At 71.9% G+C, this 57,671-nt stretch carries 37 protein-coding genes (2 of these 37 cut by a window edge); 22 read left to right on the top strand and 15 right to left on the bottom strand.

Annotation, left to right across the window (positions count from 1 at the left end):
* Both ACQPZP_RS28875 and ACQPZP_RS28870 read right to left on the bottom strand, forming a co-directional pair.
* On the bottom strand, nucleotides 1-121 hold the 5' end (the start) of the coding sequence (locus tag ACQPZP_RS28875) for an SDR family NAD(P)-dependent oxidoreductase (RefSeq protein ID WP_433472872.1). 635 nt of this gene lie to the left of the window's left edge; only the first 121 of its 756 coding nucleotides appear in the window; the start codon lies at nucleotides 119-121; its stop codon lies beyond the left edge, outside the window.
* A gap of 11 nt (nucleotides 122-132) precedes the next feature.
* A complete protein-coding gene (locus ACQPZP_RS28870) occupies nucleotides 133-858 on the bottom strand; it encodes an SDR family oxidoreductase (protein ID WP_433472871.1) in 726 nt (241 codons plus the stop codon).
* Between the two features lie 230 nt (nucleotides 859-1,088).
* Here ACQPZP_RS28870 and ACQPZP_RS28865 point away from each other — a divergent pair, with 230 nt between their 5' ends.
* Entirely contained in the window at nucleotides 1,089-1,667 is a 579-nt protein-coding gene (locus ACQPZP_RS28865; protein WP_433472870.1) for a Uma2 family endonuclease, read from the top strand.
* 61 nt (nucleotides 1,668-1,728) lie between these two features.
* Here ACQPZP_RS28865 and ACQPZP_RS28860 read toward each other — a convergent pair whose 3' ends face one another.
* Nucleotides 1,729-2,364, bottom strand: coding sequence for a TetR family transcriptional regulator (locus tag ACQPZP_RS28860; RefSeq protein ID WP_433472869.1), 636 nt, complete (start codon nucleotides 2,362-2,364; stop codon nucleotides 1,729-1,731).
* A 94-nt stretch (nucleotides 2,365-2,458) separates the two neighbouring features.
* Between ACQPZP_RS28860 and ACQPZP_RS28855 the strand changes: the two genes are divergently transcribed.
* From ACQPZP_RS28855 to ACQPZP_RS28840, 4 genes are all read left to right on the top strand, one after another.
* Complete coding sequence (locus tag ACQPZP_RS28855; protein WP_433472868.1) at nucleotides 2,459-3,280, top strand: SDR family NAD(P)-dependent oxidoreductase; 822 nt, start codon at nucleotides 2,459-2,461, stop codon at nucleotides 3,278-3,280.
* 76 nt (nucleotides 3,281-3,356) lie between these two features.
* Nucleotides 3,357-4,238: an alpha/beta fold hydrolase gene (locus tag ACQPZP_RS28850; RefSeq protein WP_433472867.1), complete on the top strand. Its 882-nt coding sequence runs from the start codon at nucleotides 3,357-3,359 to the stop codon at nucleotides 4,236-4,238.
* A complete protein-coding gene (locus tag ACQPZP_RS28845; protein WP_433472866.1) occupies nucleotides 4,235-5,332 on the top strand; it encodes a 4Fe-4S binding protein in 1,098 nt (365 codons plus the stop codon). The genes ACQPZP_RS28850 and ACQPZP_RS28845 overlap by 4 nt, the downstream gene beginning before the upstream one ends.
* Before the next feature lie 229 nt (nucleotides 5,333-5,561).
* Nucleotides 5,562-6,389, top strand: a complete 828-nt coding sequence (locus ACQPZP_RS28840; RefSeq protein WP_433472865.1) for a helix-turn-helix domain-containing protein — start codon at nucleotides 5,562-5,564, stop codon at nucleotides 6,387-6,389.
* Here the strand turns inward: ACQPZP_RS28840 and sbnB are convergent.
* Both sbnB and sbnA read right to left on the bottom strand, forming a co-directional pair.
* Nucleotides 6,380-7,405 carry a 2,3-diaminopropionate biosynthesis protein SbnB gene (gene sbnB, locus ACQPZP_RS28835; protein WP_433472864.1) on the bottom strand — a complete coding sequence of 342 codons (1,026 nt, stop codon included), beginning with the start codon at nucleotides 7,403-7,405 and terminating at the stop codon, nucleotides 6,380-6,382. The genes ACQPZP_RS28840 and sbnB overlap by 10 nt on opposite strands.
* 26 nt (nucleotides 7,406-7,431) lie before the next feature.
* Nucleotides 7,432-8,397, bottom strand: a complete 966-nt coding sequence (gene sbnA / locus ACQPZP_RS28830) for a 2,3-diaminopropionate biosynthesis protein SbnA (RefSeq protein WP_433472863.1) — start codon at nucleotides 8,395-8,397, stop codon at nucleotides 7,432-7,434.
* A gap of 236 nt (nucleotides 8,398-8,633) precedes the next feature.
* Between sbnA and ACQPZP_RS28825 the strand changes: the two genes are divergently transcribed.
* The 6 genes from ACQPZP_RS28825 to ACQPZP_RS28800 all read left to right on the top strand — a co-directional run bounded on the left by ACQPZP_RS28825 (nucleotide 8,634) and on the right by ACQPZP_RS28800 (nucleotide 32,596).
* Nucleotides 8,634-10,133, top strand: coding sequence for an amino acid adenylation domain-containing protein (locus ACQPZP_RS28825; protein WP_433472862.1), 1,500 nt, complete (start codon nucleotides 8,634-8,636; stop codon nucleotides 10,131-10,133).
* Between the two features lie 457 nt (nucleotides 10,134-10,590).
* A complete protein-coding gene (locus ACQPZP_RS28820) occupies nucleotides 10,591-20,169 on the top strand; it encodes an amino acid adenylation domain-containing protein (protein WP_433472861.1) in 9,579 nt (3,192 codons plus the stop codon).
* Nucleotides 20,166-27,845, top strand: coding sequence for an amino acid adenylation domain-containing protein (locus tag ACQPZP_RS28815; protein WP_433472860.1), 7,680 nt, complete (start codon nucleotides 20,166-20,168; stop codon nucleotides 27,843-27,845). Before ACQPZP_RS28820 ends, ACQPZP_RS28815 begins: the two co-directional genes overlap by 4 nt.
* Entirely contained in the window at nucleotides 27,842-31,735 is a 3,894-nt protein-coding gene (locus ACQPZP_RS28810) for an amino acid adenylation domain-containing protein (protein ID WP_433472859.1), read from the top strand. The genes ACQPZP_RS28815 and ACQPZP_RS28810 overlap by 4 nt, the downstream gene beginning before the upstream one ends.
* An 11-nt stretch (nucleotides 31,736-31,746) precedes the next feature.
* Nucleotides 31,747-31,956, top strand: coding sequence for an MbtH family protein (locus ACQPZP_RS28805; RefSeq protein ID WP_433462459.1), 210 nt, complete (start codon nucleotides 31,747-31,749; stop codon nucleotides 31,954-31,956).
* Nucleotides 31,949-32,596, top strand: coding sequence for a GNAT family N-acetyltransferase (locus tag ACQPZP_RS28800; protein ID WP_433472858.1), 648 nt, complete (start codon nucleotides 31,949-31,951; stop codon nucleotides 32,594-32,596). The genes ACQPZP_RS28805 and ACQPZP_RS28800 overlap by 8 nt, the downstream gene beginning before the upstream one ends.
* On the opposite strand, the gene ACQPZP_RS28795 is transcribed toward ACQPZP_RS28800, so the two are convergent.
* Complete coding sequence (locus ACQPZP_RS28795) at nucleotides 32,589-33,809, bottom strand: RNA-guided endonuclease InsQ/TnpB family protein (RefSeq protein ID WP_433472857.1); 1,221 nt, start codon at nucleotides 33,807-33,809, stop codon at nucleotides 32,589-32,591. The two genes, ACQPZP_RS28800 and ACQPZP_RS28795, sit on opposite strands and share 8 nt — an antisense overlap.
* A 161-nt stretch (nucleotides 33,810-33,970) precedes the next feature.
* On the opposite strand from ACQPZP_RS28795, the gene ACQPZP_RS28790 reads away from it, so the two are divergent.
* On the top strand, nucleotides 33,971-34,708 hold the full coding sequence (locus tag ACQPZP_RS28790; protein ID WP_433472856.1) for a thioesterase II family protein: 738 nt from the start codon (nucleotides 33,971-33,973) through the stop codon (nucleotides 34,706-34,708).
* Between the two features lie 69 nt (nucleotides 34,709-34,777).
* On the opposite strand, the gene ACQPZP_RS28785 is transcribed toward ACQPZP_RS28790, so the two are convergent.
* Both ACQPZP_RS28785 and ACQPZP_RS28780 read right to left on the bottom strand, forming a co-directional pair.
* Nucleotides 34,778-35,833 (bottom strand): S1 family peptidase, encoded by a 1,056-nt coding sequence (locus ACQPZP_RS28785; protein WP_433472855.1) that lies wholly within the window; start codon nucleotides 35,831-35,833, stop codon nucleotides 34,778-34,780.
* A 278-nt stretch (nucleotides 35,834-36,111) separates the two neighbouring features.
* A complete protein-coding gene (locus ACQPZP_RS28780; protein ID WP_433472854.1) occupies nucleotides 36,112-37,188 on the bottom strand; it encodes a S1 family peptidase in 1,077 nt (358 codons plus the stop codon).
* Nucleotides 37,189-37,495: 307 nt separating this feature from the next.
* Here ACQPZP_RS28780 and ACQPZP_RS28775 point away from each other — a divergent pair, with 307 nt between their 5' ends.
* The 4 genes from ACQPZP_RS28775 to ACQPZP_RS28760 all read left to right on the top strand — a co-directional run bounded on the left by ACQPZP_RS28775 (nucleotide 37,496) and on the right by ACQPZP_RS28760 (nucleotide 41,416).
* Nucleotides 37,496-38,491 carry an ABC transporter ATP-binding protein gene (locus ACQPZP_RS28775; protein WP_433462454.1) on the top strand — a complete coding sequence of 332 codons (996 nt, stop codon included), beginning with the start codon at nucleotides 37,496-37,498 and terminating at the stop codon, nucleotides 38,489-38,491.
* 31 nt (nucleotides 38,492-38,522) lie between these two features.
* Nucleotides 38,523-39,476, top strand: coding sequence for an ornithine cyclodeaminase family protein (locus ACQPZP_RS28770; RefSeq protein ID WP_433472853.1), 954 nt, complete (start codon nucleotides 38,523-38,525; stop codon nucleotides 39,474-39,476).
* Nucleotides 39,477-39,557: 81 nt separating this feature from the next.
* A complete protein-coding gene (locus tag ACQPZP_RS28765; RefSeq protein ID WP_433472852.1) occupies nucleotides 39,558-40,355 on the top strand; it encodes an SDR family oxidoreductase in 798 nt (265 codons plus the stop codon).
* On the top strand, nucleotides 40,352-41,416 hold the full coding sequence (locus ACQPZP_RS28760) for an NAD(P)H-dependent amine dehydrogenase family protein (protein ID WP_433472851.1): 1,065 nt from the start codon (nucleotides 40,352-40,354) through the stop codon (nucleotides 41,414-41,416). Before ACQPZP_RS28765 ends, ACQPZP_RS28760 begins: the two co-directional genes overlap by 4 nt.
* On the opposite strand, the gene ACQPZP_RS28755 is transcribed toward ACQPZP_RS28760, so the two are convergent.
* A complete protein-coding gene (locus ACQPZP_RS28755) occupies nucleotides 41,413-42,339 on the bottom strand; it encodes an alpha/beta hydrolase (protein ID WP_433472850.1) in 927 nt (308 codons plus the stop codon). The two genes, ACQPZP_RS28760 and ACQPZP_RS28755, sit on opposite strands and share 4 nt — an antisense overlap.
* Before the next feature lie 297 nt (nucleotides 42,340-42,636).
* Here ACQPZP_RS28755 and ACQPZP_RS28750 point away from each other — a divergent pair, with 297 nt between their 5' ends.
* The 3 genes from ACQPZP_RS28750 to ACQPZP_RS28740 are packed head-to-tail and all read left to right on the top strand — an operon-like array spanning nucleotide 42,637 to nucleotide 46,229.
* Nucleotides 42,637-43,758 carry a sugar ABC transporter substrate-binding protein gene (locus tag ACQPZP_RS28750; protein ID WP_433472849.1) on the top strand — a complete coding sequence of 374 codons (1,122 nt, stop codon included), beginning with the start codon at nucleotides 42,637-42,639 and terminating at the stop codon, nucleotides 43,756-43,758.
* On the top strand, nucleotides 43,755-45,242 hold the full coding sequence (locus tag ACQPZP_RS28745) for a sugar ABC transporter ATP-binding protein (protein WP_433472848.1): 1,488 nt from the start codon (nucleotides 43,755-43,757) through the stop codon (nucleotides 45,240-45,242). Before ACQPZP_RS28750 ends, ACQPZP_RS28745 begins: the two co-directional genes overlap by 4 nt.
* Nucleotides 45,243-45,245: 3 nt before the next feature.
* A complete protein-coding gene (locus ACQPZP_RS28740; protein WP_433472847.1) occupies nucleotides 45,246-46,229 on the top strand; it encodes an ABC transporter permease in 984 nt (327 codons plus the stop codon).
* Between the two features lie 22 nt (nucleotides 46,230-46,251).
* Here ACQPZP_RS28740 and ACQPZP_RS28735 read toward each other — a convergent pair whose 3' ends face one another.
* The 3 genes from ACQPZP_RS28735 to ACQPZP_RS28725 all read right to left on the bottom strand — a co-directional run bounded on the left by ACQPZP_RS28735 (nucleotide 46,252) and on the right by ACQPZP_RS28725 (nucleotide 51,668).
* The gene (locus ACQPZP_RS28735) at nucleotides 46,252-47,079 is read right to left on the bottom strand and encodes a nitroreductase/quinone reductase family protein (protein ID WP_433472846.1); all 828 of its coding nucleotides are present in this window, start codon (nucleotides 47,077-47,079) and stop codon (nucleotides 46,252-46,254) included.
* 252 nt (nucleotides 47,080-47,331) lie between these two features.
* Entirely contained in the window at nucleotides 47,332-50,271 is a 2,940-nt protein-coding gene (locus ACQPZP_RS28730) for a helix-turn-helix transcriptional regulator (RefSeq protein WP_433472845.1), read from the bottom strand.
* A 167-nt stretch (nucleotides 50,272-50,438) separates the two neighbouring features.
* Nucleotides 50,439-51,668 carry a glycosyltransferase gene (locus tag ACQPZP_RS28725; RefSeq protein WP_433472844.1) on the bottom strand — a complete coding sequence of 410 codons (1,230 nt, stop codon included), beginning with the start codon at nucleotides 51,666-51,668 and terminating at the stop codon, nucleotides 50,439-50,441.
* A gap of 195 nt (nucleotides 51,669-51,863) precedes the next feature.
* On the opposite strand from ACQPZP_RS28725, the gene ACQPZP_RS28720 reads away from it, so the two are divergent.
* Entirely contained in the window at nucleotides 51,864-52,472 is a 609-nt protein-coding gene (locus ACQPZP_RS28720) for a histone deacetylase (protein WP_433472843.1), read from the top strand.
* Between the two features lie 9 nt (nucleotides 52,473-52,481).
* A complete protein-coding gene (locus ACQPZP_RS28715; RefSeq protein WP_433472842.1) occupies nucleotides 52,482-52,934 on the top strand; it encodes a peroxiredoxin in 453 nt (150 codons plus the stop codon).
* 234 nt (nucleotides 52,935-53,168) lie between these two features.
* On the opposite strand, the gene ACQPZP_RS28710 is transcribed toward ACQPZP_RS28715, so the two are convergent.
* The gene (locus ACQPZP_RS28710; protein ID WP_433472841.1) at nucleotides 53,169-54,809 is read right to left on the bottom strand and encodes a CocE/NonD family hydrolase; all 1,641 of its coding nucleotides are present in this window, start codon (nucleotides 54,807-54,809) and stop codon (nucleotides 53,169-53,171) included.
* 165 nt (nucleotides 54,810-54,974) lie between these two features.
* Here ACQPZP_RS28710 and ACQPZP_RS28705 point away from each other — a divergent pair, with 165 nt between their 5' ends.
* Nucleotides 54,975-56,024, top strand: a complete 1,050-nt coding sequence (locus ACQPZP_RS28705) for a mechanosensitive ion channel family protein (RefSeq protein WP_433472840.1) — start codon at nucleotides 54,975-54,977, stop codon at nucleotides 56,022-56,024.
* Here the strand turns inward: ACQPZP_RS28705 and ACQPZP_RS28700 are convergent.
* Both ACQPZP_RS28700 and ACQPZP_RS28695 read right to left on the bottom strand, forming a co-directional pair.
* The gene (locus tag ACQPZP_RS28700) at nucleotides 56,014-57,252 is read right to left on the bottom strand and encodes an alpha/beta hydrolase family protein (protein WP_433472839.1); all 1,239 of its coding nucleotides are present in this window, start codon (nucleotides 57,250-57,252) and stop codon (nucleotides 56,014-56,016) included. The genes ACQPZP_RS28705 and ACQPZP_RS28700 overlap by 11 nt on opposite strands.
* A 69-nt stretch (nucleotides 57,253-57,321) precedes the next feature.
* A protein-coding gene (locus tag ACQPZP_RS28695) for a TetR/AcrR family transcriptional regulator (protein WP_433472838.1) crosses the window boundary here: on the bottom strand, nucleotides 57,322-57,671 show its 3' portion. 229 nt of this gene lie beyond the right edge of the window; 350 of the gene's 579 nt are visible here — the last part of the coding sequence; its start codon lies off the right edge, out of view; the stop codon is at nucleotides 57,322-57,324.

Raw genomic sequence — 57,671 nt, 5'->3', positions numbered from 1 at the left:
CGACCAGGCGTGCGCCGCGGTCGCGGAGCAGGAGGGCCGTGGCGCGGCCGATGCCGCGGGCGGCGCCGGTGACGACGGCGACCCGGCCTGTGAGGTCCCAGGTGGGAGGGATGTTCTGCATGAGCTGTTCCTTCAGCGTTGGCGGGCCGGACGGACGACGATCTCGTTGACGTCGACGTCGTCCGGCTGGGAAAGGGTGTAGGAGACGGCCTGGGCGATGGCGTCCGGGGCGATCGCGTTCGCCCTGTAGGCGCGCATGGCCTCGGCGGCTCCCGGGTCGGTGATGGTGTCGGCGAGTTCGGACGTGACCACGCCGGGCGAGACGGTCGTGACGCGGATCGACGGATCGCACTCCTGGCGCAGACCCTCGGTGATCGCCCACGCGGCGTACTTGGTGCCGGAGTAGACGGCTCCGGTCGGGACGACCTGGTGCGCGCCGATGCTCGCGATCGTGACGAAGTGCCCGCCGCCCTGGGCAGTGAAGACGGGCAGCGCCGCGGCGATCCCGTGCAGCAGCCCGCGGACGTTGACGTCGATCATGCGGTCCCATTCGTACACGAGCAGGGAGTCCAGCCGCGAGAGCGGCATGACACCGGCGTTGCCGATCAGGACGTCGATTCGACCGTGCCGGTCTTGGGCGTCTTTGACGAACGCCTCGACGTCCGCCCGGTCGGTCACGTCCAGCCGCACCGGGTCGAGCCCGGCACCGCACCGGCTGGCGAGCGCCGCCAGGCGATCGATCCGCCGCGCCCCCGCGACTACGCGGTGCCCCTCCTGGACGAGCCGGGCGGCGACGGCTTCGCCGATCCCGCTGCTGGCCCCGGTGACGAGGACGACCTTCGGTTGATTCGCTGCCATGGCCACCACACTGGCCGGGGCGGCGGAAAGGCGGCAGGCCGCGGGGTTCCTGGGAGTGCCGCACCCAGGAAGCCCGCTTCCGCCCGGCGGGCCCGGGCCGCGCCGGACGGGCCGGCCTTTCTGGGGTGAGATTGGACCCGTACGCTGGGTATGCAAAGCCCTGCTACTACTATCTGCATGCGAAGGGTGACGCTCTGCTTTAGGCTCGTTCGCGAGGAAGGGAGCAGAGCATGGCTGTCATGGTTGATGAGGCTCCGACGCAGGGAGACAACGGTCTTCTGGACAAGTTCCTCGCCCTCGACACCCCAGAGGGTCTCCGAGCCGAACTGATCGACGGAGAGATCGTCGTGTCACCACCCCCCGGTAGCAGGCACGAGCGGAACATAGCCAGGATCAACCGCCAGGTCACTCTGCACAGTTCGACCGCATTCGACTTCTCCGGCAACATGGGCTTGGTCCTGCCCGGCGACGGCGGCCTCCCGTACTACGTGATCCCGGATGGTACGTTCGCGCCCCTCGATCTGGACGTTTACGACAACGACGATTCGTGGTCGGAGCCGGACGGCATCGCCATGGTCGTCGAGGTGACGTCCTCGAGACCGGGACCTGACCGAGAGGCCAAGCGGTACGGGTACGCGCGTGCGGAGATCCCGCTCTACTTGCTGGTGGATCGGGACGAGCAACGAGTGGTGCTGTTCAGTCAGCCGGATGGCAAGGACTACGCGCGCACCGATCAGGCGTCCTTCGGGAAAGGGCTGGCACTGCCCGAGCCGTTCGGGTTCGAACTGGACACCTCCGACTTCGTCTAAGGCCTGTTCAACACAGAAGCCAGAAGTCCTCTGCACCCCCACGATGACCCTTGGTGCTGGGCTATGCGCTCAGTTCGCTCAGTGTGCTCATCGCCTGGTCGAGGAGGGCGGACAGCGGGGTGGTCCCGTCGCTGGCGGTCCAGGTGTCGAGGGCGGCGTTGAGGCAGGCGATCGCTGAGGCCGCCAGTGCGCTGGCGCGAAGGTCGCCGGCCGGGTCGTCGTCGAGCCGGCGGGAGATCTCTGGTACCAGGATGCTCTGCCAGCCTTGTGTCTTCTGCCACTGGTGGGTCATCAGGGCGCAGGCGTCGTTGAGCAGCCGTATCAGGTTCAGGGCCTGCTCGGGCTCGTCGGGATCGGTCTGGGTGATCACGTCGAAGGCGCGGCGCAGTGAGTCCCAGGGCCGCTCGTGTGCGGGGCGGGCGGCGAGCGCGGTGGCGATCTGGTGGCCGACCTCACCCAGCCTGCCCAGTACGACCTCTTCCTTGGTGCCGAAGTAGCGGAAGAAGGTGGTGCGCGACAGGCCGGCCTCGGCGGCGATCTGTTCGACGGTGGTGTTGTCGTAGCCCTGCTCGGCGAACAGCCGGAACGCGACCTCGCTGACCTCGGCCCGCATCGCGGCTCGGGTCCGCTCGCGCAGCGACGGCTGGGCGGGGCGGGCGGCGGCGCGGGCGGCTGAAGTCCTGGACGTCGAGGGCATGCCACAAGTGTACACAGCACCTATGTGGAACTCAGTACCACAATGGGCTACAGTCGCTCATGTTGACTTCGTACCAGCTTTCTGGAGTGCTGTCGTGAGCAAGGTCTGGTTCATCACCGGTTCCTCCCGCGGATTCGGCCGCCGGTTCGCCCAGGCTGCGCTGTCGCGCGGCGACAAGGTCGCGGCGACCGCCCGTACCACCGATTCTTTGGCCGACCTGGTCACCGCCCATGGCGAGCAGGTCCTGCCGCTGCCCTTGGACGTCACCGACAAGGCCGCCGTGGCCGAGGCCGTGAAGCTGGCTCACGAGCACTTCGGGCGCCTGGACGTGGTGGTCAACAACGCCGGCTTCGGCCTGTTCGGCATGGTGGAGGAGCTGACCGAACATGACGTCCGTGCCCAGTTCGAGACGAACGTGTTCGGCGCGTTGTGGGTGACCCAGGCGGCGCTGCCGTACCTGCGTGCTCAGGGCAGCGGCCGCATCATCATGCTGTCCAGCCTGCTCGGTGTCGCCGCCTTCCCCACCACCGGCGCCTACAGCGCCTCCAAGGCCGCCCTGGAAGGGCTCGCCGATTCCCTGGCTCAGGAAGTCGCCGACTTCGGCATCAAGGTCACCGTCGTCGAGCCCGGCGCCTTCGGCACCGACTTCGCCGCCTCCTCCACCTGGTCGGAGCCGGTGGCCGCCTACGACGGCGTGCGGGAGGCGACCGGCGCCGCCTTCGCCGCACTCCCCAATCCCGGCCCGGACGGTGTCGGCCCGGCGCTGCTGAAGATCGCCGACGCCGACGACCCCCCGCTACGGGTCTTCTTCGGCTCCCTCGCTCTCCAGGTGATCCCGCAGCTGTACGCCGGCCGGCTTGCCACCTGGCAGGAATGGGCAGAGGTGTCCGCGCAGGCCGAGACCGGCCAGGGCTGAACATCCCCCCCGATGGCGTCCCGGTGCCCGATGGGCAAGCGCCCATGGGCCATGACCTTGCTGCGAGGAGATCAGCATGTCGATGATCAGTAACACTGGATCCGCGATCATCATCCCCGGAACCAGTAGCCGCTTCCTCGACCCGGCCGGATCGGGTGATCAGGGGCAAGGCCGGCTGCGCTACCTCACCGGTGGCAGTGGCCCGCCACTGGTCCTGCTGCACACCGTACGCACCCAGGCCGAGCACTTCCGCCACCTGATCCCGCTGGTTCAGCAGCGATACACCGTGTACGCGCTCGACCTGCCTGGAATGGGCTACTCACAGATCGTGCCCGGCGCCTCCTACGACGAGCCCGCCATGCGCGCCGCCGTCAAACGCCTCATTACCCACCTCGACCTGCACGAGGCGACACTGCTCGGAGAGTCGATGGGCGCCGTGCTCGCGCTCACCGCAGCGGCCGACCTCCCCGACCGGGTCCACCGTGTCGTGGCGGTCAATCCCTACGACTACGCCGGCGGAATCGCCCGCTCCGGCCTCCTGGCCCGACTGATCATCACAGGCGTGATCGCACCCGGCGTCGGCCCGATGCTCGCCCGGCTGGAACCCAAACCCGTCATGCGCGCCATCCTGACCGGCGGCCTCGCCGACCCGACCGCACTGCGCGAGGACTACCTGGACGAACTCCTCAGCGTCGGCCACCATTCGGGCTACCCGACCGTCGCCCGCGCCGTCTACCGCAACCTCTCCAGCCTCATCGAAGCCCGCGCCCGCTACCCCCAGGTCACCGCACCGGTCCACCTCATCTACGGGGACAAGGACTGGTCCCGACCCTCAGACCGGCAGGCCAACCGGCGACAGCTCCCCGACGCCGAGTTCACCCAGATCCCCAACGCCGGCCACTTCATCTCACTGGAACGACCCGACGTGCCGGCCGACCTGCTCAACGCGGTCGCATGACCCCGCCCGAACCGCAGCCCGCCGATCGCAGGCTTCCGGCGAAGCTGGCCGCGCACCCGTCGGTTCAGGCCGTTCTCGCCCAGCGCAGGGCCGGTGAGACCGCGGCCCCGCCGGCAGTGATCGACTCGGCCTGGCTGCGTGAACTGTGTCTGGCGGCGGGTGCCGACGACGCGGCCGCGGTCAGCCTGGACCACGCCGACCTCGCCGACGAGCGCGAGCATGTGCAGGCCGCGTTGCCCGGCACCCGCTCCCTGATCGCGATGGTGTTCCGAATGAACCGCGACAACTGCCGCTCCCCGGCCCGCAGCGTAGCCAACCAGGAGTTCCACCAGACCGACGAGCAGGCCAATCACACCGCCCGCACCGTCACCCAAGCACTACAGGACGCCGGCTATCGCGCACTGAATCCCTCGGTCGGCTTTCCGCAAGAAATGGACCGCTTCCCCGGGCGGATCTGGGTCGTGGCGCACAAGACCGTCGCGGTGGCCGCGGGGCTCGGAGTGATGGGCCTGCACCGCAACCTCATCCACCCCAAGTTCGGCAGCTTCGTGCTGCTTGCCACCGTGCTGGTCGACGCCGAGGTGAACGCCCACGGTCGCGCGCTCGACTACAACCCGTGCATCGACTGCAAGTTGTGCGTCGCCGCCTGCCCGGTCGGCGCCATCGGCAAGGACGGGGAGTTCGACTTCTTCGCCTGCACAACGCACAACTACCGCGAGTTCATGAGCGGGTTCACCGACTGGGCGCAGACCGTGGCCGACAGCCAGGACGCCGCCGACTACCGCTCCCGGGTCACCGACTCCGAGAACGCCTCCATGTGGCAGAGCATGACCTCGCCCCCCGGTTACAAATCCGGCTACTGCCTCGCCGTCTGCCCCGCTGGCGAGGACGTCCTGGGCCCCTACCTCGACGACCGCAAGACCTTCATGGACACCGTGCTGCGACCGCTCCAGGACAAGACCGAAACCCTGTACGTCCTGCCAGGCTCACATGCCCAGGAATACGCCCAGCGCCGCTTCCCCCACAAACCCGTCAAGGAGGTCACCGGCGGCTGGCAACCGCCGACGAACCCCCCCGCATCCCCATCACGATGACCTTGAGGCTGCTGCGCATGTCCTCAAGGTCTACCGGACGGAGTGAGCTTCCATGGACACCGACGAACCGGCCGCTCCTTCAGGCGACGGCGATCAGGCTCCGGCACCCGCAACCCCCACCCGCGGCCGTCGATACCGATCCCGTGCCATCCCTCGGCGCGGCAGGCCGCGGCGTTCCTGGGAGTGCCGCACCCAGGAAGGCCGCTGCCGGCCGACCTAGCATGGTGGCATGACGCGCACCGATCTCGGTGCCTACCTCTCCGCCCGGCGGGCCCGGGTGACCCCGGACGAGGTGGGCCTTCCCTCCACCGGGTTCCGCAGGGTGCCCGGGTTGCGCCGTGAGGAGGTCGCGATGCTCGCCGGGGTGAGCGTCGACTACTACGTCCGGCTCGAACAGGGCCGGGAGCGGACACCGTCAGCGCAGGTCATCGACGCACTGGCCGTCGCGCTGCGGCTGGCGGAGGACGGGCGCCTGCACCTGTTCCGCCTGGCCGGGCTGAGCCCGCGCGCCCGCGCCGCCGCCGTCACCGACCGTGTCGACCCGAGCCTGCTGCAGCTCATGGCCGCGTGGCCGGACAACCCCGCCATCGTCTACAACCGCGCCTACGACGTGCTCGCGTCGAACGCGATCGCCGACGCGCTTTTCCACGACTGGGCACACTCCCGCAACCTCATGCACGTCGTCTTCACGGACCCGGCCGCGCGGACGTTCTACCGCGACTGGCACGAGGTCGCCCGCAACAGCGTCGCCGGGTTCCGGCTCGGCCACGGCGAGGCGCCCGACGATCCCCGGGTCCGGCGGGTGCTCGCCGAACTGCTCGACCGGAGCCCCGAGTTCGCCGGGCTGTGGGCCCGGCACGACGCCCGCGGCAAGGCGCTCGAAAGCAAGCGCTTCGACCACCGGCAGGTCGGGCCGCTGACGCTGACCATGCAGACGTTCGACGTCCGGTCGAGCCCGGGCCAGGAGCTCGTCGTCTACCACGCGGAACCGGCGTCGCCGAGCGCCGAGGCCCTCGCTCTTCTCGGCTCCCTCGCCGCCACGTCCCGTCAGCCGTAGCGTTTCATTTCGTGGAAGAAGTCGGGGACAGTGGTCAGCGCGCCGGACGTCGAGACCTGGTCGTAGACGTACTTCGCCACCGCCAGGTCGAGGACGCCTAGCCCGAACGGTGAGAAGACGACCGGTTTGCCGGCGGGCGGCGTCGTCCTGCCGGTGAGCACGTCGTACAGGGTCCCGTCGACGAAGTCGCGGTTGCCGGTCTGCTGCTCGGCCAGGTGCGGGGACGTGTTCGCCTTCATGCAGTGCTCGACATCGTCCACGACGTTGCAGGACGACAGGATGACCTCGGGGGAGAGGTCCCGCAGCGACACGTGCAGGACGAGCGGGGCGTGCGCGAACCAGCCGGGGTCCGGCACGTGCGGCTCGCCGGCGACGGTGGCGAAGACGACCAGGTCGGACGAGCGGATCAGCGACTCGGCCGACTCGTGGATCGTGATGTCGCCCTTCGCCGACCGCTCCAGGTATCCCTTGAAGCCCTCGGCGTGCTCGCGTGAGAGGTCGTGGACGCCGAGCTCGTCGAACGCGAAGCCGTTCCCCGCCAGGTACGTGTGGATGTAGCGGGCGATGAGGCCGGCGCCGACGAACCCGACGCGGCGCGGGCGGGGGCCGCGGGCGTCGGCGAGGGCGGCGGCCGCCAGGGCGGCGGACGCGGCGGTGCGCGCGGCGGAGATGATCGAGCTCTCCAGGCACGCGAACGGGTAGCCCGTCTCCGCGTCGTTGAGGATCAGCACCGCCGAGGCGCGCGGGATGCCGTTCGCGACGTTGCCGGGGAAGCTGGAGATCCACTTGATGCCGTGCACGCCGACGTCGCCCTTGACCGAGGCGGGCAGCGCGATGATCCGGTCGGACGGCCGGTCCGGGAACCGCAGGAAGTAGGAGTCGGGGTTGACGGTCAGCCCCTCGCCGTGCAGCCGGTAGGCCGCCTCGACCGTCCGGGTGACCTCCGCCTCCCGTCCGGCGACCGCGTCGTGGACCTGGGCGCCGGAGATCACGGCGAACGTCGGGGGCTGGGTCATTGGGAAACTCCGTGATTTCCAGATGATCAGGTGCCGAGGGTGGCGGCGAGGTCGCCGAAGTGTTCGCGCACCCAGTTCTTCTCGTAGATCGAGTCCAGGTAGCGTTCGCCGAAGTCGGGGGCGATGGCCACCGCGACCGGGTCCTCGCCGGGGTACTTCTCGTCCAGCCAGCGGGACGCGCCCGACACCACGGTGCCGGTCGAGCCGCCGAACAGGAACCCGCGCGACGCCAGCGCGTGCACGGCCCGGATCGTGTCGGTCTCGGGGACGTGCACCACGTCGTCGATGAACGACTCGTCCACCAGCCCCGGCTTGCTGCTGGTGCCGAGTCCCGGCACCATCCGCCGCTCGGGGATGCCGCCGAAGGTGACCGAGCCGACCGCGTCCACCGCCACGATCGTGACCGGGCGGCCATGCTCCCGGAAGTAGCGGGCGCAGCCCATCAGGGTCCCGGTCGTCCCGGCCCCGACGAAGAGGACCTCCAGGTCAGGGAACTCCCGGTCGATCGCCGGCGCGGTGCCGCGATAGTGCGCGAGCCAGTTGTTCCGGTTCGCGTACTGGTTCAGCCACACGTACTCGCCGCCGGCCGCGCACAGGTTCCGGACGTACGCGATGCGGCCCCCCAGGTAGCCGCCGTTGGCGTCCCGGTCGGACACGACGCGGACCTCCGCGCCGAGCGCCCGCATGACCCGCATCGACGCGGGATTGCAGCGCGGGTCCGTGACGCACACGAACCGCAGCCCGCGGCTCGCGGCGATCAGGCTGAGCGCGATGCCGAGGTTGCCGGAGGACGACTCCACGATGATCGAATCGGGGGTGAGCACGCCCTCCCGTTCGGCCGCCTCGACCATCGCGGCGGCCGCCTTGAGCTTCACCGAACCGGCGAAATTGAAGCCCTCGCATTTGAGGTAGAGCGGACGCTCGATGACGTGCCGGAGATCGACGTAAAGGTCGTCGACATTGAAATCCTGCGGCGAGGTCACTATCGGCACGCTGCCACCCTGAAATGAAGAAGCAATTCCCTCATCTTCCCCCGACGCTCGCCGCGGGCTGCACACCGGAGCCATGGCGGAGCATCACGGTACCTTCGCCCATCTTCCCGCCGCAACCCCCTGATTACCGACCGGTAGGGCAGAATGCGAGATGCTTCTGGGGAACGCCGGACATAAGCTATGCCCCCGCTTGTATTGCTGTTACAGCGAGAAGTTCTACATCACGGAGAGTAATGATGAGTGCTCGCGGACCCGCCGTGGACCGGCTGCTCACCCGGGCCGGGCTGCCCGCCCTGAAGGTGTCCGCGGCCGAGACCGGCCGGGCCCGCGAGTTGGCCGCGCGGCACGGGATGCTCCGTGAGCGGGACGTCGACCTCGCCGACCCCGTCATCACGCGGGTGGAGCGGTTCGCCGCCGAACGCGACCGTCCCGCCGTGACCGACGAGCACCGCTCGCTCTCCTACGCGGAACTGGCCGCCGAGGCCCGCCGCCTGGCCACGCTGCTGGAGGACGAGGGCGTCGAGCCCGGCACGGTCGTCGGCGTCGGCGGCGGGCGCTGCGCGTCCGTGATCGCGGCGTTCCTGGCGATCGAGCTGATCGGTGCCCTCTACGTCCCCGCCGACGAGACCTGGCCCGCCGGCCGCGTCCGCGACGTCCTCGGCCAGGCGGGGGCGTCCCTGCTGGTCACGGTCGATGCGGGCAACCCCGCGCCGGCGGCGGGCGCCGCCGAGGCAGGCTGCCGCGTCGTCGACGCCGCCCGGTCCGGGGACCTGCCCGAATGGCCGGGCGAGCCGCGCCTGAACGGGCTCGACCAGCCCCGGTACGTCCTGTTCACCTCGGGTTCGACGGGCCGTCCCAAGGGCGCGGTCGTCGAGCACCGGGGCATGCTCAACCACCTCTGGGCGAAGATCATCGACCTGGAGCTGACCGGCGACGACGTGCTCGCGTTCACCGCCCCGCTCGGCTTCGACATCTCGATCTGGCAGATGCTCTGCCCGCTGCTGCTGGGCGGACGGGTGGACGTCATCGGCGACGAGACCGCCCACGACCCGGTCGCGTTCGCCCGCGCCGTCGACGCCCAGGGCATCACGATCGTCGAACTGGTCCCCACCATGGTCAGGCACCTCCTGGACGACCTGACCCCCGCCTCGCTCCGCACCCTCCGCTGGATGATCGCCACCGGCGAGGAGCTGCCGGCCGAGCTGTCCCGCCGCTGGCTGGAGGCCGTGCCGCACGCCCGCCTCCTCAACGCCTACGGCCCGACCGAGTGCTCCGACGACGTGACCCACCACACCGTGACCGCCGCTGACCTGGGCCTTCTCCGCCTGCCGATCGGCACCCCGATCGTCAACGCCCGCCTGTACGTACTCCGCGAGGAGGGGGACGGCACGTGGGCGGCCTGCGACGTGGGCGAGACCGGCGAGCTGTTCGTCGGCGGGGTCGTCGTGGGACGCGGCTACCTCGGCGACGACGAGCGGACCCGCGAGGCGTTCTTCCGCGACCCGTTCGGCGCGTCCCCGACCGGGCGCCTCTACCGGACGGGCGACGCGGTGCGGCTGCTGCCGGCCGGCGCGGGCGGCGAGGACCGGCCCACCCTGCAGTACCTGGGACGCGTCGACCGGCAGGTCAAGATCGGGGGCGTGCGGATGGAGCTGGGCGAGATCGAGGCGGTGCTGCAGCGGCATCCGGCGGTGCGCGCCGCCGCCGTCGTCGTGCACGAGTACCCGCCCAGGTAGAGGTGCGACAGTTCACCGAGCGTAATCGCAGTGGCCGGATTCAGTCGCCAACCTTTGTTACCCGGCGAGCGTCCGGCCGGCCTGGTGGCGGTACCTCGACCGGCAGTTTTGTCACTCTTGTTAGCAATGGGTCGGGTCAAGTTCTGCTTTTGAGGGGATTGCGAGGCATGTGACCGGCTGGTTGACTGTGACCCCGCTACTCCCGAGTAGTACGCGGGACGCGGGCGGCTCCGGCCGAGAGCGGAAAGCGGCGGCGCTCCGTATTGGCCGGAACACAGGGCGTTGGCTCCGGGACCGCGGGGGCATTCTCGCGTTCCGGAAGGGACTCGGGGTGAAAGGGGACGGGGAAACCCGATCAGTCTGTGGTCATTCTCTTTGATTGTGTGCCCGGCGGCGTCCTGCTGATTTCGATACCGGGCGTAAAGAAAACCCCCTGCGACCGGGAAAGTGCCGCTTGATGTCCATCGAGTACGTTCCTCTGTCGGCCGCTCAGCAGAGCGTCTGGTACGCGCAGCAGCTGGCGCCCGAAACGCCGATCCACATCGCGCAGTACATCGAGATCGAGGGCCCGGTCGACCACGGCCTGCTGGACCGGGTGGCGCGCATCGCCGCGCACGAGGGGCTGGCGCTCAACGCCCGGCTGACCGAGCGGGACGGCATGCCGCTGCAGGTCCTCGACCCGGACGCGACCGCGACGATCCCGCTCGTCGACCTGTCCGGCGAGCCCGACCCGGACGCCGCCGCGCGGGCGTGGATGAAGGAGCGGATGGCGGCGCCGCTGCCGCTGGACGCCGACCGGCTGTACGTCACGGCCCTGCTGCGGCTGTCCCCGGACCTGCACCGGTGGTTCATCCGCGCGCACCACGCCATCCAGGACGGCTACAGCGGCCTGGTCATCAGCCGCCGCGCCGCCGAGATCTACACGTCGCTGGCGGACGGCGGCGAGTACGTCCCGGCCGAGCAGGGCGACTACCGCAGGGTCCTCGCCGAGGAGGAGGCGTACCGGGCGTCGGAGAGGTTCGAGCGGGACCGCGCCTACTGGACCGAACGGTTCGCCGACCGGCCGGTCGCGGTGTCGCTGTCGGACGAGATGGCCGAGCCGACCGACGACTACCTCAGCCTGATCACCGTCATCCCGCCGGACCGGGCGGCCGGGCTGGCCGCCGGCGCCCGCCGGCTGCGCACCGCGACGCAGGGCCTCGCGATCGCCGCGACCGCCGCGTACGTGGCGCGGATGACGGGCACTGAGGACGTCATCCTCGGCCTGGCCGTCACCGGCCGCACGACGCGGGTCGCGCTGGACACCCCGGCGATGATGGCGACGGTCCTGCCGCTGCGCGTCCGGGTCCGGCCGGACATGACGGTGGACGAGCTCGTCCGCGCGGCGACGCGGGCGAGCGCGCGGGCGCTGCGCCACCAGCACTACCGGCGCGAGGACCTGCTGCGCGACCTGAAGCTGCTCGGCGAGCGCCGCCGCCTCTACGGGCCGGTCATCAACATCATGGCGTTCGACTACCGGCTGGACTTCGCGGGCCTGCCGGCGAGGATGCACGCGATCACGACCGGGCCGATCGACGACCTGTCCATCAACATCTACGACAACTTCGACGGCACCGGCATGCGCGTCGACTTCGAGGCGCACCCCGACCTCTACACCGAGGACCAGGTCTCCACGCACCTGGACCGCTACGTCCGGCTCCTGCGCACGCTCGGCGACGCCGACCCGTCCACCCCGCTACGCGACGTCGAGCTGCTCGACGACGCCGAGCGCTCCCTCGTCCTGGACGAGTGGAACGACACGGAGCTGCCCGTCGAGCCGGCCGTCGTCCCCGAGCTGTTCGAGGCGCAGGCCGCCCGGACACCGGACGCGACCGCCGTCGTCTGCGGCGGCGTCCGCGTCACCTACGCCGAGCTGAACGCCCGCGCGAACCGCCTCGCCCGCCACCTCATCGAGCGCGGTGCCGGCGCGGAGGACTTCGTCGCCCTGGCCCTCCCGCGCGACGCCGACCTGGTCGTGGCCGCGCTGGCCGTGCTGAAGGCGGGCGCCGGGTACCAGCCGATCGACCTGGCGTACCCGCCGGACCGCATCGCCTACATGCTGGAGGACGCCGCCCCCGCCTGCGTCATCACGACGTCGGACGCCGGCCTGCCCGGCGGGACGCCCCGTGTCGAACTCGACGCGATCCCGCTCGACGGGTACTCCGGCGACGACATCGGCGACGCCGACCGGGTCCGTCCGCTGCGCCCCGCCAACCCGGCGTACATCATCTACACGTCGGGTTCGACGGGCCGGCCCAAGGGCGTCGTCATCTCGAACGCCAACGTCGTGGACTTCTGCGCCGAGTCGATGGCGAGCTACGGGCCCGACCGGATGCGCCGGGTGCTGTTCTCCACGTCGCTGAACTTCGACGTGTCGGTGTTCGAGTGGCTGGTGCCGCTGACCGCGGGCGGCGAGATCGAGGTCGTCCGCGACCTGCTGGAGATCGCCGAACGCGGCGGCTGGTCCGGGACGCTGGTCAGCGGTGTCCCGTCCGCGGTGTCGGTCCTCCTGGCCCGAGGCGGACTCGACCTCGCGGTGGGGGACGTGGCGCTCGGCGGGGAGGCGCTGCCGCCGCAGCTCGTCCGGGACGTCCGGGCGCTGCTGCCGGACACGCGGATCTCCAACATCTACGGCCCGACCGAGGCGACGATCTTCGTCACCGGCTGGAACGACGACGGCAACGCCGAGGGCCGCGCGCCGATCGGCCGCCCGATGGCCAACACCCGCGCCTACGTGCTGGACGACCGGCTGAAGCCCGTCCCCGTCGGTGTGCCCGGCGAGCTGTACGTCGCGGGCGACGGGCTGGCCCGCGGCTACCTGCGCCGCCCGGCCCTGTCCGCGGACCGGTTCGTCGCGTGCCCGTTCGGCGGGCCGGGGGAGCGGATGTACCGCACCGGGGACCTCGTCCGGTGGCAATGGAGCGGTTCCCGGGGGGTGTGGGGGGTCGCCCCCTCACAAGAGGACCGCGCGGGCCACATCGAGTACCTCGGCCGTCTCGACGACCAGGTGAAGGTCCGCGGGTTCCGGATCGAGCCCGGCGAGATCGAGGCCGCCCTCTCCGCGCACCCCGCCGTCGCGCAGAGCGTGGTCGTCGCGCGCCGCGACGCCGCCGGCGACACCGTGCTCGCGGGCTACGTCGTCGGCCGGGTGGACCCGGCCGCGCTGCGCGCCTTCGTCGCCGGGACCCTGCCGGACTACATGGTGCCGTCCGCGATCGTCGTGCTGGACGCGATGCCCCTCACCCCGAACGGCAAGCTCGACCGGGCCGCGCTGCCCGAGCCCGACTTCGCCGCAGGCCTCACCGGACGCGGACCGCGCGATGCCCGCGAGGAGATCCTCTGCGGGATCTTCGCCGGAGTCCTCGGCCTGGAGCGGGTCGGCGTCGACGACGGCTTCTTCGACCACGGCGGCGACTCGCTGAAGGCGACCCGTGTCGTCTCCCGCGCCCGCGCCGCGCTGAACGTGGAGCTTCCTGTGCGGGCGCTGTTCGAGACGCCCACGGTCGCGGGCCTCGCCGAGTACATCGCGTCGGCGGCGGCCGATGCCGAGCGCCCCGCGCTGAAGGCGATGGAACGTCCCGCTCCGCTCCCGGTCTCGTACGCGCAGGAGCGGCTCTGGTTCCTCAACCGGCTCGAAGGGCCCACTGCCACCTACAACATGCCGATCCCGCTGCGGCTCACCGGCGCGATCGACCACGACGCGTTGCGGGACGCGCTGCGCGACGTCGTCGCCCGGCACGAGTCGCTGCGGACGCTGTTCGGCGACGCCGACGGCACACCGCACCAGGTCGTCCTCGCCCCCGGCGAGGCCGACGCGCGGCTCACGATCAGCGAGCCCGCCGACCTCCGCGGCGCCCTGTTCATGGACGCCACGTGCGGCTTCGACCTCGCGAACGAGCTTCCGGTGCGCGCCCACCTGTACCGGCTCGACGAGGACGAGCATCTGCTCCTGATCGTCCTGCACCACATCGCCGGGGACGGCTGGTCCATGGCGCCGCTCGCCCGCGATGTGATCAGCGCCTATCTGGCCCGGCGCGACGGGGGCGCCCCCGCATGGGCGCCGCTCGGCGTCCAGTACGCCGACTACGCGCTCTGGCACCGCGAGCTGCTCGGCGACGAGGACGACCCGGGCAGCCTCGCCGCCCGCCAGCTCGCCTACTGGAAGGACGCCCTGGCCGGGCTGCCCGACCAGATCAGGCTGCCGCACGACCGCCCCCGACCGGCCCGCGCGTCCTACCGGGGCGGCCAGGTCTCCTTCGAGGTGCCGGCCGACCTGGCGGACGGGCTGCGGACGCTCGCCCGCGACCACCAGGTCAGCGTCTTCATGGTCCTGCAGGCGGCGCTCGCCGCCCTCCTCACCCGGCTCGGCGCGGGAACGGACGTGCCGATCGGCTCGCCCGTCGCGGGCCGCACCGACGAGGCCCTGGACGACCTCGTCGGCGTCTTCGTCAACACGCTGGTGCTGCGGACCGACACGTCGGGAGACCCGTCGTTCGCGGAGCTGTTCGCCCGCGTCCGGGAGACCGGCCTCGCCGCCTACGCGCACCAGGACGTCCCCTTCGAGCGGCTCGTCGAGGTGCTCAACCCGGTGCGGTCGCTGGCGCGGCACCCGCTGTTCCAGGTCATGCTGACGCTGCAGAACAACCCGGAGGCGTCCGTCGAGCTGCCCGGCCTGGACGTCGCCGTCGAACCGGTGGACCCGGGGGTCGCCAAGTTCGACCTGGAGTTCCTGCTGGAGGATGCCCGCGACGGTGAGGGCGGGTTCACGGGCACCCTCGAATACGCCATGGACCTGTTCGACCGGGAGACAGCCGAACGGCTCGCCGGCTGGTACCACCGGACCATTGAGGGCGTCGTCGCGTCCGGCGGCGCGGTCACCGTCGGGGGACTCGAACTGCCCGGCATCCCCGAAGTCGTGGAAGGCCCGGCGGAGAAGCGGCTCGTCGCGTACGTCGTCGCGGCCCCCGGCCGGACGCTCGACCCGGAGGAGTTGCGCGCCCACATCCGGGAGAACCTGCCCGACTCGATGGTGCCCGCCGCGGTCGTCGTCCTGGACGAGATGCCGCTCACCCCTAACGGCAAGGTCGACACCGCGGCGCTGCCGAAGCCGGAGCCGGGCATCGCCCCGGCGGCCGCGTACCGCGCCCCGTCCGGGGAGACGGAGGAGGCCGTCGCCGCCGTCTTCGCCGACCTGCTGGGCGCCGACCGGGTCGGCGCCGACGACGACTTCTTCGCGCTCGGCGGCAACTCGCTCGTCGCGATGCGGGTGGTCAGCCGGATCCGCCGCGCCCTCGACGCCGAGCTGCCGGTCCGCGCGCTGTTCGAGGCCCCGACCGTCGCGAGCCTCGCCGCGCTGCTCGGCGGAGGCGTCTCACCGGGGCGTCCCGCGCTGGAGCCGCGCGAACGCCCGGACGTCGTCCCGCCGTCGTACGCGCAGCAGCGGCTCTGGTTCCTCAGCCGGTTCGAGGGGCCGTCCGCGACCTACAACATGCCGGTCGCGCTCCGCATCCGCGGCCCCCTGGACGTCGACGCGCTCCGCGCCGCCGTCGGCGACCTCGTCGGGCGGCACGAGTCACTCCGCACGATCCTGCCGGACGGCGGGGGAGTGCCGCGCCAGCTCGTCCTGGCTCCGGGCGCCGCCCGCCCGGAGCTGGAGGTCACCGAGACGACCGAGGCGGAACTGCCGACCCGGCTCGCCGTGGCCGCCGGATACGCGTTCGACATCTCCGCCGAGCCGCCCCTGCGCACCCACCTGTTCCGGGTCGGGCCGCAGGAGCATGTGGCACTGCTCCTCATGCACCACATCGGCGGCGACGGCTGGTCGATGGCGCCGCTCGCCCGCGACTTCATCACCGCCTACGCGGCGCGCGCCGGCGGGCGCGCGCCGGAGTGGGCGCCGCTGCCCGTCCAGTACGCGGACTACACGCTCTGGCAGCGCGAACTGTTCGGCTCGGAGGACGACCCGGACAGTCTGATCTCGAAGCAGATCGCGTACTGGCGGGGCGCGTTGGAAGGGCTGCCGGAGGAGCTTGCGCTCCCGGCCGACAGGCCGCGTCCGGCGGAGGCGTCCTACCGGGGCGGGACGGCCCGGTTCCGGCTAGGCGCCGACCTTCGCGCCGGTCTGCGGAAGGTCGCCCAGGAGACCGGCGCCAGCCCGTTCATGGTCGCCCAGGCCGCCTTCGCCGCCCTCCTCACCAGGCTCGGTGCGGGAACGGACGTGCCGATCGGCTCGCCCGTCGCGGGCCGCACCGACGAGGCCCTGGACGACCTAGTTGGCATGTTCGTGAACATGCTCGTCCTCCGGACCGACACCTCGGGTGATCCGTCGTTCCGGGATCTCGTCGGACGGGTCAGGGAGACCGACCTCGCCGCGTACGCGCACCAGGACGTCCCGTTCGAGCGGCTCGTCGAGGTGTTCAACCCGCCCCGGCACCTGGCCCGGCACCCGCTCTTCCAGGTCGGGCTGACGTTCCAGAACAACCCGGAGGCACGGCTGGACATGCCCGGGTTCAGCGCCGAGCCGGAACCGCTGACCGCCGGTGTGTCCCGGTTCGACCTGCTGATGATCCTCACCGAGCGGGAAGACGGGCTCGACGGCGAGTTGGAGTACGCGCTCGACCTCTACGACCCGTCCACCGCGCAACGCCTCATCGAGAGGTTCGAGCGGTACCTGTCGGCGCTGCTCGCCGACCCTGACGCGCCCATCGGCGACGCCGACGTCCTGGCGCCGGAGGAGCGGTCACTGATCCTCGGCGAGTGGGCCGGTGGTCATGGACGGCCAGTGGAGCAGGCCACGATCCCCGCGCTGTTCGAGGCGCAGGCGGCGGCTCGTCCGGACGCGGCCGCGGTGACGTTCGAGGGTGTGTCGTGGACGTATGGGGAGGTGAACGCGAGGGCGAACCGTCTGGCGCGTCGGCTGATCGAGCGGGGTGTGGGGCCTGAGCAGTTCGTGGCGCTCGCACTGCCGCGTTCGGCGGATCTGGTGGTGGCGGTCCTTGCGGTGCTGAAGGCGGGCGCGGCGTACGTCCCGATCGATCCGGATTATCCGGCGGATCGGATCGCGTACATGGTCGAGGACGCCAAGCCCGTCCTCACGCTGGGGCCTGAGGATCTGGATGCGTCCGGTTACGACGACACCGACCTTGGTGTCGTCGTCTCGCCGGACCATCCCGCGTATGTGATCTATACGTCGGGTTCGACCGGGCGTCCGAAGGGTGTGGTGGTTCCGCATCAGAACGTGGTGCGGTTGCTGCGCTCGACCGAGGAGTGGTTCAGCTTCGGTCCGGATGACGTGTGGACGTTGTTCCATTCCTACGCGTTCGACTTCACGGTGTGGGAGTTGTGGGGCTCGCTGCTGCACGGCGGTCGGCTGGTCGTCGTCCCGCATCTGACCTCGCGTTCGCCGGACGACTTCCTCGCTCTGCTGGAGCGGGAACAGGTCACGGTCCTCAACCAGACTCCGTCGGCGTTCTACCAGTTGATGGCCGCCGACCAGCAGAACCCGGGCACAGATCTGGCGCTGCGCTATGTGGTGTTCGGTGGCGAAGCCCTGGACCTGGGGCGCCTGGAAGACTGGTACTCCCGGCACGATGACGACGCGCCAACGCTCGTCAACATGTACGGGATCACCGAGACCACGGTGCACGTCTCCTACTGCGCGTTGGACCGCGCGTTTGCGGCGACCACGTCCGGCAGCGTGATCGGTGTCGGTATCCCTGACCTGCGCGTCTACGTCCTGGACGACCGTCTCCAACCCGTCCCGCCCGGTGTCGTGGGCGAGTTGTATGTGTCCGGCGCGGGGTTGGCGCGCGGCTATCTGAATCGTCCGGGCTTGTCGGCGGAGCGGTTCGTCGCCGATCCGCACGGCGACCCGGGCGCCCGCATGTACCGGACCGGTGATCTTGGCCGCTGGCGGCCGAACGGGACTCTCGAATATCTGGGACGCGCCGATCAGCAGGTGCAGCTACGCGGCTTCCGGATCGAATTGGGCGAGGTCGAGTCGGCCCTCGCCCGGCACGACATGGTCTCCGACGTCGCCGTCATCGTCCGCGACGACCGTCTCATCGCCTACGTGACCGGCGACGGTATCGACACCGCCGATCTGCGCCGGTTCGCTGGCAAACAGCTGCCCGACTACATGGTTCCGGCGATGGTCGTGGAGTTGGAGGCGCTGCCGCTGACGGTGAACGGCAAGCTGGACCGCAACGCGCTGCCCGCACCCGACTTCACCGTGAAGGTGTCCTCGCGCGCGGCACGCACGGCCGAGGAGGAGACTCTTGCGCGGTTGTTCGCCGAGGTGCTGGGTCTGGAACGGGTCGGGGTCGATGACGGGTTCTTCGATCTGGGCGGTGACTCGATCATCGCGATCCAGCTGGTCTCCCGGGCCCGTCAGTCCGGCCTGGTCATCACTCCGCGGGATGTGTTCCAGCATCAGACCGTCGAGGAACTGGCCGCCACCGCCAAACCGGTCGGTGAGGGAGAGGAGATCGAGGCCGAGGCTCCGGGTACCGGCGTCGGCCCCGTCCCCGTCACTCCCATCGTCGCGTGGCTCCGCGAAAGAGTGGGCGGCGACGCGTCGCTGATCAGCCGCTTCCACCAGTCGATGCTGCTGCGCACTCCGCCGGATCTCGGCCTGGAGCGGCTGACCGCCGCGTTCCAGACGCTCCTGGACCACCACGACATCCTCCGGCTCCGCCTGGACGTGGACGGCGGGCGAACTGAGGGACGAAGGTCGGGCGCCGAGGCCGAGGGCTCGCAGGCCGCAATGAACAGGGACGGCGACCGCTGGCAGCCCGTCGTCCGGCAGCCGGGCGCGTCGGACGCGGGCTGCCTCGTCACCCGCGTCGACGTCGCGGGCCTGGACGGCGACAAGGTCCAGGCCGTCATCACCGAAGAGGCCACAGCCGCACGCGACCGCCTCGACCCGGCCGCCGGGACGGTCGCGCAGCTCGTCTGGTTCGACGCGGGCCACGAGCAGGGGCGGCTGCTCGTCGTCCTCCACCACCTGGTCGTGGACGGGGTGTCGTGGCGCATCCTGCTGCCCGACCTCGTCACAGCCTGGGCCGGGGGTGAGCTCCAGCCGGTCGCGACGTCGTTCCGCCGCTGGGCGCAGAAGCTCACCGCGTCCGAGCGGAACAAGGAGGAACTGGAGGACTGGCTCGACATCGTCGACGGCCCGCCGCAGAACCTCGCCGGCCGAGCGCTCGACCCCCGCGTGGACATCGCCGCCCGCGCCCGCTCGCTGACCCTCGACCTGCCCGCCGACGTCACCGGACCGCTGCTCACCGACGCCCCCGCCGCGTTCCACGGGCGGGCGAACGACGTGCTGCTCACCGGCCTCGCCGTCTCCGTCGCCCAGTGGCGCAGGCGCCACGGCGCGCGCGGCACCGGCGTCCTCGTCGACCTGGAGGGGCACGGCCGCGAGGACGTCGTCCCGGGCGTCGACGTCTCCCGGACGGCAGGCTGGTTCACCTCGATCCACCCCGTCCGGCTCGACGCGGGCGGCGCGGCCGGCGGCGCGGCCGTCAAGAAGGTGAAAGAGCAGCTCAGGGCGGTCCCGGGCGCCCTCGGCTACGGACTCCTCCGCCATGTCGACGGCGAGGAGGAACTCGCCGGAGTGCCCCCCGCGCAGATCGCGTTCAACTACCTCGGCCGCGTCGATGCCGGCGGCGACGGCGGCGACTGGACGCTCGCCCCTGAGGACCTGCCGCCGGGCGAGGACCCGCGGATGCCGATGGCACACGTCCTGGAGATCAACGCCGTCACCCGGGACCTGCCGGGCGGGCCGGTGCTGTCCGCGACCTGGACGTGGCCGGGCGGGCTGCTGGACTCCGCCGACGTCCGGGAGCTGGCCGAGGGATGGTTCACGGCGCTGCGCGGTCTCGTCGCCGACGTCGCCGCCGGCGGGACGGGCGGGTTCACCCCCTCCGACCTGCTCGTGGAGCTGGACCAGCGCGAGATCGACAAGCTGCAGACGGCCTGGAGGCGGACGCCGTGAACCGGGGTGATCTTGAGGACATCCTGCCGCTGTCGCCGCTGCAGCAGGGCTTCTTCTTCCACGCCCTTCTCGACGCCGGCGACTCCGACGTGTACACGGCGCAGTTCGTCCTCGACCTGGAAGGGCCCCTCGATGTCGAGGCGCTGCGGACGGCCGCCGGGACGCTGCTGCGCCGCCACGCCAACCTGCGCGCCGCGTTCTGGCACGAGGACCTGTCACGACCGGTGCAGGTGGTCCCGCGCACCGTCGAACTGCCGTGGGAGGAGATCACCGCCTCCGGACCGGACGCGGACGCCGTCGTCGTCCGGGAACGGGCACGCGGATTCGACATGACGAAACCGCCGCTGCTGCGGTTCGTCCTCGTCAGGATGGGGCCCGAGCGGTTCCGGCTCGTCTTCACCAACCACCACATCCTGCTGGACGGCTGGTCCACGCCGATCCTCGCCACCGAGCTGTTCCTGCTCTACATGCAAGGCGGCCACGACACGGGGATGCCGCGCGTCACCCCGTACAAGAACTACCTGGCGTGGCTCGCCCGGCAGGACCGCACCGCCGCCGAAGACGCCTGGCGCCGCGCCCTGGACGGCCTGGACGGGCCCTGCCTCGTCGCCCCAGAGGCCGCCGCCCGCGCCCCCGAACCGCCGAGGCGGACCATCACCGAGCTCGACGAACGCGCGACCCGCCGCCTCACCCGCGCGGCCCGCCGCCACGGCGTCACGCTGAGCACCGTCCTGCAGGGCGCGTGGGGCCTCGTCCTCGGGAACCTCCTCGGCACGAACGACGTGGTGTCCGGCGCCACCGTCTCGGGCCGTCCGCCCGAACTCCCCGGCGTCGAGCAGATGATCGGGCTGTTCATCAATACGCTGCCGATCCGCGTCCAGTACCGGCTGGACGAGTCGCTCGGCACGCTGATGGAACGGCTCCAGGACGAGCAGACCGAACTCCTCGCCCACCACCACCTCGGCCTCACCGACATCCAGCGTTCCGCGGGCCACGGCGGCGCGCTGTTCGACACGATGACGGTGCTGGAGAACTACCCGTTCGATCCGTCCTCGATGGACGGCTCCCTCAACGGCGTCCGCATCACCGCGGCCGACTCTTACGACGCGACCCACTTCCCCCTGTCGTTCGTCGCCGCGCCCGGCGAGAGGCTTTCGCTCCGTCTGCACTACCGGCCCGACGTGTACGAGGCGGCAGTGGTCGAGGCGCTCCTGGCCCGGATCCGCCGATTCCTGGAAGCCTTCACCGAGGACGCGGACCGCCTGATCGGCGCGGTCGACCTGACGGACGACGCGGAACGGGCGGATCTCGCCGCCTGGAACGACACCGTCGCGGAGACCCCGTCAGGAACCCTCCCGGCCCCGTTCGAGTCCCAGGCCGTCCGGACGCCGTCGGACATCGCCCTCGTCTGCGACGGCACGCGGCTGACCTACCGCGAACTCAACGAGCGCGCCAACCGCCTCGCCCACGAGCTGATCGCCCGGGGGATCGGCCCGGAGGACCGCGTCGCCCTCGTCCTGCCGCGCACCCCGGAGATCGTCGTCGCGATCCTCGGCGTCCTGAAGGCGGGCGCCGCCTACGTCCCGGTCGACCCCGAGTACCCGCCCGGCCGCATCTCCTTCATGCTGGAGGACTCCCGCCCGGCCCTGACCATCACGGCCGGCGGCCTCCCCGGCACGGCCACGCGGCCGGCGCACGATCCCTCCGACGGCGAGCGGGTGCGACCCCTGCGGACGGACAACGCCGCATACGTCATCTACACCTCCGGATCCACCGGGCGGCCCAAGGGCGTGACCGTTCCCCACGCAGGGGTGCTGAACTACTTCGAGGCCCATCGGGACGCGTTCATCGATCCCGCGGTCGAGGCCGCCGGCGGGCGCAGGATGCGGTTCGCCCACCTGGCGTCGTTCTCGTTCGACACGTCGTGGATGGGGCTGCTGTGGATGATGTGCGGCCACGAGCTGCACCTCATCGACGACGAGACGCGCCGCGACGTTGAGGCGTACACGGCGTACGTGGCGCGCGCGCAGATCGACCTGGTCAACACCACTCCCTCGCATTTCGCGGCGCTGCGCGAGGCAGGGCTGCTGAGGCGGGACGGGCGCCATCCGCCGGCGCAGCTCCTCCTCGGCGGCGAGGACATCAGCGAGAGCCTGTGGGCCGAACTGCGGGCGGTCCCCGGGCTGACCACGCGTAACTTCTACGGGCCGACCGAATCGACGATCGACACGATGAACCAGGTGCTCGCCCGCAGCGAGCACCCCTCCGTCGGCCGCCCCGGCCGCAACACCCGGTCGTACGTGCTGGACACCGCGCTGCGGCCCGTCCCGGCCGGGATCCCCGGCGAGCTCTACCTCGCGGGCGTGCAGCTCGCGCGCGGGTATCTCGACCGGCCCGGGCTGTCCGCCGAGCGGTTCGTCGCCGACCCGTTCGGCGCGCCCGGCGACCGCATGTACCGCACCGGCGACCTGGCCCGGTGGCGTCCGGACGGGACGATCGAGTACCTCGGCCGCGCCGACGACCAGGTCAAGATCCGCGGCTACCGGGTGGAGCCCGGCGAGATCGAGAACGTCCTCGCCGGATGCGCGGGCGTCACCCGGGCCGCCGTGATCGTCCGCGAGGACCGGCCGGGCGACCGGCACCTCGCCGCCTACCTCGTCGGGCCGGACGTCGACGTCGCGGCGGTCCGGCGCCACGCGGCCGAGCGGCTGCCCGACCACATGATCCCGGCGTTCACCGTCCTGGACGCGCTGCCGCTCACCGTGAACGGCAAGCTCGACCGGGCCGCGCTGCCCGCGCCCGGCACCGGCGCGGCGGCCGGCCGGGCGCCGCGCTCGCCGCAGGAGGAGATCCTCTGCGGGCTGTTCGCCGAGATCCTGGGAGTGCCGCGGGTCGGCGTGGACGACGGGTTCTTCGACCTCGGCGGCGACTCCCTCACCGCGACCCGGCTCGTCAGCAGGGTCCGGTCCGCGCTGGGCGCCGAGCTGCCCGTCCGGGCGCTGTTCGAGGCGCCGACCGTCGCGGGTCTCGCCGAACGGCTCGCGGACGCGGCCGGCGACGTCCGGCCGCCGCTGCTCCAGGCCGAGCGCCCGAGTGTCGTCCCGCTGTCGTACGCGCAGCAGCGGCTCTGGTTCCTCAACCGGTTCCAGGGCGCGTCCGCGACGTTCAACATGCCGATCGCGCTGCGCCTGAACGGGGAACTCGACCTGGACGCGCTGCGCCTCGCGCTCGCCGACGTCACCGCCCGGCACGAGTCGCTCCGCACGATCTTCCCGGACTCCTCCGGCAGCGCCCGGCAGCTCGTCCTCGACCCGGCCGACGCCCGCCCCCGCCTCGACGTCGCCGACACCGAAGAGAGCGCGCTGCCGACGGCGCTGGCCGCCGCGGTCGGGCAGGGCTTCGACCTGTCCGTGGAGCCGCCGCTGCGGGCACGCCTGTTCGCGCTCGGCGACGACACGCACGTCCTCATGCTCGTCCTGCACCACATCGCGGCGGACGGCTGGTCGATGGCGCCGCTCGCCCGCGACGTGATCCACGCCTACACGGCCCGCTCGGAGAGGCGGGAACCGCAGTGGGCGCCGCTGCCCGTCCAGTACGCGGACTACACGCTCTGGCAGCGCGAACTGTTCGGCTCGGAGGACGACCCGGACAGTCTGATCTCGAAGCAGATCGCGTACTGGCGGGGCGCGTTGGAAGGGCTGCCGGAGGAGCTTGCGCTCCCGGCCGACAGGCCGCGTCCGGCGGAGGCGTCCTACCGGGGCGGCACGCACGCGTTCGAGCTGGACGCCGAACTCCACACCGGGCTCCTGGCGCTCGCTCGTGAGAGCGGCGCGAGCTTGTTCATGGTGATGCAGGCCGCCTACGCCGCGCTGCTCACCCGGCTCGGTGCGGGGACGGACGTGCCGATCGGCTCGCCCATCGCCGGCCGCACCGACGACGCCCTCGATGACCTGGTCGGCATGTTCGTCAACATGCTCGTGCTGCGCACCGACACGTCCGGGGAACCGTCCTTCCGGGACCTGATCGGACGGGTGAAGGAGGCCGACCTCGCCGCCTACGCGCACCAGGACCTTCCGTTCGAGCGCCTGGTGGAAGTCCTCAACCCGGCCCGGTCGATGGCGCGGCACCCGCTGTTCCAGGTCGTCCTGTCGTTCCAGAACAACCCGGAGGCCCGGCCGGCGCTGGACGGGCTGACCGGCGGCGCCGAGCCCCTCGCTGCGGGGGCCGCCAAGTACGACCTCTCCCTCTACCTGGAGGAACGGCACGCCGACGACGGCTCGCCCGGCGGCATCGACGCCGGTCTCGAATACGCCCTGGACCTCTTCGACCCCGGCACCGCGCAGACGATCGCGACCCGCTTCGAGCGCCTCGTCCGCGAACTCGTCACCGACCCCGACGCACCGATCACCGCGGCGGACATCCTCGACCGGAGCGAGCGGCGCACCCTCCTGCGCCGCTGGGCCGGCGGCAGGGGCGGCGACGTCGAACGGACGACCATCCCCGCGCTGTTCGAGGCGCAGGCGGCGGCTCGTCCGGACGCGGCCGCGGTGACGTTCGAGGGTGTGTCGTGGACGTATGGGGAGGTGAACGCGAGGGCGAACCGTCTGGCGCGTCGGCTGATCGAGCGGGGTGTGGGGCCTGAGCAGTTCGTGGCGCTCGCACTGCCGCGTTCGGCCGATCTGGTGGTGGCGGTCCTTGCGGTGCTGAAGGCGGGCGCGGCGTACGTCCCGATCGATCCGGATTATCCGGCGGATCGGATCGCGTACATGGTCGAGGACGCCAAGCCTGTCCTCACCTTGGGTCCGGAGGATCTGGACGCCACCGGCCATCCTGATACCAACCCCGGCGTGGCAATTGACCCCGCCCACCCCGCGTATGTGATCTATACGTCGGGTTCGACGGGGCGTCCGAAGGGTGTGGTGGTTCCGCATCAGAACGTGGTGCGGTTGCTGGGTTCGACCGAGGAGTGGTTCGGCTTCGGTTCGGATGATGTGTGGACGTTGTTCCATTCCTACGCGTTCGACTTCACGGTGTGGGAGTTGTGGGGCTCGCTGCTGCACGGCGGTCGGCTGGTCGTCGTCCCGTACCTGACGTCGCGTTCGCCGGACGATTTCCTGAGGCTGCTGGAGCGGGAGCGGGTGACGGTCCTGAGCCAGACTCCGTCGGCGTTCTACCAGTTGATGGCCGCTGACCAGCAGAACCCGGGCACAGATCTGGCGCTGCGTTATGTGGTGTTCGGTGGCGAAGCCCTGGATCTGGGGCGCCTGGAGGACTGGTACTCCCGGCACGACGACAACGCCCCGGTCCTGGTGAACATGTACGGGATCACCGAGACCACGGTGCACGTCTCCTACTGCGCGTTGGATCGCGCGTTTGCGGCGACCGCGTCCGGCAGCGTGATCGGTGTCGGTATCCCTGACCTGCGCGTCTATGTGCTGGACGACCGTCTCCAACCCGTCCCGCCCGGTGTCGTGGGCGAGTTGTATGTGTCCGGCGCGGGGTTGGCGCGCGGCTATCTGAATCGTCCGGGCTTGTCGGCGGAGCGGTTCGTCGCCGATCCGCACGGCAGGCCTGGCGCCCGCATGTACCGGACCGGTGATCTTGGCCGCTGGCGGCCGAACGGGACTCTCGAATATCTCGGACGCGCCGATCAACAGGTGCAACTGCGCGGCTTCCGGATCGAACTGGGCGAGATCCAGGCCGTCCTGACCAGGCATGAGGACGTCCGCGACGCCGCCGTCATCGTCCGCGACGACCGTCTCATCGCCTACGTGACCGGCGACGGTATCGACACCGCCGATCTGCGCCGGTTCGCTGGCAAACAGCTGCCCGACTACATGGTTCCGGCGATGGTCGTGGGGTTGGAGGCGCTGCCGCTGACGGTGAACGGCAAGCTGGACCGCAACGCGCTGCCCGCACCCGACTTCACCGTGAAGGTGTCCTCGCGCGCGGCACGCACGGCCGAGGAGGAGACTCTTGCGCGGTTGTTCGCCGAGGTGCTGGGTCTGGAACGGGTCGGGGTCGATGACGGGTTCTTCGATCTGGGCGGTGACTCGATCATCGCGATCCAGCTGGTCTCCCGGGCCCGCCAGTCCGGCCTGGTCATCACTCCGCGGGATGTGTTCCAGCATCAGACCGTCGAGGAACTGGCCGCCACCGCCAAACCGGTCGGTGAGGGAGAGGAGATCGAGGCCGAAGCGCCCGGAGCGGGCATCGGCCGCGTCCCGGCGACCCCGATCATGCGCTGGTTCCAGGAGTTGCACGGTCCCGTCGACGGCTACAGCCAGCGGATGCTGCTCCAGGTTCCGCCGGCTCTCGGCGTCGAGGACCTGACCAGGGCGCTCCAGACCGTCCTCGACCACCACGACATGCTCCGCCTCCGCGTAAAGGGCGCCGAGTTCGAGGTCGCCGAGCCCGGCGGGGTCGACGCCGCCGCCCTCGTCCGCCGCGTGGACGTCGAAGGCCTCGACACGGACGCGCTCCGCGCCGTCCTCGCCGACGAGGCCGAGGCCGCCCGCCGGCGTCTCGACCCGGCCGCCGGGACGATGGCGCAGCTCGTCTGGTTCGACGCCGGCCCCGCCGCGTCCGGGCGCCTGCTCCTCACCCTCCACCACCTCGTCGTGGACGGCGTGTCCTGGCGGATCATCCTGCCCGACCTGGTCACGGCGTGGGCCGGGGGAGACCTCGACCCCGTCCCGGCCTCGTTCCGCCGCTGGGCGCAGCGCCTCGCCGCCGAGGCGTCCGACCCCGCCCGGACGGCCGAGCTGCAGTTGTGGGACGACATCCTCGCCACCCCCGACCCCGTCCTCGGCGCCCGCCCGCTGGACCCGGCGGCCGACACGTTCGCGACGGCGCGGCACCGCACGCTCGACCTGCCCGCCGACGTCACCGGACCGCTCCTCACCGACGTCCCGGCCGCGTTCCACGGCCGCGTCAACGACGTCCTGCTCACCGGCCTCGCCCTCGCCGTCGCCGAATGGCGGAACGAACGCGGCGTCTCCGACGAGACGGCCGTCCTCGTCGACCTCGAAGGACACGGCCGCGAGGAGATCGTCCCCGGCGTCGACCTGTCCCGCACCGCCGGCTGGTTCACCTCGATCCACCCGGTCCGGCTCGACCCCGGGCGGCTGTCGCCCGCCGACGTCCGCGACGGAGGCCAGGCCGTCGGCACCGCCCTCAAACGGGTCAAGGAGCAGCTGCGTGAGATCCCCGGGAACGGCATCGGCCACGGGCTCCTCCGCTACCTCGGCCCCGCCCTGCAGACCGGCGGTCACCCGCAGATCGCGTTCAACTACCTCGGCCGCGGTGCCGCAGAGGCCACCGACTGGGGCCCCGCGGACCAGGCCGACACCGCCGCCCTCAGCCCTGGGGTGGACGGCGCGCTCGGCCTCGTCCACGCCATCGAGGTCAACGCGCACACGCGCGAGCTGCCGGACGGCCCCGAGCTGTCCGCGACCTGGACGTGGGCGGGCGGCCTGTTCGACGACGCCGCGATCGAGGACCTGGCCGGCCGCTGGTACGCGGCGTTGCGCGGACTCGTCGCGCACGTCGTGGACGGTGCCGCGGACGGGCCCGTCGGGGGGTTCACCCCGTCCGACCTGTCCCTGGTGGACGTCAGCCAGGAGGAGATCGACGAGCTCGCCGCCGAGCTCGACGGCGAATGGGAGCTGGATTGACCGCGTCGCAGCTTGAGGACATCCTCCCGCTGTCCCCCCTGCAGCAGGGGCTGTTCTTCCACGCCCTCTACGACTCGGGCCACGACGTCTACACCGCGCAGATCGTGTTCGACCTGCGCGGCCCACTGGACGTGAACGCCCTGCGCGCCGCCGCAGCGGCCCTCCTGCGCAGGCACGCCAACCTGCGGGCGGGGTTCCGGCAGCGCAAGGAGGGCTCACCGGTCCAGGTCGTCCACCGGACGGTGCGGTCGCCCTGGCGGGACGAGGACCTGTCCGCCCTCCCCGAACCCGAACGCGAGTCCAGGGCGCGCGAGCTCGCCGACGCCGAACGCGCCCGGCCGTTCGACATGACGAAACCGCCGCTGCTGCGCTTCCTGCTCATCAAGCTGGCGGACGGCCTGCACCGCATGGTGTTCACCAACCACCACATCCTGCTCGACGGCTGGTCCACGCCCGTCCTGCAGACCGAGCTGTTCGCGCTGTACCTGGCCAAGGGCGACGACACCGGAATGCCGCGCGTCACCCCCTACAAGAACTACCTCACATGGCTCGCCGCCCAGGACCGCTCAGCCGCCGAGGACGCTTGGCGCCGCTCCCTGGACAGGGTCCACGAACCCACCCTCGTGGCGCCCGGCGCACCCCAGCCCGGCACGGCCACACCCGGACGCGTCCGGACCAGCCTCACCGAAGAACTGACCTCGGCGCTCAGCGCGCGCGCCCGCACCCACGGCGTCACCCTCAACACCGTCCTGCAGCTCGCCTGGGGAACCCTGCTCGGCCGCCTCACCGGCTCGACCGACGTGGTGTTCGGCGCGGCCGTCTCCGGCCGTCCGGCCGAGCTGCCCGGCGTCGAGCAGATGATCGGGCTGTTCATCAACACGCTGCCGATCCGCGTCCGGGTCCGTCCGGCCGACACCGTCGCGGAGGCGCTGACCCGTCTCCAGGACGAGCAGGCCGCGCTGATGCCGCACCACCATCTCGGCCTGTCCGACATCCAGCGCCTCACCGGCGCCGGGACGCTGTTCGACACCATGACCGTCCTGGAGAACTACCCGTTCGACCCGGACGCCGCCGGCATCGACCTCGGCGGCCTCACCCTCCACGACGTCGACGGCTACGACGCGTCCCACTACCCGCTCACCCTCGCCGCCGTCCCCGGCCGCGCCCTGTCCCTGCGCATCGACCACCGCACCGATCCGTTCTCCGGGGCCGCCGCGGAGCGGCTGATGCGCCGCCTCACCCGCGTCCTCGAAGCCGTCGCCCACCACCCCGACCTGCCCCTCGCCCGGATCGACGTGCTGGACGACGAGGAACGCGCCCACGTCCTGCGTGACTGGCAGGGCGCGCAGACCGAACGCGGTCCCGGAACCCTCACCGCCCGCTTCGCCGAACAGCGGGCGAGAACCCCGGACGCCATCGCCGTCCAGGCCGGCGGCGAGTCGCTGACCTATGCCGAGCTCGACGCGCGGGCCGGGAGGCTGGCGCGCCGCCTCACCGGGCTCGGGGTGGGACCGGAGACACCGGTCGCGGTGCTGCTCGAACGATCCGCCGACACCGTCGTGGTCTCGCTCGCGGTTCTTCAGGCCGGCGGCGCCCTCGCGCCCGTCCATCACGGCCATCCGCCGGAGCGGATGGCCTGGGCGGTCGCCGAGATCGGCGCGCCGGTCCTCGTCGTCGACACCTCGATGCGCGACCGCGTCGCCGGCCTCGGCACGTCCGCGCACATCCTGGTCGTGGACGACGACCCTGGAATCGACGCGCCGCCGGACACCGCCCCGGCCGCCGAACCCCATCCGGAGCAGCTCGCGTTCGTGCTGTTCACGTCCGGGTCCACGGGAGTGCCCAAAGGCGTCATGCTCCGCCACCGCGACGCGGTCGACCTCGCCACCGACGGCATGTTCCGCGCAGGGGCGCACGACCGGGTCCTCGTCCACTCGCCGCACGCGTTCGACGCGTCGATCTACGAGGTGTGGACGCCGCTGCTGCACGGCGGGACGGCCGTCGTCGCGCCTCCAGGGCACCTGAACGGCTCGGCCCTGGAGGAGGCCATCGCCGCCGGGGGAGTCACCGGCCTGTTCCTCACCACGACCCTGTTCAACCTGGTCGCGGACGAGCGGCCGCAAGCGTTCGCGCGGCTCCGCGAGGTGCTGACCGGCGGGGAGGCGGGGTCGCCCACCGCGATGCGCAAGGTCCTCGCCGCATGCCCGGACACCGAGGTCGGCCACGTTTACGGGCCGACCGAGGCCACCACGTACACCACCTTCGCCGGGCAGCGGGCGCTGCTCGCCGGCTCGTCCGAGACGTCCCCCGTGCTCGGCCGTCCCATCGACGACATGCGCGTCTACGTGCTGGACCAGGGGCTCCGGCCCGTTCCTCCCGGCGTCGTCGGCGAGGCCTACATCGCGGGCGCGGGACTCGGCCGCGGCTACCTGCGGCGGCCCTCGCTCACCGCCGAACGCTACGTCGCCGACCCGTTCGGCGCCCCCGGCGACCGCATGTACCGGACGGGCGACCTCGTCCGGTGGCGGCCGGACGGCGCCCTCGACTACGTCGACCGCGCCGACCTCCAGGTCAAGGTGCGCGGGTTCCGGATCGAGCTCGGCGAGGTCGAGGCGGCCGTCGCCGCCCACCCGGACGTCGCGAACGTCGCCGTCGTCGCCCGCGAGGACACCCCGGGCGTCAGGACCCTCGTCGCCTACGCCGTCACCCCCTCGACCGACGGCCTGCGCGAGTTCGTCAAGGAGCGGCTGCCCGAGTACATGGTGCCCGCCGCGTTCGTCCGGCTCGACACGCTCCCCGCAGGGCCGAACGGCAAGCTCGACCGGCGCGCCCTGCCCGCGCCCGACTACGGCGAGGCCGCCGCCGGACGCGACCCCCGCACCCCCGAGGAGGAGCGGCTCTGCGGCATCGTCGCGGAGGTCCTCGGCCTCGACCGCGTCGGCGCCGACGTCAGCTTCTTCGACCTCGGCGGCGACAGCCTCGCCGCGCTCAGGCTCGTCACGCGCGCCCGGCGGGCCGGCATCGAGCTCACCCCGCGCGACGTGTTCACCCACCAGACGGTCGAGGGCTTGACCAGGGCGGGCAAGCCGGAGGACCGGCTCGGCTTCGAGGTCCTCCTCCCGATCAGGACGTCGGGGACCCGCCCGCCGGTCTTCTTCGTCCACCCCGCGGGCGGGCTCGCCTGGGGCTACCTCGGATTCCAGCGGCACCTCGGCCCGGACCAGCCGCTCTACGGGCTCCAAGCCCGCGCGTTCACACGGCCGGAGCTGCCCGGATCCGTCGAGGAGATGGCGGTCGACTACCTCGCGCAGATCCGCGCCGTCCAGCCGTCCGGCCCTTACCACATCGCGGGCTGGTCGCTCGGCGGGCTCGTCGCCTACGAGATGGCCGTCCGGTTCCAGGCGGCGGGGGAGCGGATCGGCCTCCTCGCCCTCATCGACTCCTACCACGGCCAGGACCTCGGATCCGAGCGCCGCGAGATCCTCCCCGAGCTGCTGGAGGGGATCGGCGTCGACGCGAAGATGGTCGCCGAGGACGGCAACCCCGACATGGCGCAGATCATGGCGATCCTCGCCGAACGCGACGACGCCCTCGCCACACTCGGCGAGGACGACCTGGTCAACGTCTACCGGAACTACGAGAACGGGGTCCGCCACGCCGAGGACTACCGGCCCCGGCGGTTCCGCGGCGACATCGTGTTCTTCACCGCCCTCCAGGGCCGCACCGCCGGCTCTCCCACTGGGCGGGCCAACTGGGGCCCGCTCGTCGACGGCGAGATCGAGGACTACCCGCTCGACTCCGCCCACCACCTGCTCCTGGAGCCGGGCCCGGTCGCCGAGATGGGCGCCGTCCTGGCCGCCAAGCTCGACAAACTGCACAGCACACAGTGAAAGGGACGCAGATGACGAACCCCTTCGAGGACCCCGACGGCCGGTACGTCGTTCTCGTCAACGACGAGGGCCAGCATTCGCTGTGGCCGACCTTCGCCGAGATCCCCGCCGGATGGACGGTGGCCAAGGAGGAGGACACCCGGCAGGCGTGCCTCGACCACATCGAAGAGAACTGGACGGACATGCGGCCGAAGAGCCTCATCGAGGCCATGGGTGACTGACGTCGGGATCCCCGAGGTCACCGAATGGACGATGGAGATGCTGGACGCCGCCGATCTGCGTCCCGCGCCGCCCCCGGGCGCCGAGATGACGTTCACGCTGGCCGCGCTCCCGTCCGCGGACGTCAGCCGCGCCCTCTACGCGGCCGTCGGCGCCCGCGTCTGCTGGACCGACCGCTTCCCGTGGACGTACCCGGACTGGCGCGCCTGGGTGGAACGTCCTGAGCTGTCCACATGGATCGCGATGGCCGAGGGGACGATCGCCGGCTTCTTCGAGATCGAGGCGCAGCCCGGCGGCGACACCGAGATCCACCTGGTCGGGCTCACCCCCGCGTTCGTCGGCCGCGGCTACGGCGGCCACCTCGTCGAGCAGTGCACCCGCCGCGCCTGGCGGCGCGGGGAGCTGTGGGCGCCGGGCCGCGGGCCGGCGTCCCGGGTGTGGCTGCGCACCAGCAGCCTCGACCATCCGAACGCGATCGCCAACTACCGGCGCTGCGGCTTCAAGGTGGCGGCGGAGACCACTGCGCCGAAGCTCGTCCCGGACCCGAGGGTCGCGCCCTGGCCGCTGCCGCAGGACCCGCGCCCGGCCCCCGGCCGGTACGAAGAGGGCAAAGGAGGACCAGAGGAGGAGTTGATCACTTGACTTCCTCTCCCGCCCGGAGGCGGGAGATTCCGGCCCTCGCGGGCCGGGGTTCCTGCTTCGTCGCCGACTGCGGAAGGGAGGCCCCTTGCCGTCTGACATCAGCTCCACAGGCCGTCACCGAAAGTCCTTCGGCCAGAATGTTCTTTGCGGCGTTGACGTCCCTGTCGTGCAGGGTGCCGCAGCCCGGGCACGTCCAGCGCCGCGTGGAAGGACTCAGCCGAGCCAGCAAATGCCCACAGTGCGAGCACAACTTGGAGGAGGGATGCCATCGGTCGATGACCACCAGACGCCGCCCCCATCGGGCCGTCTTGTACTCCAGCATGGTGCGGAAGGCAGACCATCCGCAGTCAGAGATCGCCCGCGCGAGGGGGCGGTTGCGGACCATGCCCGAGACGTTGAGGTCCTCGAGCACGATCACGTCGTAGCGACGCACCAGCTCGGTGCTGGTTTTGTGCAGGAAGTCCGCACGGGCTCGGCGAACTTTGCCATGCATGGCGGCGACCTTGCGGGCGGCCTTGCGCCGGTTGGCGCTGCCAGGTTGTTTGCGAGCCATACGTCGCTGGTAGCGGGCCAGGTTGCGCTGCTTGCGGTCCAGGTGGCGGGGGTTGGTGATCCGCTCTCCAGTGGACGTGACCGCGAGGTCGGTGATGCCCAGGTCGATCCCGACCACATCATCAGTGGCGGGCAGCGGGGCGGAATCGGCGACATCCACGGTGAGCGAGACGTACCACGTGCCGTCACGGTCGCGGGAGACGGTCACCGTGGTCGGGTCGATCGACGCCACGTCGATGTCGGTCCAGGACCACACGAAAGTCAGCGGCCTGGTCATCTTGGCCAAGAACAATTCGCCGCCGCGCATCCGGAACGCCGAACGGGTGTAGGTGGCTGCCTGCTTTCCGTCGCGGGACTTGAAACGCGGGTAGCGGGCGCGTTTGGCGAAGAAGTTCGCGAAGGCGGTGGACTGATGCCGCAGCGTCTGCTGCAGGGGCACCGACGACACCTCGTTGAGAAACGCCAGTTCCTCGGTCGTCTTCAGGTGCGTCAGGTACCGGTCCGACTGGGCATAGGACGTGCGGGTTCCCTGGGCGCGGTAACGCTGGGTGCGCCACTCCAGCACCTGGTTCCAAACCTTGCGTACACACCCGAACGTGCGGTTCAGCACCGCTGCCTGTTCGGGAGCCGGGTACGCCCGGCACTTGTACGCCGTCCTCATGAGCGGATACTTTACAAGAAGACCCATCGATGTTGTGAGCACCGTTGGCCGGATGTCGGTGGACTACTTACCTGGCTCGTCACAGCCATGCCGGGGCTGCTCCTGACTGGGCCCGGGCCCCTCCCCCGGCATAAGCGGCCGGGATACCCCTTGGAGGTACTGTGAGCTGGTTCCGCTGCCCCGAGACGCGGCCCTGGGCGTCGATGCGGCTGTTCTGCCTGCCGCACGCGGGCGGGTCGGCGGTGTTCTACCGGCCGTGGGCCAAGGAGATCAGCCCGGCCGTCGAGGTGCACGCCGCCCAGTACCCGGGCCGCGCCGACCGGATGGCGGACGCCCTCGTCACCGACGCGCACCAGCTCGCCCGCCTCGTCGCCGGGGCGATGGCCCCGCTGATGGACCGTCCCGCCGCGCTGTTCGGGCACAGCATGGGCGCCGTCCTCGCCTACGAGGTGGCGCGGCTGCTGCAGGAGCGGGGGAGCGCGCCGGTGCACGTGTTCGCGTCCGGCGCCCGGCCCCCGCACGACCGCGGCGAGGACCGCGTCTCCGGCAAGGACGACGACGGCGTCGTGGCCGAAATGATCAAGCTCGGCGGCACCGACGCCGAGGCGCTGCGGGACCCGGAGCTGCGCGAGCTCGTCCTGCCCTACGTCCGCAACGACTTCGCGCTGATCGAGGACTACGCCCACCGGGCCGGCACGCGGCTGGCCGTCCCGGTCACCGCGATCATCGGGGACGCCGACCCGCACGTGACCGAGGACCGGGCCCGCGGCTGGGGGCAGGTCACCGACGGCCGCTTCGCGCTGAAGGTCCTGCCGGGCGGCCACTTCTACCTGACCGGGCAGCAGCCCGCCGTGATCGCCGAGATCCTCCGCACCCTCGAAGTCCCGGCGGCCGGCTGAGCGCCCGGACGGGCCGTCCCCACCGGAGTCCGTGGTGGGGACGGCCCGCCTCTCAAGGGAGTCTTCCGGTCAGTAGACGCTCAGCCCGTAGCGGGAGAGCGGCTCGGTGACGGGCTGGAAGAACGTCGTCCCGCCCGAGGAGCAGTTGCCGCTGCCGCCCGAGGTCATGCCGAGCGCGGTCGACCCGGCGAACAGGGAGCCGCCGCTGTCACCCGGCTCCGCACATACCGTGGTGCGGATCAGGCCGCTGACGCTGCCCTCCGAGTAGTTCACGGTCTGGTTCAGCGCGGTGACCCGGCCGTTGTGCAGGCCGGTGGTGCTGCCGCTGCGGTACACGGTCTGCCCGACGGTCGCGTTCCCGGCGGCGGTGATGTTGCGGGTGCCGCTGTAGAGCTGCACGGCGCCCGCCGTGTCGGCGGGAGTCGAGCTGTACTGGACGACGCCGTAGTCGTTGCCGGGGAAGCTGCTGTGGACGGTGCGGCCGAGTGTCCGCCCGGACCCGTCGGTCCAGGTCGTGCCGATGTTGGTGCAGTGGCCGGCGGTCACGAAGTAGTACGTGCTTCCGCTCCGCACGTTGAAGCCCAGCGAGCAGCGGGCCCCACCGGTGTAGATGGCCTCGCCGCCGAGGGTGAACGTGCGGAACGCGCCGGTGACGCGTTCGGTGCGGACTGCCGTGCCCTGTTCGGTCGCGGCGGCCTGCACCTTCTTGAGCTTGGCGCCCTTGACGGTGCTGTCCATGGTCAGGACGACCTGGTTGGCGGCCGGGTCGACGGCCCAGGCGGTGCCGGGGACCGTCGCGTCGCGCTTGAGCGCCGACATGACCTTCTTCAGGTCGGAGCCGCTGCGCGTGACGCTCTTCGGCACGGCGCCGGCGGCGCGGACCGCCTGCGCGGCCTTCGCGTCGGTGACCGTGACGACGAGCTTGCCGCCCTTCAGGTAGGAGCCCGCGCTGCGGGTGCCGAGCTGCTGGGCGAGGGACGTCGCCACGTCGCCGGGTGCTGCCGGAGCGGCGGGTGCCGCCGGGGCCGCGGACGCGCTGGGAGCGATGGCCAGGGTGGCGGCCACCATGCCGGCGGCGGCCGTGGTGACGGCGGCGGCGCCGACGCGCCTGTGACGGATCTTCACTTGTGCCTCCACGGGGGGTTGGGTGCACCCGAGTGGTGCACCGGAGGTCACCGACATGGTGTAAGAACGGTCAAGGTGGGCGTAAGACGCAGAAAGTGACCAATTAGTAACCTCGTCATTGGCACCCTCGACGCGGCTTCCGTGGTCAGTCGCGCAATACCAGCCGGGACGCGCCCGGAAGAGAACGCGGTTCGGCCCCGGTCCCTCACCGGGGAGGGACCGGGGCCGGGGGCCGTGGCTTCCCGCCGCCTGGGAGCTCCGGCGGGCCGCCGGGACGGCTAGTAGATCTCGACCCCGAACTCCGACAGCGGCTCGGTCACGGGCTGGAAGAACGTGACCCCGCCGGACGAGCAGTCGCCGCTGCCGCCGGAGGTCAGCCCGATCGCGCTGGCGCCGGCGAACAACGGGCCGCCGCTGTCGCCGGGCTCGGCGCACACCGTCGTCTGGATGAGGCCGCTGACGCTGCCCTCCTGGTAGTTCACCGTCTGGTTGAGCGCGGTGACCTGCCCGTCATGGACGCCGGTGGTGCTGCCGCTGCGGGTCACGGTCTGCCCGACCGTGGCGTCCGCGGCGCCGGTGATGTCGTGGAACTGGCCGTCGGCCGTGACACCGCCCTCCGTGTCCTCCGGTGCGGAGGCGTACTTGACGATGCCGTAGTCGTTGCCGGGGAAGCTGCTGCCGGCATTGCTGCCGAGCGTGCCCCCCGACTCGTCCGTCCACGTGGAGCCCGCCTCGGTGCAGTGCCCCGCCGTCAGGAAGAAGTACTCGCTCCCCTTCTTGACGTTGAAGCCCAGCGAGCAGCGGGCGCTGCCGGTGTAGATCGGGTCGCCGCCGGCGGTGAACGTGCGGAACGCGCCCGGGACGCGCGTGGTGCGGACCGCCGTGCCCTGTTTGGTCGCGGCGGCCTGCACCTTCTTGAGTTTGGCGCCCTTGACGGTGCTGTCCATGGTCAGGACGACCTGGTTGGCGGCCGGGTCGACGGCCCAGGCGGTGCCGGGGACCGTCGCGTCGCGCTTGAGCGCCGACATGACCTGTTTCAGGTCGGAGCCGCTGCGTGTGACGCTCTTCGGCACGGCGCCGGCGGCGCGGACCGCCTGCGCGGCCTTCGCGTCGGTGACCGTGACGACCAGGTTCTTCGTGGCCTGGTCCACATAGGCGCCGGCGGTGCGGTCGCCGAGCCGCTGCGCCAGCTTCGCGGCCACCCCGCCCGTGTCGGACGTGGTGGTGACGGCTCCGCCGGGCGCGTCGAGGGACGCGTCCGCCGCGGGAGCGGCGACCAGGGCGGTCGCCAGCAGCCCGGACGCCGCCATGGTCGCGGCGGCGGTGCCGCCGATTCGGGTGGAACGGATCTTCACTGTGCCTCCAGGGGGGATTGGGCGCACCCGTGTTGGTGCGCCGGAGGTCACGGGACATGCTGGAAGAATCCGGAATGCCGACGTAAGGCGGAAAAGTGACTAATCGACCATGAACGGATTGTCACAATGGGTGCGGGTTCCGTGGTCGATCCCGGGGAGGATGGCCCGTTTAGGGCGTTTGTGACTGGACGGTAGGTCCAATGGGTCTCCCCAGGCATACCACCCCCGACGTACAGTCGGGGGCGACGGGGGACCGGACATACGACGCGGAGCCCCCGCACCCGGTTCCCTCGCAGGGGAGTGCCCCATGGGTGTCGAGATCCGGGTGGAAGGGCTCAGGAAGTCGTTCGGGCGGCAGGTCATCTGGGAGGACGTCTCCTTCACCATCCCGGCGGGCGAGATCTCCGCGCTGCTCGGGCCGTCCGGAACCGGGAAGTCGGTGTTCCTCAAGAACCTCGTCGGGCTGCTGCGTCCCGACCGCGGCCACGTCTACGTCGGCGGCGGCGACGTCCCGCGGCTGCGCGAGCACGACCTCTACGAACTGCGCCGCCAGTTCGGCGTGCTGTTCCAGGACGGCGCCCTGTTCGGCTCCATGAACGTCTACGACAACATCGCCTTCCCGCTGCGCGAGCACACGAAGAAGGGCGAGGCGGAGATCCGGCGCATCGTGCTGGAGAAGATGGACATGGTCGGCCTCACCGGGTCGGAGAACAAGCTGCCCGGCGAGATCTCCGGCGGGATGAAGAAGCGCGCCGGGCTCGCCCGCGCCCTCGTCCTGGACCCCGAGATCATCCTGGCGGACGAGCCGGACTCCGGCCTCGACCCCGTCCGCACCGCCTACCTCAACCAGCTGTTCGTCGACCTCAACACCGAACTCGGCGCCACCTTCCTGATCGTCACCCACGACATCGGCACCGCCCGCGTCCTGCCGGACAACCTCGGCCTGCTGTTCCGCCGCGGCCTGGTGATGTTCGGGCCGCGCGAGATGGTGCTGTGCAGCACGCATCCGGCGGTCGACCAGTTCTTCAACGCCCGCCGCCAGGGTCCCATCGGCATGGCCGAGGAGAAGGACCTCGCCGGCGTCGCGGCCGAGCCGCAGGGCCCGCCGCCGATGCCGGCGCCGATCCCGCCGCAGCTCATGCCGAGCGACGGCCGGCTGCGTCCCGCCATGCGCCGCCCCGGCCAGTGGCTGCGCGAGCACCGGGTGACCCCGCCGCCGGGCTCGTTCATCGACGACGCGGGACACGACTGGCTCACCGAATGGGACGCCCTCGTGGCCGCGCGGCGACGTCCCGGGCAGTGACCCCGAACCGGAAGAACGGGAGAATGGTCCGGTGACGCTCCTTCTGACCCGCTCGGACCTCGCGGCGCTGCTCGACCCGGCGGCCTGCCTGGACGCGCTGCGCCGCGGCTTCACCGCGGTGGACGGCGGGACCGCCGCCCGCCGGGTGATCGCGAAACTGCCCGGGCAGGGCACCGCGACGGCACTGCTGCCGGGCGTGGTCGAGGACATCCCCGCCTACACGGTGAAGGTCAACGCCAAGTTCCCGGGAAGCCGCCCGGCGCTGCGCGGCGTCGTCTGCCTGCACGACCTCGCCACCGGCGAGCTGCTGGCGCAGCTGGACTCGGCGACCGTGACCGCGTGGCGGACCGGCCTCGCCGCCGCCCTCGGCACGCACGCCCTGGCCCGTCCGGACGCCGCGACCGTCGCGGTCGTCGGCGCGGGCGCCCAGGCCGAGCTGGTCATGCGGGGGCTGAGCGAGCTGCGGGAGGTGCGCGGCCTGACCGTCTGCGACCTGGACGCGGGCCGCGCCGCCGCCTTCGCCGAACGGCACGGAGCCCGGCTGGACCTGCCCGCGGCCGTCGTCGCGGACCCGCGCGAGGCGGTCCGGGACGCCGGGATCGTCGTCATGGCCACCTGGTCGCACCGCCCCATCCTGCGCGCCGCCGACGTCCCGCGCGGAACGCACATCACCTCGCTCGGCGCGGACGAGCCCGGCAAGGCCGAGCTGGGCGCCGACCTGCTGGAGGGCGCCCGCGTCGTCGTGGACGACGTCCCGCTCGCCGTCGAGATGGGCGTGCTGGCCGGAGCGGGCCTCGACGTGAAGCACGCGGCCGGCACGCTCCGCGACCTCCTGCGCGGCGAGGTGCCCGGACGGGTGAAGGGCGGCGAGGTCACGGTGTACGCGCCGGTCGGGCTGCCCTGGCAGGACCTCGCGCTGAGCTGGACGGCCTACCGGGCCGCCCGCGCCGCCGGAGTGGGAGCGGAGTTCGACTTCCTGGCCTAGCCCCGCCCTGTCCGTCCACCATATTGAAACACGTTCTACTTCGTGCGTAGGGTGGGCGGTCAGTGACGCGACGGACCGGAGGTGACGCCGGTGATCTGGGACCGGTTCCGAATCGAGGGCAGGGTCGCGGTGGTGACCGGCGCCGGCCGCGGCATCGGCGCGGCCACCGCGGTGGCGCTCGCCCAGGCGGGCGCCGACTTGGTGATCTCCGCCCGGACCGAGGAGCAGCTCAGCAAGGTCGCCGCCGGGATCGAGGCGGCCGGGCGGCGGGCGCTCGTCGTCCCGTCCGACCTCGGCGACCCCGATGCCGCGGCCGCGCTGGCGGCCCGCGCCGCCGAGGCGTTCGGCCGCCTCGACATCGTGGTGAACAACATGGGCGGCGCCATGCCGGCCGCGTTCCTGGACACCTCGCCCCGGCAGCTTGAGAACGCGTTCCAGTTCAATGTGAGCACCGCGCACGCGCTGACCCGCGCCGCCGTCCCGCACCTGCTGGAGGCCGGCGGCGGCAGCGTCGTCAACATCTCCTCCGTCATGGGACGCATCGCCGGGCGCGGCTACCTCGCCTACGGCAGCGCCAAGGCCGCGCTCGCCCACTACACCCGGCTCGCCGCGTTCGACCTGGCCCCGCGCGTCCGCGTCAACGCGATCGCCGTCGGGTCCGTCGCCACCTCCGCGCTCGACATCGTCATGACCAACGACGAACTGCGCGCCGAGATGGAGCGCAAGACGCCGCTCGGCCGCGTCGGCGACCCCGAGGACGTCGCCGCCGCCGTCCTGTATCTCGCCTCGCCCGCCTCCGCCTACGTCACCGGCAGCGTCCTGCGCGTGGACGGCGGCATCGAGACCCCGAACCTCGATCTCGGCCTGGAGGACCTGTGACCTTCCGCGTCGTCCAATGGAGCACCGGCAACGTCGGACGGCACGCGATAGCCGGCATCGACGCCCGTCCCGACCTCGAACTCGCGGGCGTCTGGGTCTCCAACCCCGCCAAGGCCGGCAAGGACGCGGGGCGGCTGGCGGGCCTCGGCCGCGACCTCGGCGTCACCGCGACCGGCGACGCCGATACCCTGCTCGCGCAGCGGCCCGACTGCGTCGTCTACACGTCGATGGCGGACGTCCGGCTGATGGAGGCGATCGACGACCTGTGCAGCATCCTGCGCGCCGGTGTGAACGTCGTCTCCAGCAGCCCGGTGTTCCTGCAGTTCCCGGACGGCGTCGTCCCGCCCGAGATGTCCGATCCGGTGCGGGAGGCCGCCGCCGCGGGCGGTGCGTCCATCTTCGTCAACGGCATCGACCCCGGCTTCGCCAACGACGTGCTCCCGCTCGCCGTCACCGGCATCAGCGAGCGCATCGAGCAGGTCCGGTGCATGGAGATCCTCAACTACGCCACCTACGACCAGGGCACCGTGCTGTTCGACATCATGGGCTTCGGCCGTCCCCTGGACGAGACGCCGATGCTGCTGCAGCCCGGCGTGCTCACGATGGCGTGGGGAAGCGTCGTCCGGCAGATCGCCGCCGGCCTCGGCGTGGAGCTGGACGAGATCACCGAACGGCACACCCGGCTGCCCGCGCCCGAGACCTTCGACGTCGCCTCCGGCACGATCGAGAAGGGCACCTCCGCCGCCCTCCGGTTCGAGGTCCAGGGGATGCGCGGCGGCGAGGTCGTCGTCGTCCTGGAGCACGTCACCCGGCTCCGCGACGACCTCGCCCCCGGCTGGCCGCAGCCCGCGGGCGCGGGCTGCTACCGGGTGGAGGTCCGCGGCGAGCCGAACTACACGGTCGATCTCCAGCTGCTGGGCACGGACGGCGACCACAACACCGCCGGCCTGAAGGCCACGGCGATGCGCCTGGTCAACGCCGTCCCCGCCGTCGTCCAGGCGCCGCCCGGCCTGCTCACGGCCCTGGACCTGCCCCTGATCACCGGCCGCGGCCTGCTCTAGACCCCGAGCAGCCGCCCGAAACTCCGGATGATCTCGTCGCGGGTGCCGCGCGCCGCCGGGATCGCCTCGACGAACTCCAGGAAGCCGTGCACCGTCGCCGGCACCGCGATCTCCCGCACCGCGACGCCGGCCTCGCGCAGCCGCCTCGCGTAGCCGGCGCCCTCGTCGCGGAGCGGGTCGTACTCGGCCGTCACGACGAGGGCGGGCGCGAGCCCGGCCAGGTCCGCCGCGTGCAGCGGACCCGCGCCGGGCAGTGTCCGCGTCGCCGGATCGGGAAGGTAGGCGTCGATGAACCAGCGCATGGCGTCCGCGGTCAGGTAGTGCCCCTCGGCGAACTCCGCGTAGGACGCGCAGCTCATCGTCGGATCCGTCACCGGGTAGACGAGCAGCTGCGCGCGCAGCCGCACATCCGCGTCGCGGGCCGCCAGGGCGACCGCCGCGGCGAGGTTGCCGCCCGCGCTGTCCCCGGCGACCCCGAGCCGGCCCGCGTCGATGCCGAAGGCGGCGGGATCGCCGGCCACCCGCCGGGTGACCGTCCAGCAGTCCTCCAGGGCCGCCGGATACGGGTGCTCGGGCGCCAGCCGGTAGCCGGCGGAGACCACGACCGCGCCGAGCCCTGCCGCGATGGCGCGGGCGTGGGCGTCGTGCGTGTCGAGGTCGCCGATCACCCAGCCGCCGCCGTGGAAGAACACCACGCCGGGCGCGGGCCCGGTGCCCCCGGACGGCCGGTAGACGCGCACCGGCACCCCGTCCAGGACGGTGTCCTCGCGGTCCAGGCCGGGCGCGGCGGGATCGGGTTCGCCGATGAGGTCCCGGATGCGGGCGGCGTAGGCCGCGCGGGCGCGCTCCGGCCCCAGCTCGGTGAACGGGGGCTCCGCGTCGAGGCGATCGACGAGGCGTCGGACGTCGGGTGGGAGCGGCATCGAGGTCCCTCCGTGCACCGGGGTGAGATACGACGACGGACGTTAACAGTCAGAATGTTAAGTAATCAAGCCTCCGGCCCCGATCCGCCGAGGAGGCCCCGCCGCCACCGACTCCGCCCGTGCCCCCTGGTCAAATCCGACCTGACTGGACGCACCTGGACTGCCCGGCGGCCGGGGTCCGCCGAGGACGGGTTTCGTCGCGCCTCTTCTCAGACCTCACATTGATGTGTTAACAATCACTCCACTGATGTTGGGAACACATCGAGCGACGTGACGAACCGTCGGAGGTAACAAGTCATGTTCACATCAAGCACCGAGGCCTCGCGCCGGGATCTGCTCAGGTCCGGCGCCCTCGGCCTGACCGGCCTCGCCGCCGCGCCGCTCCTGAACGCCTGCTCGTCCGGCTCCGCCGGTGCCGCGGCCGGCCGCAAGACGCTCGCGTGGGAGACCGGCTACCTGTCGTTCTTCTTCTTCGTCGTCCTCCAGGAGACCGCCAAGCGGGAGTCGAAGAAGCGCGGCCTGGGGTTCGTCGGCAAGAACGCCAACGGCGACTCCTCCGCCCAGGTCAACGACTGGAACAGCCTCATCCTCCAGCAGCCCCGCTACCTCATCTCCGACGCCTTGGACTCGGAGGTCCTCGTCCCTCTCACGAGGAAGGCCGACACCAAGAAGATCCCCGTCGGCATGGTCGACACGCCGCTCACTGGAGGCGAGGTCGACATCTCCGTCACGTTCGACAACCGGCAGTCCGGTGTCATGGCCGCCGAGAAGACCGCCGAACTGCTGAAGGCCAAGAACGGGTCGCCGCGCGGGACCGTCCTCAACGCCTACGGCAGCCTGACCGCCGTCGCGCTGCGCCAGCGGAAGGAAGGCTTCGAGCAGACGATCCAGTCCAAGTACCCGGACATCAAGGTGGTCTCGCGACCGCAGAACAACGACCACGCGCAGGCGCTGTCGGTGGTGAACACGACGCTGCGCGAGTACCCCGACCTCGACGCGATCCACCTGCCGACCGACATCTTCCTGCCGGACGCGAAGAAGGCCATGCAGTCGCAGAACCGGTTCTTCAAGGTCGGCGACAAGAAGCACATCGTGCTCACCAGCATCGACGGCTCGCCGAACGCCCACGAGTGGATCCGCGCGGGCGACCTGGACGCCGACATCGCCCAGGACCCGGTCGCCTACGTGCAGATCTGCATCGAGATGCTGGAGAAGTACTCGGTCAAGGGCAAGGACGTCCCGCTCGGCCCCTACCAGAACAAGAAGTACTTCTGGGAGAACGCGGCGATCGCCAAGGGGCCGTCCGGCCCGATCATGACGATCCCCCCGTACTTCGTGACCAAGGACAACTCCCAGGACCCGCGGCACTGGGCGAACATCGTCACCGACCAGTGGGGGCTCAAGGAGACCCAGTCGTGACGAAGCCGCTGCTGGAGGCCGCAGGCGTCGTCAAGACGTACGGGGCCGCCCGCGCGCTCGACGACGTCACCGTCACCGTCAACCAGGGCGCGATCCACGGGCTGCTGGGCAAGAACGGGGCCGGGAAGTCGACGCTGGCAGGGATCGTCGCGGGCCTGGTACGGCCCGACGCGGGCACGCTGACCCTCGCCGGGCAGGACGTCACGCACGACTCCGCGATGTCCCGCCAGCGCGCCGGCATCCGGCTGCTCGACCAGCATTCGGAGGTGCTGCCCGACCTCACCGTGGCGGAGAACCTCCTGCTGGGGGCGCTGCCCCGGCGGCGCGGACTGGTCGACTGGCGGGCGGCCGACGAGCAGGCCGCGGAGCTGCTGGACGCGCATCATCTCCGCATCTCGCCGCGCCGCCACGCCGGAGGGCTGTCGCTGAGCGAGCGGCGCCGGCTGAGCATCGTCAAGGCCCTGGTCGGGAACGGCCGCCTCGTCATCCTGGACGAGCCCACCACCGGCCTCACCATCGGCGAGCGGCGCGACCTGATGGGCTGGGTCCGGCGGCTGGCCGAGCAGGGCCGCACGTTCGTCTACATCTCCCATCACAACGACGAGGTGCGCCAGCTCTGCACCGAGTACACCGTCCTGCGGGACGGACGGGCGGTGCGGAGCGGCACGCGGGTCTCCTCGCTCACCGCCGAGACGCTGTCCGCCCTGGTCAGCGGCGAGGCCGTGGACGAGTTCCACCGGGACCGGACGGCCGCCGGGGAGGGGCGGGAGCGGCTCGGCGTCCGCGGGCTGCGGTTCGGCGGGCACGGGCCGGTCGACCTGAGCGTCCGGGCCGGGGAGATCGTCGGCCTGGTCGGGCTGCCCGGGTCGGGCGCCCAGGAACTGCTGCGCGTGCTCGCCGGGCTGGCCCCCGCCACCGCCGGCGAGGTCCTGGTGGACGGCCGCCCGGTCGCCACCGGCCGCCCGCGCGCCGCGCTCCGCGCGGGCATCGGCTACCTCACCCACGACCGGATCGCGGAAGGCGTGGCGGCGCAGATGTCCATCGCCGACAACGTCCACCTCGGCCACTGGCCGCGCGGACGCCACCGGCTGCTGGACCTGCGCCGGATGAGCGACCGGGCCGAGCGCGTGCGGCGGGACCTGTCGGTGGTGATGACCGGCCCGGACCAGCAGATCAACCGGCTCAGCGGCGGGAACCAGCAGAAGGTCCTGATGGGGCGGCTGCTGTCCCGCGAGCCCCGCGTCCTCGTCCTGGACGAGCCGACGGTCGGCGTCGACGTCGCCGCCAAGGAGGAGATCCACCGGCTGATCGACCGGGTGGCGCGGGACGGCGTGGCCGTCCTCGTGCGCGCCTACGACCCCGACGAGACCGCGCGGCTGGTGGACCGCGCCGTCCTGTTCTCCGGCGGATCGATCGACGGGGAGCTCACCGGCGACGACCTGACGCTGTCCGCCGTCGCGACCGCCCAGCATGTTGGAGGCTGACCCATGACCCAGACCCTGGACGCCGCGCCGCCGCTGCGCCGGGACCGCTTCGACGTCCTCCGGTTCGGCCTCGACAACGTCGTCTGGGCCCTGATCATCATCTTCAGCCTGGTCACCGGGCTGTTCAACTCCTTCTTCCTGACCACCGCGAACCTGCAGAACGTGCTCGTCCAGGCCACCTCCCTCGGCGTGCTGGTGCTCGCCGTGTCGTTCGCCCTGCTGGTCGGCGAGATCGACCTGTCGGTGACGGGGAACCTGGCGTTCAGCGGCATGGTCGGCGCGATGCTGATCCAGCACCTGCACATCCCCGGCGTGCTCGCGATCCTCGCCGTCGTCGGGACCGGAACGGTGATCGGGCTGCTCAACGGCGTCTTCGTCGCGATGCTGCGGATGAACTCGCTGATCACGACGCTGGCGATGGGCCTGTTCCTGCAGGGCGCCGTGCTCGGCCTGACCAAGGCGCGGACCCTGGTGATCGACGACACGGCGTTCACCTATCTCGGCAGCGCGACGGTCGGCGGCTGGCCGCTCATGCCCGTCGCGCTGCTGCTGGCCTACGTCGCCGCCGCGGTCGCGCTGCGGCGCACCCAGTGGGGCCGCAACCTGTACGCGACGGGCGGCAGCGCCGGGGCCTCGCTGGTCGCGGGCATCCCGGTGCGCCGAGTCCGGCTGAGCGCGTTCGTCGCGGCGGGCACGCTCGGCGGGCTGGGCGGCTTCCTGTCGGCCTCGTACCTGGGCGGGGTCAACGTCACCGTCGGCAACAGCCTCCTGCTGTACGCGGTCGCGGCACCGGTGATCGGCGGCGTCTCGCTCACGGGCGGACGCGGGCGCATCGCGGGGATGCTGGGCGGGGCGCTGCTCATCAGCGTCATCCAGGTCGGGCTGCAGCTGATCAACCTGTCCGCCTACTACATCCAGATGATCGGCGGGGCCATGATCCTGGTGGCCATCGCCGTCGACGCGGTCCGCGTCCGCCGTACCGAGTAGCCGGCCGTCCCCCGGAGGCGCGCTAGAACACGAGGGTGTCGAGGAGCGGGACGAGCCGCTCCTCCTCGCGATCCAGGTGCGCCTCCAGGGCGGCGGTGAGCCGTTCGACCTCCGTGAGCAGCGATTCGGCCGCACCGGAGTCGAGGGCCCGGCGCAGCTCGTCCAGCAGCTCCGCCACCACCTCGTGCTCGTCCCGCAGGCGCGCCAGGGTCGGCGCGAGCTCCGGATGTTCCCGTTCCAGGAGCGGGAACAACTGCGTGTCCTCGCCCAGGTGGTGGTTGCCGAGACCCTGGCACAGCGTCAGGCAGTTGACCCGCAGCTGCGCGCCCACGCCGGGCCCGGACGCGGCGACCTCCGCGCGGATCAGCGCCAGTTCCCGCCGGAACGCGTCGTGCACCGCGACCAGCATCTTGCTGGGCGACTCCGGCCCCGGTGGCGGCCCGGGGTTGGCGGGAACCAGGGCGACGACGGGCAGTGTTCGTCCCGACTTGACCTCGTACTCGGCCCACCCCGGATCGGACTCGACGGCGCGGGCGAACGCGCTTTCGCGTTCGTCCCCCTCCAGGACGACGGCGTTCGCCTCATAGGTGAACGCTTCGCTTTCGACCGTGACGCGCGGGTTCGCGACCAGGTTGTGGAACCAGGCCGGGTGCTTCGGCGCGCCCCCTGCCGAGGCGATGACGAGGACGCGGCCCACGCCGTCCGGAAGGTATCCGAGCGGCGTCGTGTGCGGGGCACCCGACCGCGCCCCGGTCGTGGTGAGCAGGAGCAGCCGCCCGCCCTCGAACGGGCCGCCGACGCGTCCGCCGTTGGCGCGGAATTCCTCGATGACCTGCCGGTTGAAATCCATCTGTCTCCTGAACTGTTTTCGGGCATGGCGAATCGGCCACGGAAACGGCAAGCGTCCGTGGCTGGGGAAATGGTGGAAAGGGCATGCCGAAAGCGCGGGCATGCCCGATGACGTCGCGCGACGCGCGTGAGATGGAGAGAAGGAACGCGAGTGGAAAGGCGGGCCGCGTGCCCGCACCGGCCTCACTCGGAGGCCGGGAACCTCACTCGCTCATGGCCCATGGCCGACCCGGCAGTCACGAAAAGGAAGATATCAAATACCTTCGCGGTGCGCGACGGCGGCGGCCTGGGTGCGGCTGGTGACGTTCAGTTTGGCGAGGATGTTCGACACGTGGACGCTCGCCGTCTTGGGGGAGATGAACAGCGCCGCCGCGATCTCCCGGTTGTTGCGGCCCTCGGCGACCAGTTTCAGGACCTCGCGTTCCCGTCCGGTGAGGGAGGCGAGCGGGCCGGACGGCCCGGGCGCGGACGGGCGCCCGGTACCGAGCCGTGCCCGGGTTCCGAGGTCGCGCAGCGCGGAGAGCAGCGGCGCGGCGCCGAGGCGTTCGGCGGTCTCGACGGCCGACCGCCACTCGGCGGCGGCCCCCTCCCGGTCGCCGTTCTCGGCGAGCGCCTCCGCCAGCCGCCACCGGGAGCGCGCCACCTCGTAGACGAACCCGCCGTCCGGGTCGCCGTAGGTGAACAGGTCGGCGGTCTTCCGCCACAGGTCCACGTCGTGGACGCCGTCCACGCGGCGCCGTTCGGCTTCGGCGCGGCTCACCCAGGCGTGCCCCTCCAGCCCGAGCCAGGTGCGGGGCTGCTCGCCGAAGGTGAAGTCGACGGCCCGCCGCGCCCGCCGGAGCAGGTCGTCGGCGGCCACGGCCGCCTGCCGTACGGCCTCCGCGTCGCCGGCGGCGCGCGCCCGGGCCGCCAGCTCGGCGTGGGCCCAGAGCCCGGTCGCGGCGATGCGGATGAAGGACGCGCCATCGCCGTAGACCGAGTCCGCGATGCTGGCGACGTGTTCGAGCGCGGTTCGCGGGTCGTCCCGCCACAGGGCGTGCTCGGCGGCGAGGCTCCTCCCGATGTAGAGGGCCAGCTGGTCCTCGTTCCACAGTGGCGCGATCCAGCGCAGGCGCTCGTCCACGACCGGACGTCCCTGCGCGACCTCGATGAACAGCGCGTAGGCCGAGATCTGCGCCTCGTACGGCCGGACGACCTGGAGGGGGAAGCCGTCCGCGATCCGGCCGGCCTCCGCCCATTCTCCGGTCGTGTAATGGACGAGATACCGCATGGTCCGGATGGCGATCCCGTACATGCTCCATCCGACCCCGTTGTCCAGGGCGAACCCGATACCCTCGTCGGCCGCCGCCGCGGCGCCCGCGAGGTCACCGCGGTCGAACTTCGTCCGGGTGTACTGGAACCTGGCGCGCAGCGCCGACTGCGGGCTGTCCCCGGCGGCGTCGGCGAGGTCGCGGGCCCTCGCGAACACCTCGGCGACCCCGCTGTCGGCCTCGCGCGATTCCCGGTAGATACCGAGCGTGACCAGCAGGGCGGCCTCGGCGCCCGGTGCCGCGGCGGCACGCGCCTCCGCGACGGCCTTCTCGGCCTGCCCGGGCATCTCCCCGTCCGGGTCCGTGTAGAGGAGCGTCCGCGCGTAGGTGGCGAGGGCCCAGGCGCGATCGGAGGTCGGCGGGGCGGCGGGCAGCATCGTCACCGCCTCCAGGGCGAGGACCCGCGCCTCCTCCAGCTCGTCGAGGTCGAGCGAGTACGTCGCGAGGTGCTCGCGGATCATCGAGCCGAGCGATACGTCCGCCGGGTCGGCGAGAGGCAGCAGCCGGCGCAGCCGGTGCGCCGCCCGCCGCACCTCGCCGGCCCGCCCCGCCGCCTGCGCGGCGGTCAGCGACAGACGGACCCGGTCCGTCCCGGCGGCGGACTCCGGATCGGGGACCGCCTCCCACAGCTCCAGCGCCCGCTCGTAGTGCTCGAACGCCTCGGCGGGCGCGCCGAGCCGGTCGGCCTCCCGGCCCGCCCGGACGGACGCGGCGAACGCGCCGGGCAGGTCGTGCGCGGCGAGGCTGTGGTGCGCGAGCTCCGCCGCCGACCCGCGCGTCCCGTCCGGGAGCCCGGCGAGAAGCCGGGCGAAGTCGGAGTGCAGCCGGGTCCGCTCGCCCGGCAGCAGGTCGGCGTAGACGGCCTCGCGCAGCAGCGCGTGCCGGAACGTGTACCCGGCGCCGGACGGGACGAGTAGCTGGTGCGACACCACCTCGCGCAGCGCCTCCCCGGCCGCGGACTCGTCCAGCCCCGACACGCGGCGGACCAGTTCGTCGTCGACGCGGCGCCCCGCGACGGCCGCGACCCGCACCACGCGCTGCCCGCCGTCCGAGAGCCGCTCCACCCGCGACAGCAGCAGGTCGGCGAGCCCGGACGGCAGCGCCTCCATGCCGTCGCGGGCGTCCAGTCCGGAGGAGTACAGCTCGGCCGCGTAGAACGGGTTGCCTTCCGACCGGTGGTGCACCCGCTCGACGACCTCCGCGGTGAGCGCCGCGGACCCGCGCGACAGCGCGGCGAGGTACTCGGCCGTCTCGCCCGGGCGGAACGGGCGGACCTCGACGCCCGCCACGTTGGGCAGCCGCAGCAGCTCCGCCACCACCGGCCGCAGCGGATGCCGCCGGTGCAGGTCGTCCGACCGGTACGTGCCGACGAGGCAGACCCGCTCGCGCTGCAGGACGCGGCTGAGGAACGTCAGCAGATGCCGGGTCGAGCGGTCGGCCCAGTGCAGGTCCTCCAGGACGAGCAGGACGGGCCGGTCGTTCCCCAGTTCGCCGAGCAGCCCGAGCACCGCCCCGAACAGCTGCTGCTGCCCCAGCTCGGACGCGGCCCCGGGGCCGCCCTCGCCGTCCGGCAGCAGCCGCCCGAGGACGGGGCGGGCGTCGAGCGCGGCGCGGACCGCGTCCGCCTCCGGCGCGCCGGCCTGCGCGGCCGTCCACAGCGCGTCCGTGAGCGGCAGGTACGGCATGCTCTCGCCCAGCTCCGCGCACTGCCCGACGAGCACGGCGCAGCCGCGGCCGCGGGCGGTGCCGGTCAGCGCGGACACCAGATGCGTCTTGCCGACCCCGGCGTCCCCGCTGACGAGCACGACGCCCGCGCCGCCCGCGGTGGCCCGGTCCAGCGCGGCGGTCAGCGCGGCGAACTCCGCGGCCCGGCCGATCAGCACAGAACGGTCCTTCTCGTCATTCCATCGAGTATCCCATCCGTGGAGACGCGAACGGGCCCCGGATCCAGTGGGGATCCGGGGCCCGCAGCGTGTGGGCCGAGCGGAGCTCGTCGTTTGATTAGTGGTGGGTGGGGGCTGGAGGATGGTGGGGGCTGGAGGACGGTGGGTCAGCCGACCAGGGCGGGGGTCCGGTCGGTCTCGTGCTCCGCCACGTCCTCCGCCTCCGGCTGCGGCTCCGGGACGGGCAGGACCTTCTGGTAGACGCGGAGCGTCTCGGCGGCGATCCGCTCCAGCGAGTAGCGGGAGCGGGCGCGGTCCGCGGCGGCGATCGAGTAGCCGTGCAGCGTGGTCTCCTCGGCCAGCAGGTGCCGGACGGCCCGCCCGATCACGACCGGCCGCCCCGCCGGGACGTGCAGGCCGGTGATGTGGTCCAGGACCTCGTCGGCGTTCCCCCCGGCCGGGGTCGCGACGACGGGGACACCGCAGGCCATCGCCTCCAGCGGCACCGACGGGCACGGCTGGTGCGGGGTGAGGCAGAGCACGAGGCTCGCCGTCCGCAGCAGCTTCGGAAGGTTCTTGCGGGGCAGCCGGCCCAGGAAGATCACCCGGTCGGCGACGTGCAGCTCCTTGGCGAGCATCCGGAGCCGGTGCACGGCTCCGTCGCCCTCCAGGTCCTCGCGGGCGGGGCCGCCGGCGACGGCGAGCTCGGCGTCCGGGACGTGCACCAGCGCGCGCAGCGCGGTGGCGACGTCGTCGCCCTCCAGGTCGTCGCAGACCATCACGAGACGGCGCCGGTCGCCGTGCGGCATCGCCGGTCCGGCCTGTGCGAACTGCTCACCGTCCACGCCGTAGGGGACGACCGCGACCGACGGCCGCGGCACGCCCATCCGCACGACCGCGCCGGCCTCCTCGGCGTGCCCGGCGACCACCAGGTCGGCGTCCCGCCCGATGGCCTTCTCCAGGCGGTCGCGGTGCGGGTGGACGCGGTGCCCGGCCTGCCGCTCGGCGGCGGCCACGCCGTGGTAGCTCTGCGCGAACGGGATGCCGAGCTCGCGGGCGACGGCGCAGGCGGCGAGCCCGCCGATCCAGCCGTGCGCGTGCACGATGTCGGGACGTCCCGCGCCCGCCCACCGGCGTCGCAGCCCGTCGGCGAAGTCACGGATGTGCTGGAGCAGTTCGTCGTCGGAGAGCGGGTGTGCGGGCCCGGCCTCAAGGTGGACGAGCGCGGCGCCCGGGGCGAGCCGGACGCGGCCGCGCGCGGCCCTGTCCTGGCGCCGGGCGTAGACGGTGACCTGGTTCGGCTCCGCGCCGGCGATCAGCGGGCGGGTGAGCGAACGAGCGAGATCCCGGACGTGGACGGACTGCAGGTGTTCGCCGTCAAGGTCGGAGGCGGACACGAGAGCAATGTTAAGCGGCCGGTGCATGGCGGATCCTCCGGGGCTACGCAGGGGAAGCACGGAGGTATCTGCGTCGTAGACACCTGCTCGGCAATCTTCATATCCGCCCGCCCTCCCCGTCAAACCTCGCGAAACGGATTCCAAACCCCGGCGGACCGCGCATGTCACCGCCGACCTGCGGGGATACTGGACCCGATGGATGACGAACCCCTTTGGTACGTGGCGTACGGCTCGAACCTCCACCGCGAAAGATTCCGCTGCTACCTCTCCGGCGGCCGTCCGCGCGGCGGCGCCCGCCACTACACCGGCTGCCGCGACCCCCGTCCCGCCGGCGCCGAGCATCCGGTCACGATGCCGGGCGGCATCTACTTCGCGCTGACGTCGCTGACCTGGGGCGGCGGCATGGCCTTCTACGACCCCGCCCTTCCGGGACGCGCCGCCGCCCGCGCCTACCTGCTGACCCGCCGGCAGTTCTGCGACGTCCTCTCCCAGGAGATGCGCCGCGACATCGGCGCCGACCACGACCTCTCCGAAGCCATCGCCCATGGCCGCCAGCGTCTCGGCCCGGGCCGCTACGAGACCGTCCTGAAGGTCGGCGAACGCGCGGGCCACCCCATGCTGACCTTCACCGCGCCGGCGCCGCACCCGCCGAACGCGCCCACCGCCCCCTACCTGACCATGCTCGGGCACGGCCTGCGCGAGGCGCACGGCTGGTCCGCCGAACGCGCCGCGTCCTATCTGGCCCGGCGCCCCGGCGCCCGCGGCCACTGGACGCCCCGGGACATATGCGATCTCCTCGGCTAGGTTCGTCCCATGGACGTCGGTGACATCGTTGACGATTTCGAGCTGCCCGACGAAACGGGCGAACCCCGCACCCTGACGACCCTGCTGGAAAAGGGCCCGGTCGTCCTGTTCTTCTACCCGGCCGCGATGACCCCCGGCTGCACCGCCGAGGCCTGCCACTTCCGCGACCTGGTCGCCGAACTCGCCGAGGTGGGCGCCCATCCCGTCGGCATCAGCGCCGACCCGGTCGCCAAGCAGAAGGAGTTCGCCGACAAGCACTCCTTCGGCTACCCCCTCCTGTCCGACCCGTCCGGCGACGTCCGCGCCCGATTCGGCGTCAAACGCGGCCTGGCCCTCATGCCCACCAAACGCCAGACCTTCGTCATCGGCACCGACCGCCGCGTCCTCGCGGTCATCAAGAGCGAGATCCGCATGAACACCCACGCGGACAAGGCCCTGGAAGCCCTCCGGGCCAGCAGATAAGGCGGCCTCCGCTCGCTGGCGCTCGCTGCGTCCGCCGTAGCACGGCGCCCATCTTCACGGGGACTGCCTCCGCTCGCTGGCGCTCGCTGCGTCCGCCGTAGCACGGCGCCCATCTTCACGGGGACTGCCTCCGCTCGCTGGCGCTCGCTGCGTCCGCCGTAGGGCGGCGCTCATCTCCGCGGGGCTGGCTCCGCTCGCTGGCGCTCGCTGGGTCCTTTGCCCTTGATGTTGGGGTCAGTGGACGATGGGGAGGGTGATCGTCGAGGGGTGGGCGGGGGAGTGGAAGATCTCCTGGTCGGCGGTGAGCATCTCGGTGGCGGTGCCCATGGGGGCGCCGGTGCCGGGGTTGCGGGCCACGCGGGGGTAGGCGCCGCTGGCGACCTGGACGCGGACGCGGTGGCCGCGGCGGAAGCGGTGGCCGGCCGGCCATAGCTCCAGGGCGACGCGGCGGACGCCGTCGGGGCCGGGTTCCGGGGTTCCGGGGACGAGACTGCGCATGCCCTCGCAGAGGTTGAGGGACTCGCCGTCCGGGGTGACGTCGCACACCCGGACGACGAAGTCCGTGTGCTCGCGGTTCGACCGGATGTACAGGTCGGCGGTGACCGGGCCGATGATCTCCAGGTCGTCGTCCAGGACGGCGGAGGTGTAGGTCAGGACGTCCTGGCGGCGTTCCAGGCGCTTCTGGTCGGTGGACGGGTGGGTCTCGCCGAGCAGGGTGGGGCCGCCGAGGAACGGGGTGGGGTGGTTCGGGTCGTACCGGTAGGTGTCGGGCTCGGATTCGGGCGGCGCGTCAGGGGACAGCGCGCCCGCGGGGTGCAGGTGCCAGCGCTCTTCGCGCATCCCGGGGACGGGCCAGTCGGGGAACTCGCGCCATTCGTCCGCGCCGGTGATGAAGAGGCGGACGGGCTGGTCGCGCAGCTCGGACGGGTCGTCCAGGAGATGGGCGCGGAACCACTTGACCGCGTCGGCGACCGAGCCGCGCATCATCCGCTGGTCGGCGTGGAACCAGGGGCCGATCGTCAGGTACGGGCGCTGCCCGGCGGCCCGCAGGGCGGCGTAGTCCTTCATCTGCCAGGGCAGGAAGATGTCGTACCAGCCGCCCGTCATGTTCACCGGCGCGGTGACCTGGGAGACGGTGGGGCTGAAGTCGCGTTTGTCCCAGAACGGGGTGTCGGGGCCGTTGACGAGCAGATCCTGGAAGAAGCGCTGCTGCTCACCGGTGGCGAGCCGGTCGAGCTCGGCGAGCGGACGTCCCGACAGGGTGGCGCGCCGGGCGCGGCGCGGCGACATGATGCCGGTCGTGATGCCCGAGAGGGAGTTCTTCATCCGCGCGGTCAGGTCCACCCAGATGAGCGCGGATTCGAGCGCGAAGGTGCCGCCGACGTTCACCGCGTCGCGGAACGTGGAGGCGGTGACCTGCATCGACAGCGCCTTCAGTTCGGGTCCGGCCTCGGCGGCGACGGCCCACTGGACGTAGCCGAGGTAGCTCGGGCCGTGCATCGCGAACGTCCCGCCGAACCACGGCTGCGAGGTGAGCCACCCGATGGTGGCGATGCCGTCCTCGCGCTCGTCGAGGGCCTCGAAGACGCCACCGGACCCGAAGCCGCCGCGGACGCTCTGCACCACGGCCTGGAACCCGTGCGACGCGAACGCCTGCCCGCACATGAGCCCGAACGGCCCGCGCCGCCCGTACGGCGAGCGGACGAGCACCGTCGGCGCCTTCTCGACGTCCGCGGGGGCGTACCGGTCGGCCAGCAGCGTCACGCCGTCGGCCGTGGGCACCTCAAGGTCGCGCTCGACCGTCACCCGGTGGGGGCCGTTCCGCAATCCCAGCGCCGTGACCCCGAGCCGGCGCATCATTCCCACGCCTACCACTTGATCGATCGTACCGGCGGGTAGCCCGAGCCTCCCGGCCACATCTCCGTGATGTCCCTCGCACCGCTCCCGGGTTTCACTACGATCGGGGGCGCATAAGCACGCAAAACGGGATTTGACGGGCAGTGGCCGGGCCGTCCGGCCGGAGGGAGAGTTTCTCGCGTCATGGGTGACCTGGGCGATCTGACCTGGCAGCGAGTCGTCGGCGCCGCCGCCGTGATGGTGGCCGCGATCGCGATCGCCGTGGTCCTGCGGCTGCTGACCGGCCGGCTGTTCCTCCGGGCGGGCGACACCCGGTGGGCGTGGGACGACCTGGGCGCCCGCCTGATCCGGGACCTCGCGATGCCCCTCGCGGTGCTGCTCGGCCTGTGGAGTGCGGTGAAGGTGCTGCACCCGCCGGACGGCACGCTGGACGTGGCCGCCAAGGTGCTGACCGCCCTCACGATCCTGGTGATCTCGCTGGCGCTGGCCCGGCTGATCGCGGCGTCGGTCAGCTCGATCGCGCTGGCCAGGCAGGGCGTCGCCGCCAACGTGACGATCTTCGCCAACATCACCCGGGTGGTGGTGCTCGGCGTCGGCATCCTGGTGATGCTGCAGAGCGTCGGCGTGTCGATCACGCCGCTGCTCGGCGCCCTGGGCGTCGGCGGTCTCGCGGTCGCGCTCGCCCTGCAGGACACCCTCGCCAACCTGTTCGCGGGCGTGCACGTCCTCGCGTCCAAGACGATCGAGCCCGGCGACTACATCAAGCTGTCCTCCGGACAGGAGGGGTACGTCGTCGACATCAACTGGCGCAACACCTCCATCCGGACGCTGTCGGACAACATCGAGGTCATCCCGAACCAGCGGTTCTCCGACACGATCCTCACCAACTACCACCGTCCCGCGCAGGACATGTCGTTGCTGCTCCAGGCCAGCGTGGCCTACGAGAGCGACCTGGAGCAGGTCGAGAGCATGGTGATCGAGGTCGGCCAGGAGGTCATGAGCGAGGTGGAGGGCGGCGTGAAGGACGCCGAGATCCTGGTGCGCTTCCACACGTTCGCCGAGTCGGGGATCAATTTCACCGTCATCCTGCGGACCGGTGAGTTCGGCGACCAGTTCCGGATCAAGCACGAGTTCGTCAAGCGCCTGCACCGCCGCTTCCAGAAGGAGGGCATCGGGATCCCCTACCCCCGCCGCCAGATCATCCTGCCCGAGGGCTCCACGCTCAGCGGATGAACCGGACATCGGGGTACCGAGGCGACGGGCGGTCCAGGATCGGCCGGTGCTCGCCGCGCAGTGCCCGGTCGAAGAACGCGGTGACGTAGGCCCGGACCGACGCGGTCATCCGCGCCGGATCGACCGTCCCGACGAGGGCGGCGCGGTCCTGCGCCGGGATGTCCAGCTTCTCGTCCAGCGCGGGCAGGACGGCCTGGACGTCGGTGTAGGAGTAGTGGCTCGCGGCGGGCACGTTCAGATCGCGCTTCCAGCCCGTCGAGTGCCGCCAGAACGAACCCCAGGACGGGGTGGTCCGGTGCGTCTGCGGGGAGCCGCCCGACGCGGCCCCCATCAGCATGAACGGACGGTCGAGCCCGGTGCGGGCGACCTGCACGAAGTCGTTCTCGCCGTACTGCATGGTGCCGTCCATGTCGATGCCCGCGTCCAGGCGGCGGTCTACGCGCATCGTCTCGGCCGCCTCGATCCCGCCGGCGGAATGCCCGACCATGCCCACCTCGGAGAGATCGAGGATCCGCCCGAGGCCGGGCGGCAGGGCCCGTCCCTCGGCGTCGGGGTTGCGCCCGCCGCGCAGGACGGCGAGCCGGTCGAGGACGAGCCGCGTGTCCTGGACGCGTGCGTCCAGCGCGGTCTTCAGCCGTTCGGGCCCCTGCCCGGGCAGGCGCTGGGGCTCGACCCGCCCGCCGGGGAACTCCACCGGCGCCGTCTCGTAGGTGTGGTCGACGGTCACCACGACGTATCCGCGGCTGACCAGCTCCTCGGCGATCGTCGTGCCGAGGGCGCGGGGGACCCCGAAACCGGGGGAGTACAGGACGACGGGCCGGGCGCCGTGGCGCGTGTCGGCGGGGGCGGACTCGGCGGCGTGAGTGCGGGCGCTCCGCCAGTCGACCGTCCCGGCCTTGAACACGCCGAGCGCGTCGACCTGCTCAAGCGCCGCCGCGACCCCGGGACGCAGATAGGGCGCGGTCCGTGCGGAAGACCGGGCCGCCGGGTACCAGACGCTGACCATCAGCTCGCGGGTCCGCCCCGGCACCCAGGGATCGGGACGCCCGGCGTCCACCAGGTGCAGCTCGGTCGTCCCGATGGCCTTGGACGGGCCGGTCGGCCGGGGCAGCCCGAACGAGGCCGGGGGTGTGGCGGCCGTTCGCGCCGCGTTCGCGGACGTGCCGCAGGCGGACAGGGCCAGGACGAAGGCAACGGCGAACGGAAGCCGCTGTGCAGGTGATCGCATGCCCGTAGCCTCGCGGCCCGGGCCCGTCCCCGATCATGGTCCAACGGCTGCCGCGCACCCCGACTTTCGTCAGGGGCGGACGATCGGCATCACGATCTCGTCGACGACCGAGACCAGATAGTCGTCGGTCAAGGGGTCGCCCTCGGTGAGGTTGCGGTAGACGATCACGGCGGGGCCCACGTCGGCGATCTGCCGGGTCGCCGCCGCGGGACGGATCTCCCCGCGCGCCGCCGCCTCCTCCAGCGCCTGGAACAGCAGGTCGCGGATGGGCCGGGACAGCCGGTCGCGGATGACGTCGTGCAGGAGGCCCTTGCCCTCCTCGGTCTCCTCCTTCAGCACCCTGAACGCGGCGCCGCGGCAGGCGACGATCGTGTCGCGCAGGCATGTGAGGATCTGCAGGACGTCCTCCCGCACCTTGC

Origin of the sequence: Spirillospora sp. CA-142024, assembly GCF_050942325.1 — a bacterium.
In the GTDB taxonomy this organism is placed as follows: domain Bacteria; phylum Actinomycetota; class Actinomycetes; order Streptosporangiales; family Streptosporangiaceae; genus Spirillospora.
Note: the sequence above shows the minus strand (reverse complement) of the source record. Positions and strands in the feature narration are given on the sequence as shown.

Excerpts from the sequence above, each read along its gene's own strand:
- ACQPZP_RS28870 (WP_433472871.1), bottom strand. The coding sequence starts at position 858 with ATGGCAGCGAATCAACCGAAGGTCGTCCTCGTCACCGGGGCCAGCAGC.
- ACQPZP_RS28865 (WP_433472870.1), top strand. The coding sequence starts at position 1,089 with ATGGCTGTCATGGTTGATGAGGCTCCGACGCAGGGAGACAACGGTCTT.
- ACQPZP_RS28860 (WP_433472869.1), bottom strand. The coding sequence starts at position 2,364 with ATGCCCTCGACGTCCAGGACTTCAGCCGCCCGCGCCGCCGCCCGCCCC.
- ACQPZP_RS28850 (WP_433472867.1), top strand. The coding sequence starts at position 3,357 with ATGTCGATGATCAGTAACACTGGATCCGCGATCATCATCCCCGGAACC.
- ACQPZP_RS28845 (WP_433472866.1), top strand. The coding sequence starts at position 4,235 with ATGACCCCGCCCGAACCGCAGCCCGCCGATCGCAGGCTTCCGGCGAAG.
- ACQPZP_RS28840 (WP_433472865.1), top strand. The coding sequence starts at position 5,562 with ATGACGCGCACCGATCTCGGTGCCTACCTCTCCGCCCGGCGGGCCCGG.
- sbnB (WP_433472864.1), bottom strand. The coding sequence starts at position 7,405 with ATGACCCAGCCCCCGACGTTCGCCGTGATCTCCGGCGCCCAGGTCCAC.
- ACQPZP_RS28825 (WP_433472862.1), top strand. The coding sequence starts at position 8,634 with ATGAGTGCTCGCGGACCCGCCGTGGACCGGCTGCTCACCCGGGCCGGG.
- ACQPZP_RS28820 (WP_433472861.1), top strand. The coding sequence starts at position 10,591 with ATGTCCATCGAGTACGTTCCTCTGTCGGCCGCTCAGCAGAGCGTCTGG.
- ACQPZP_RS28805 (WP_433462459.1), top strand. The coding sequence starts at position 31,747 with ATGACGAACCCCTTCGAGGACCCCGACGGCCGGTACGTCGTTCTCGTC.
- ACQPZP_RS28795 (WP_433472857.1), bottom strand. The coding sequence starts at position 33,809 with ATGAGGACGGCGTACAAGTGCCGGGCGTACCCGGCTCCCGAACAGGCA.
- ACQPZP_RS28775 (WP_433462454.1), top strand. The coding sequence starts at position 37,496 with ATGGGTGTCGAGATCCGGGTGGAAGGGCTCAGGAAGTCGTTCGGGCGG.
- ACQPZP_RS28755 (WP_433472850.1), bottom strand. The coding sequence starts at position 42,339 with ATGCCGCTCCCACCCGACGTCCGACGCCTCGTCGATCGCCTCGACGCG.
- ACQPZP_RS28750 (WP_433472849.1), top strand. The coding sequence starts at position 42,637 with ATGTTCACATCAAGCACCGAGGCCTCGCGCCGGGATCTGCTCAGGTCC.
- ACQPZP_RS28740 (WP_433472847.1), top strand. The coding sequence starts at position 45,246 with ATGACCCAGACCCTGGACGCCGCGCCGCCGCTGCGCCGGGACCGCTTC.
- ACQPZP_RS28735 (WP_433472846.1), bottom strand. The coding sequence starts at position 47,079 with ATGGATTTCAACCGGCAGGTCATCGAGGAATTCCGCGCCAACGGCGGA.
- ACQPZP_RS28720 (WP_433472843.1), top strand. The coding sequence starts at position 51,864 with ATGGATGACGAACCCCTTTGGTACGTGGCGTACGGCTCGAACCTCCAC.
- ACQPZP_RS28715 (WP_433472842.1), top strand. The coding sequence starts at position 52,482 with ATGGACGTCGGTGACATCGTTGACGATTTCGAGCTGCCCGACGAAACG.
- ACQPZP_RS28705 (WP_433472840.1), top strand. The coding sequence starts at position 54,975 with ATGGGTGACCTGGGCGATCTGACCTGGCAGCGAGTCGTCGGCGCCGCC.
- ACQPZP_RS28700 (WP_433472839.1), bottom strand. The coding sequence starts at position 57,252 with ATGCGATCACCTGCACAGCGGCTTCCGTTCGCCGTTGCCTTCGTCCTG.